Below are 57,671 nucleotides of genomic sequence, written 5' to 3'. Positions count from 1 at the left end.
AAAATTAATGAGGGAGTGATTTTTTTGAAAATTGGATACGCCCGGGTATCTACTGGTTTACAAAATTTAGATTTACAAGAAGATAGTTTAAATAAGTTTGGCTGTGAAAAAATTTTTACCGATCATATGAGTGGGGCAAAAAGTAATCGACCAGGATTAGAAATGGCGATCGATTTTGTTCGTTCTGGTGATACACTTGTTGTTTGGCGTTTAGATCGTCTAGGAAGAAATATGGAAGATTTAATTTCGATTGTGAATCGTTTGAATGAACGAGGAGTGAGTTTTCATAGTCTTCAAGAAAATATCACAATGGATAAATCCAGTTCGACTGGTCAACTTATGTTTCATCTATTCGCAGCATTTGCAGAATTTGAACGTAATTTGATCTTGGAACGATCAGCAGCTGGACGTGCTGCCGCACGTGCAAGAGGAAGGTTTGGTGGACGTCCTGAAAAATTGACCTCTCAGGATTTGGAATTACTGAAGACTTTAGTGGATAGTGGTACGCCTATTAAGACGATTGCCGAACGTTGGAATGTTTCTCGAACAACGATTTATCGTTATTTAGATAAAATGGATGAAAAAGATGGAAAAACAAACGCTCACTAGTTTTTCTGATCAACAAAGAATAGATGCGATGAAAAAATATAAAATTATTGAGCCTTATCTTAATAAACAAGAAACGATAAAAGAAATAGCTATTAAAAATAAAGTACCTACTCGTACACTCTATCGTTGGGTACAAAAATATGAACATGATGGTCTAGTTGGTTTAATTAGGAAGACACGAACTGATTTTGAGCAAATTAGGGTTTCAGAAGAAGTTCAACAAAAAATAGAAGAATTCGTATTGAGATACAAAAAAATAAGTACAAAGACATTATCTCGAAAAATTGCTTCCTATTGTAAAGAGAACAAACTGGATATACCAAGTTATTCTCAAATTTATAAATTGCGTAAAAGGATTCCCAAAAGTCTCATTCAGTTAGCCCATGAGGGAGAGAGAATATATAAAGAGAATTATGATTTAATTGCTATAAGGGAAGCAACAAGACCGAATGAAATTTGGCAAGCAGATCATACCTTATTAAATATCAATTTACTTGATGAAAAAGGAAATATAAATCGTCCCTGGTTGACTATTATATTAGATGATTATAGTCGAGCTGTGGCTGGTTATTATTTGAGTTTTTCTGCTCCTTCAGCAATCAATACATCATTAACCTTACATCAAGCTATTTGGACAAAAAAAGATTCTTCGTGGCCTATATGTGGTATTCCTGAAAATTTTTATACGGATCACGGAAGTGATTTTACTTCAAATTTTATGGAACAAGTCGCTGTTGATTTAAGAATAAATCTCATTTTTTCTACCATAGGAATTCCAAGAGGGCGTGGGAAAATTGAGCGTTTTTTCCAGACGATTAACCAAATGCTTTTAGAAGGATTACCAGGTTATATTGAAAATAACTGCAACGAAAAATTATTAACTATTCAAGAATTTAAAGAGAAATTACACTGTTTTCTTATCAATGAATATAATCAAACAAATCATTCTTCTATTAAAGTAAGTCCGATAAAAAAATGGAGTGAGCATTTATTTTTACCGAATATGCCTAATAGTTTAGAAGAGTTAGATTTATTGTTATTAGAAATTCCCAAAACTCGAAAAGTCCACTCTGATGGAATTCATTTCCAAGGATTACGATATACTAATCCTAATTTATCTGCGTTTGTTGGAGAACCTGTTTTAATCCGTTATACGCCAAATGATTTGGCAGAAATTAGAGTATTTTATAAGAATCGGTTTCTTTGTAATGCCATTTCTCCAGATATTTCAAATTATGAAATCAATATGGATGATTTAATTTTTGCTAGAAATAAACGAAAAAAATTATTAAAACAAAAGATACAAGTACCAAGTTCTGTAGAATTATTAATTGAAGAGAAAAAGTATGAAGAAATAACTAACCCACCTAAGAAATCAGCTTTAAAGAGGTACTATAATGAATAAAACCTTTATTGAAACAAAAGAATATAAACGATTTGCTGAATTTTGTGACGCATGTATTAAATATAAGTATATTGGAATTTGCTATGGTGCTCCTGGCGTAGGTAAAACATTATCTTCAAGGTATTACTGTAACTGGGATAATATAGAAAAGCAAATTGCCTATCATCGTGCTGATGATATTGGAAAAAATGCAACAGATGAAATATTAAGTGTAAATAAAGTTTTTTATACTGCACCAGCTGAAAAGATGTCTCGTGTCAGTTCTGATATTAACACAATAACTAGTAGAATAGGTCTGACTAAAGCAATGCATATGGTATTAAAATACAATCAAGAATATCCTTCTGTGCCTAAAACCTATGAAGCAATTGATTTAATTATTGTCGATGAAATTGATCGTTTAAAGCTTCAGCATTTAGAACAGCTAAGAGATATTTATGATAGAAATGATCTGGCAATGGTTCTTATCGGTATGCCTGGTATTGAAAAAAGGTTGTCTCGTTATCCGCAACTTTACTCTCGCATAGGATTTGCGCATGAATTTGATAACCTTAGTAAGGATGAAACACATCATATTTTGGAATACAAATGGTCAGACTTAGGAATTGATATTAAGTTAGAAGATTTTTCTGATTATGAGGCTATCACAACTATCATTAAAATTACAAAAGGAAATTTTAGGCTTATTCATCGTTTATTTGCACAGATTGATCGTATTTTAAGAATCAATCAAATGGATAAGATTACTGTAGAAGTTGTCGAAGCAGCAAGAGATAGTTTAGTGGTAGGTATATAAAAAGCTACCAAAAAATTGGTAGCTTTTGTCATTTATTACTAAAAATTTTTGCCATTTAAATAGAAAAGTGACACTGAAAAATCAACGCTTTAAGCAAATATGGATTTGTACCATTAGAGTATACCCAAAAGACACAGCAAATACACTGTAGATAGCTGGTTCAAGTTGTAGTCGTTGCTGGCGACACCACCTCCTTTAATTCTTTCCTAGATTATTGAAATGTGAATAAAAAAATAAAGGCTAGCTTTTATCAAAACTAGCCTTTATTCCTTTTCTTTTTTCTCTATCTATGATATACTGTAAGTAAATAAGGAGCGATGCGCAAACATAGCCCCTAAAGTGTAGCCTGTTTAAGACAGTGGCTAGTATTTTTATAGGTTAAATAAACCCGTCAATCCAGCCAAAGATTATGACGGGTTTATTTTTTGTTGTTTTTGCTAATTGTCAGCATAATGCCGACTAAAGCAAGGACGAATGATCCAAATTGAATCATTAAACCAATTGCTTCAGCAACAGACAAAAAATGCTACTCCCTTCTATGAAGTAGGAAAATGCACATAGGCATCACCCCCTGAGTAGCCACCGTCATAAACTTACTACAGTAACATTATATCATAGAATGAAGAACTTTATCTCGACAAAAAGGCTGATTAAATTTTTTAAATATGTTGATTATTTTATGAAGAGATATATTCACTTTTCGGAATATATAGTGTTTTCAGTTATTTATATTTCATGTTCCTTCCTCTTCTGTCATTTTGGCACAGTTTTTTCTAATTATTTGTCATATTCATAGTCAACTATAGCTACAAAAGCAACTAATTTTGGAGATAGATTGAGATATTTAAAAATCTATCATGAAAAATTAGTTGCTTTTGTCACTTAGCGCTGAAAATTTATGCCATTTATCTAGAAAAATGACACACAAGCTAGCTGTGTCTCTTTCGTTTAAAGGATGATGATTTCTGGGCAATACATTCTGTTTCTTAAAACGCCAAATGACAACAGGTAACGGTTATGAACTCAAAACAACTATTTGTGATTGTTTTCGCTTTTAAGATAAGTCACATGTTATATTAAATTCGTAAATACGTATCTTACAATTTATTTAAAGAGGTGAACATCATGAAAAAAACATTATTAAAAAGTTTGCTATTATCACCTCGTTATTAACTTTGGGCTCAACAATTCTCCCAACTGGAATGGTTTTTGCTAGCGAACAAAATATCACCGAAAATTCAAGTTATTCTAGCAGCGATAATGTGGGTGTATCTATACAAAAAGACGAGAATGGTGACCTTATGGTAGTAAAAATGGAAACAAAAGCTCGTGCTAATGTTGCAAGATGGGGTGCATGGCAATATACTCATATTGCTTTAAGTACTGGCGTAACAGCTGGGGCTATAAATACTGCCTACTCTAAAGGAATTGGTTCTGTTTTAGGTATCTTTGGACTGCCTGGCTGGGCAATAGGAAATCTTCTAACTGTAGCTGGTTGGACAAATTATGGTAATTCCCCAGGAAATGCAGTCGCTCGGCTATGGGATAAAAATCATAATGGCTGGGTAGGCTTTTACAAACGAACTGGTTATGATGGAGCGGGAAGAGCTGTAGCCACTGCTTATAAAACAGAGTAAATAATTCAAAAGGAGAACCTATGAAAGCTAAAATAGATTTATTCTACGAAAAACATCCTTATCTCGCACTTTTAATCAACTTATTGTTAGGTAGTATTATCGGAATTTCTGTTGAATATTTACTAAATAAAGACTTTATAGGTTCTGGTTTCTATACGGTATTGTTTTTAAGTCTTCTTGAAGCCTTTTCGATTTACAGGAAATCCAAAAAAAATAAATAACTTCAAAGTCCCTTTTATTAGAAGGAACTTTTTGTTGCTTATAGCAGGCAATAAATTATTCACGATTGGTTATTCTAGTAATTCTGTTTTTTTTAATTTTAATCCTTCCTGGTATCCATATGCCATTTATCTAGAAAAATGACATCTGGTTTTCACATGTATGATTAGGGTGTGTTTTAAATAATATCAGAAAGTAGGTAAAATTTTAAGAGTTGCATACATACGTGTTTCATCCATCGATCAAAATGAACAACACCAGATTGAAGAAATGAAAAAATTCGGTGCAGAGAACAAGAACAGACTGAATCTAAACGTCGTCAGGCACAAGGAATTAAAATTGCTAAAGCGAACGGTGTTTACAAAGGACGTCCTAAACTATACAGTGCTAATGCAAAAGATTCTCAACGTCGCCTTGTTTATAAAAATATCGTTGAAGATATAAAAAAAGGTGTTGCAATCGCTAAGATTGCGAAAGACTACAATGTTACGAGACAAACCGTATATAGAATAAAAAAAGACAGCATGGTCAATGACGAATAGTTGATCATGCTGCTGTTTCTATTTTATTTACTTACTTTTTGAAAATTAGATTAACATTCTATGAATTCATAAACTATGTTAACATTTATATAAAAATAGTCGAAAGGAAATCATAATATGTTTATGAAAACAAAATCTTTAGAATCAGGTAAGAAAAAAATTGATCTAAAAATAATCTCTTCTGGATACTTTAAAGATTTCATAGTTATTGATACAAAATGGAATAAAAAGGACATAGAAAATATTCTAAATAGTAGGAACAATTAAGTGCTATCACTTTTGTTTCTTCAAATGAAAAGTGACGTCACTTTTTGAGTGATGGTACATCAAATCCTGCTTTTTCTTGTGCAATCAATAAATCTAACGCAATACACATAATCCTGGATTCACTTTTGCCGTACTTCTGTTTGAGTTCCTGCAATTCTTTTTGTCTTTTTTCATCCAACGTAACGGGTAACCGTTTATTTCCTATTGCAATTGGCATTGGTACTCTCTCCTTTCATCGAAATAGCCCTATGAAGAATATAGATGCAATCACCTTGAATAGTAGACTCACAAGGGCTAATACAAATCGCCAAAAGATCAAACAAAACACCAGTATTGCCAAAAATATTGCGAGGTTCAAATGTACAGCTGCACCATGACGCATAAGTATCTCGCCAACAAACAGTACGAACAATAGAGGAATGATTTTATTCATATGGATCTCTTTCTTTCTCTTAGGTTATCGGGCTTTGCCCGCTTATTTCGCACTACCTAAGCGGTGGGGGCGGTTGGAGCGATTGGTGCTAAATAAGAACCATTCCCTTAATTTCAAGGTTTTTTGTTCTTATTTCATACATTCTCACTTTTCGGTATAAATGTTTATTGACCTTTTTTCCTTTCAAATCGTTGATATGGCATTCGTTTACGGTCAAGTTCATTTTGGATTTCTTCTGTATCATCGTAAGTGTAGGTGTCTAAAAAAACAGTTAAAGTCGTGTACCAGTCGTCGCCTGGGTTATCTACTTCTTCTACATATTCCCTCAAAAATGCTTCGGGTACAGCGAGTTCATAATCCATTCCCATTAACACGATAGATTCCGTCCCACACGTCAAAAATCTAGTAAATACAAGGTAATAATCTTCTACCGTCGCATCTTTGCTGTTTAGCTCTTCCATTTCTTCTTCCATTAATTCCATGCTCTCAAAAATTGAATAATATTCTGATTCTGAGTAATAATGTTTCCTGCAAATCGTGTAGCTGACAAAGTTTTCGACCAGCTCACTCCTTTCTAGGTAAACATTCATGATATATTTTTCTGTTTCTAGTCGTAGAAGCTCCGCTCCTTTTTTTAACGTGTCAGGACGACGTTTATACACGTCTAAACGATTATGGCTGACTGTAATCTTCGTTTGACTCGTTTCACTTTCCAAATACAACTGTTCTTCCACTCTTTGAATAAAGTACTTCATTTCTTCCATACAACTAAAGTCTTTTTGAATCCGTCTGATTACTTCATTCAAGTGTTCTTTATTTGTTAAAAATTGCGAAACATCTTCTGTTGTTAGCTGATAAACCACCTTATTCATTATCTTTCTCCTCCGATTGAATCGTATAAAATGCACCATTTTTTCGATACTTTCAAAAGTATCTAGCCAGTCGCTAGCCATTGCTTTAGCTTTCTTAATCTGTGCGAATTTTGCATAAGTCAGTTCTAAGGCTTGATATTCGGAAGGTTTGATAGTGCTTGGTTTGACACCTACTTCCAAGCATAGTAAGGCTTGGAAAAACCATTTTCCATTTTGTTTTTTCAGTTCTTCCAGTGTTCGATAGTACGTCGCAATGAGATTCATTTCGACACTTGATTCAATCATTTCTTCCACTGCGACTGACAATTTTTCCTTGTAATGTTTTTTGGGTACACGTGTTTCATGGTATAGGAACGTCATATCCTCCATTTTTTGTGCCATTTTATCCAAAGGTAATTTGACAAATTCGTCATAGTAATTTTGAGCCATATTTTTTCTCCTTTTTAGTTCTCTAATTTGGTTAACCAATATTCGTTTTCATAAGTTTCCAAGTTTTCTTGATAATGCAGTTCATATCCTGCAATTTTAACTAGGTCTTCAAATAGAATAGTCGGTGCATCCTCTACTAAAGAGGTTTCTATCGTCCAGTACCGCGGAATAAGTAAAGCTTCTGCTACTTTTTCAGAAATGACTTCTTTGTCCACCAAAATTTGAACGACTTCTTTTACAGTCAATAATTTGTGTTGTGTTTTCATCAGCGTTTCTTTCCTTTCTCATCAATCAAAATATAATCGCCATAAGACAAGGTGTATTTTTTTCCGCATGTTTGACATTGGTACAAACGATAGCTTTTGATACATTTCGCTTTTTCTCCACAATCGCATTCGACAGTATGTGGTGCATGATAGTTTGGGAATAATTCGCTGAAGGGAACACCCCAATAATCAAATTTCTTTCGCATGATTGATTCTGCCTCCTCTTAGGAAAGGGTTTACTTCCTTTCGTTAGTTCTTTCTTTATTGATTTGTTGGCCAGAATGAATCAACGAAAAGCGACAAGGACAAGGGCGCGCAGCGTGCCATTTACCCTTGTCCTTGTCGCTTTTTGATGATAAAAGGCAACTTGTTGCCGGTCTGGCAAATCAATAAAGAGATAGCGAACAGGAACGAACCTTTTGGTGAGAGGAAGTTTTTTCTATTTTGTCTTGCTTTGCAAGACCCCTTATCTTAGTGAACGTGCAACGTTCACTTCCTTTCTTCTCGAACGGCGGTGGCGGTTGGAGTGAGAGAGAGGTTTTTCAATTGAGAAGGCGCTTGCGCCTTCCTAAAAAGGCCTTTTCATTTTTCTTGTTTCTATGTAAAACAAAAAGAGCTGCAGGCCTACATTAGGATTGCAACTCTTCTTTTGTTATATGCCCATCGATCGCGTAAAATGATCGGGATTTCTAACATACATGCTAGCAATAACCAGCTGATTTCGTTTATTGAAGTGACCTGTGACGGCAATATTGTATTTTCCATCATCCATAATTAGCAATTTATCGATAATTTCAATATCTGCAACTACACAATTAATCGATTCATGAATCGTTTGTAAAGTAAAGCGAACCAATAACGGTTGCGTTTTTATTACTCGGATTTTATCAAGCAAACCAACATATTTGTTCATCACAATCACCTCGCTAAAATTATAGCAAAAATCCAATCATTTGGATATTTCAATTATGCTATAATAGTCTTGCTGTCTGCTACCCCGGCCTAATCTGGCAAGGGGAGGAGGTTATAGGTTTGAAAATTCTTTTTGATTTTGTTTTTGCAATCATGGCAGAAGTAGCCGCGCACTATATCTGCAAATGGCTTGATTGTAAATTTGCCAAGAAAGACAGTAAGCCTACCCGTTAATTCTTATAATAGAAACGTAAAAGAAAACCACTAGCCCGCCAGCTAGTGGTTTTTGGTTATAGATTGAAAATTCTTTTTGTTGACTAAATTATAACATAAACCGTAGCAAATGCAACCAATAGAAAATGCTACTTAAAACGGTAGATCATCATCGCTAATATCGATTGATTGTCCACCAAATGGATTCTGTGAAGCGTTCAATCCATTGTTGTTAGGCGTCGCTGTATCCCGTTGTTCAAAAGTGGTGGTGCTTGGACTCGTGGACGATTGATCAGCGTGCACACGGCTCTCTGTCGCTGCTTTGCTTTCTAATAGTTGGAAGTTATCAGCTACAACTTCTGTCACATACACACGTTGTCCTTGCTGGTTATCGTAGGTTCGGGTTTGAATCCGTCCGACAACGCCGATCAAACTGCCTTTTTTAGCTAATGTCGCCATCGTTTCTGCTGGTTTGCGCCAAATCACACAGTTAATAAAATCAGCTTCTCGATTGCCGTTTTGATTCGTGAAATTGCGGTTGACGGCTAGGGTAAAAGTCGCTACTGCAGTACCACTTGCGGTATAACGTAAATCTGGATCTTTGGTTAAGCGTCCTACTAAAGTTACATTATTGATCATCTGTATCTCTCCATTTCTCTATTCATCTGTTGGTGTCTTTGATAAGCTAGTTTTCGCTCTTTTTCTTCGACGTGAATCACTTTTTCCATCAAATTACTAATCGAATCCATTGTCTCTTTATACGTGATCGACGCAGCATAAGGATTGCTTTTTTGATATTTCTTCCAGGTGTCTTTTAGCTCGTGACTATTTTTCAGTACATCCATATCCTTTTCATAGTAAATCTTTAACGGATCAGTTTTTCCTCGACGTGTAAATGTATTTCTTACACTATCTTTCAAGGTCTTCTCATCGATCTTCTCCATTTTAGGAATAGTATAGAGATCATAAAAATCTTTTCCTCTCGAATTATCTGTTAAAAAATCAAAGGTTGCACTTAATTTTTCGGCAATAATTTGTTCTGTAGGATAAGATTCCAAAGGAATCGTTCGATCTTCAAACATCAATTTATGACTATGAGTGATCGTTGCAGGATAGATCGAGTCACCTGTCGTCACGTCTACCTTAAAATCTGGCCGCATGTTTTCCAAATGTGCCAGCACACGTAAGCTAAACCCTGGATAATAATCAGCTTCCCTCGTTTCTTTCATTCCTTGAATCTCAAATTGAATACCTTCTTTCGTCGGCGTTGAAAAAATATCGTTTAGAACCGTTGTCAATGTTTCTTTGGTTACTTTCATTTCCCGTAAAGTCGTATCAATATCTTTAGTTGTTCGATTTTCAATGCCATACTTTGAGCCAATTAAGAAGCCGCCTTTTAACACAAAATTTTCACGATAAGGAGACTCTGAAATTTTTTCCAAGAATTTTTCCATCATAAAATGTCTTAAAACAAGCTGCGGATCAACTTCTTTTTCTCTGGAAATATTCTTCACTTTTGCTTTTAATTGCGTAGGTGTCATGTGTCTTCTACTTTAATTTAAAGCCATAATATAAGAGCGCATCGTTTTGTCTGTAGGCAAAATTCGTCGATACTCATTCAATTTTCTAAGATTTTTTCTGTCCGACTCCATGTAGTTTTTGATTGCTTTTACTTTAATTTCATCCTCAACGTTATACCAGGGATTCCAAATGTCACACAAGGTTCTTTCTGGATCATAAGCTATAACAGGATTCCCATAGCGACTCTTTATTTCGATCTTACCTAATTCATACCATTCCGCTTTTGAATAGTGTAACTCAACTGCGAATTCCTTCAACCCCTTTTCAGAAACGTGATAACCGTAAGGTACGGTTAGATCGATCTGTCTAGGGATCATATCCGTTAAATCATATAAATCCAACGCGGTGATATGCGAAATAATGCCGCGCTCATATTTCTTTTGTGCCATAAACAATTCATCAGGAAATTGACAAGGTAAGGTGAAAAAACCTGGATACTCACGATCCAGCTCTCCACGATCTACCATACGTTTGATCGTTACAGGAGAAATGCCCGCTTTTTTGGCATCCTTCAAAGCCAAAGTTCCGTTAAATTCTTCTAGCAGCTTGTAAACCATTGCTTTTGTCATTTTCTCCCTCCTTTGTATACGTATAAACTTATAAAAATAGTATAACATAAGTTTATACGTATACAATAGCCAGGAAGATTTTATCGATCTAATTCAATTTCTTTTTGTATCCGCTGCTGGTTCTTCAATTGCTGCAGTCTTCGTTTATTGGCACGTAATTTCTCTTGTTCTGAACGAATTTTGGCTTTTTGATTTTCGATTTCTTGTTGTTTGTGTGTTGTATTTCGCATAAGATAACCCCTCCATTATTTTGTAGTGCGGCGTGTTCTTTTCTTAAAGTTCGTTTTTTTCTTTTCAGAAAATTCAAATCCCGTTGTGAAATCTTCTTTTAAAACGATCGTTGCTTCAAACGAACCCTTCTGACCTTTTAATCCTTTCACAGGCTGGCTTGTTCTGCCATTTTGAATGATTTCCTTCAGCTGTGTTGCTGTGAGTTTCTTTTTGGCAATCGTTGTCCATAGTTTGAAATCACAGGCTTCAGACGTGCAAGCCGCCACCTTTTGATAAAGTATGACTTCTTGTTCCTGGCATTTTGGACAAATTCCTAAATGACGCGCGGCTTCTTGCTTTTCACTGGCTGCTTTCACTTCTTGTAACGTCGTTCCAAAATCAGTGGATTGGATTTGCCCTGGTACGACTTCCAATAAGTGAGAGACAAATTTTTGGATATTGGCTAGAAAAGTGGTTTGTGTTCCTTTTCGTTCACCGATCTTTAACAAGTAGCTTTCCCATTTGGCGGTCATTTCGGCGCTCGTAAGCAGCGGCTCTTTTTCCACGGCTTGGCAAAGCAAAATCCCTTTATTCGTCACCACGAGCTTATTTTTCTCTACCTTGATATATTCCTTTTGTTTCAAGGTTTCAATAATATTCGCCCGTGTCGCTTCTGTACCGATTCCTTCCACTTCTTTCAATATGGATTGCGCTTCTTCACTATCCACGGTTTTCCCAGCTGTTTTCATCGCCGTGATCAACGTACCTTCGGTATAAGGTTGTGGTGGCTTGGTTTCTTTTTCAAGGACTTGTAGATCTACCGTCACCATTTCTCCTTTTGTCACTTTAGGAAGTAGCGGCTCTTCTTCCTTCTCTTTTCCGTCGCTCTCTTTGCCAAATAACTTCTTCCAACCTAGATCTATCGGTACTTTTCCGATTGCCTTTAACTGAAGCTGCTGGACTTGCGTCAAGATCGTTGTTTCTTCATAGGTATACTTTTCCGCAAACATGGCCACCGTTGTTTTTAACACTTGTTCATAAATGGCCTGCTGCAGTGGACTTAGTTGTTCAAAAGCCGCTGCTGTCATAACCGTTTTTGTAGGAATGATCGCGTAATGTTCCTGGACTTTCTTGTTATTCACATACCGACTATTCGGCGTATGAATAGGGGTTGGGATTGATTCGGCCTTTAAAAAATGCTTGTATTCATCTAAATGATCCAACAAATACGCATACTCCCCTTCCGTAATATAAGGGGTGTCTGTTCGTGGATAGCTTAGATATTTCCCTTCATACAACCCTTGCATAGCTTCCAAAGTGTCTTTGGCACTAGCTTTCATGAGTTGATTCATTTTAGACTGAAGGCTAGATAGAGAAAAAAGACGTGGACTTGCCACGCTTTTTTTCTCGGTTTCAACTTCAAGAATCGTGCCTGGCTGTTTTCCCAATTGAACACCTTTTTCTTTTAAATAAGCTTCAAATGCTTCTTGCGTCGCTTGGGTTTCATTGGGATCGAGTTTCGCATCAAATATGCCATTTTGAGCGGTTACTTGGGCTTTCCCTTCAAAATATGGTTCTTTTTGGAAGTTTCTAATCTTTTCCTGCAATTGATAAATCATGTAAAGCGTTGGGGTTTGGACTCTGCCTAAGGAAAAACTTCCTGGTATGCCTTTTTGCTGCAAGAGTAAACTATACAGCGGGCTGCCGTTCATCCCAATTAACCAATCGGCGATTTGACGTGCTTGTGCTTCTTCAAATTTGGGATAGGTCTCTTCTGCGTCTCGTAATTGCTGGAATCCCTGATAAATGGCTTCTTTTTCTAAGGAGTTGATCCAAAGTCTTTTAAAGGTTTTTCCTTGATCGGCGCCTGCTTGTTGAATGATTGACCAGGCAATCAGCTCCCCTTCACGATCGCTATCAGTCGCGATCACAATCGTATCAGCTGACTGCAGCTGGCGTTTGACGACACTAAATTGCTTTTTCTTATCTTTAGGAACGTGATAGTGGTATTGATGGGGAAAAATAGGCAAATGCTCTAATGACCATTGTTTCCATTTTTCATCGTACATGTCAGGAGAATCTAACTCGACTAAATGACCAAATCCATACGTAATCACGGCTTCTCCTGGAAACAACCGATCTTGGATTTCAAAATACCCGTCTTTTCGGGTAGCTTTAGAAAAGCTATCGGCATAAGCCTTCGCTTGTGACGGTTTTTCTGCTAAAATGACGGTTTTCATAGTGATGACTTCACTACCTTTCTTGTTGCCTGCCTTGTTGAAACAACATCGCACGTTTTTGCTTTCTGATTGCTTGTTGCTGGATCTCATGTTTCAATTGATCATTCCAATCTTTTTTCACTTCAGGTACAAATTCATGTTCATGCTTTTTATAGCCTTTGTAGTATTGTTCTGCTTTATAAGAGAAAAGAATCTGCGCATTAATATCCCCTTTTTCTTGATAAAAACGATCAAAATCGTACGTACCATCCACGCGTTCACAAGCTTTTAATTCTTTTGCGACTTCTCTACAAATATCTTTCAAATTAATGGCTTCTATTGAATCGTTAACAGAAAGCTGCTGGCCAAAAGACACATTGACTTTGTGAGCGGAAACCAGTTGATTTGTTAATTGCAGATTGTTTTCTGTCTTGTGTATGGCCATAATAGCTTCTGGTGTGACCTTTTCTTCTTTTGCGACTTCTTCATAAATGATTTTGTATTCTTTTGGCACTTGCCAATCATTAGCGATTCCTCGTTCACAACGTACTTTCTGATTCGTAAATGGATCGACTGCGCCCATTAATTGTTCTTTTTCGTAGAAAATATGTCCTGCACGGTCATTATCCACACAAATCTCAATCGATTGAGGAAAGGCTTGTTTCTTTCTCAATTCAGATACTGCCTCACCAAAATAATGACTAATCACATGGTGTTTTAACCCTTCCATAGAGACTAACCACGTATCGTTTAACTGATCACGATTCAGTGCAGCGTAACTAAGTAAATCAATACTACTCTCAAAAAATTTTAACTGCTTAGGGGCACCGATCTTTAGATTAAAGCCATGATTCGCTGTCGAATTTTTATCTATATGCTTATATGTGCCTCTCTCACCAAAACGTTCATAATCAATGAACGTTCCTTGATAACTCGCCCCTACTGTCTCTTTTGTCTGTGGATCTTTCCATAAAAAGGCGACCGCATGATCCAAACGATCGTCTCGAACTAAGAAATTTTGCCGTTCATGTTTTGGCTTTAGTTCGGCAATCAATCCCTCTTTTTCTGCGTAATCAATCAACCAATCGGGCAGTTTTCGTTCTTCCTTCAGATAATTCCTTCCTTTTTCTGTGAGTGGTTGATAATCAACGGGGTGATCTTTGTACTTTTCTGTCTCAAAATGAAGATTTTCCACTCGTTCTGTTTTGTCTTCATTCTTTAGAATAAAATCAGTGGCTGCTTTAAATTGTTGCTTAGGGTCTTGGATATCTTTGTCTATGAAAAAAAGTTTAGCTAATTCAATAATGTCGCCACTAATATTTTGACTATTCCAATATAAACGTTGTTTTCTTCGATCAAAAACAAAAGAATCATGGTCTTCTAAGCGATAGTCTCGTCCTTTATTGACTACAGCCATTCCATTGTTTCGAGCAAAATCCACTATATCGATCTGTTTACATCGATCAATAAGACTCATTTTTTTCTCTGTCATTTTCAAACCTCCCAAAAGAAAAAAGACTATCCGTTTTTCAGATAGTCTTTTTTACTTGTTTTATACGCGTTCTTTTTGTGACAATTGTTGTTCATAATAGATTTCATTTTTTCGTTTGGCCACTTCTGACACTGTTTCAAGTGAAAATCGGAATGGATTTCCTAGCGCAAATTCTTCTGAAGGTAACGCCGTTTGAATCTCTTTTCCATAACTTTTTCCTTTTAAAATCACTTGATTATGCTGCGGATCTTCAATAAACGCCGCATCCTTCAAATGTAACGTTCGGCCTGTATCTTCTTCCAGGACTTTCCCGTCTTTCTTGTCGATCCAAAGTGAACCAACAGGAACAATATTCTTTTGTTCTGCCGTTTCTACAGTATTTTTATGCTCCTGCTTCACTTCTGCTGGCTGGATCTCTGGTTCTCTTTCTCTGTATTGATTGATTTCATTAGAAATGGTTTGAATGAATTCATTTGCGACACGACTGACATCATTCATGATTTTCCCACGTTCCGCAGCTTCCTTATCATCCAACGTCTGACCATTCTTCGTCCATGTCGCAATATAAGGAATAGCTTTCTCCGAGGTGTCCATCCCAAAATGCTTGCACACAATATAGGAGGTCATTTCTGCCTGTAGTTCTTTTGTTGCAGTATCTAATTCTGAAAATTTGTGCATTCTAGCATGGGCTAATTCGTGAATACTTGTGGCTAAATGCTGCGTAGGAGTATTTCGAGTATTCATGACGATTTCTTCTTCGCCAGTAAATTCGTTACGAACGTACGCCCCACGTGCTTGTCCTAATTCTCTTTGATAGACTTCACTTTCTGTCATATCTCGAATTTGAATTCCAATATTTTTGGCTACCGCTTGAATCCCAACTTGAAGTTCTGTCTGCCCTGTTTGATCCAATTGAAAATCAAAGACGCGGTTCGGGAAGATTTTCGGATAGTCTTCAGGCTTCAATTGTGTTTGTGTGATATCAAACACTTTTTCAATCGTGTAGTAAGGTTTTTTGATCACTTCGATTTGACCACTTTCGATTCGTTTTTTATCTTCTGGTGCAGCCTCTGTTTCTCGAACAAAGCCACGTCCTTTCTCATAAAATCCTTTGACCGTTTTTCTGACAAAGATCTTGTTCCCTTGTTCCCCTTTTTTGATATAGATTCCTTCTTTTTTCAACGCGGCACGACCTAAACAAGCCGTTGCGCCTGGAAATTGTTCCTCGATCAATAATTGATTTCTAAAGGATCGTTCTGGAAAACGAGACATAAAATTCAAAAGTTCTTTGACGTCTTCAGGTGAATGAGTATGCTTTTTCACCGCATCAAGCGCCTGTTGGGAAAGTGATTTGACTTCTTGCTTAATCTCTTCTGCCGTTCGTTTTTGATAACCCTTTTGTTTTGTTTTTGTCTCTTTAATCTCATTTTGTACTTTTGAAATAGGTTCATTTTTGACTGTTTGTTCTTGTTCCTTTTCAGGTGATTGTTCGCACAATCTAGCTAACTCTAAATAGATGGGTTGATTACTGTTGACGCCATCCCCTAGATCCATTCGGATCTGATCGACTACTTCTCCGTTCTTCACTTCTTCAAAATAGAATTTATAATAACCTGCTTCTGCGGCGTATTGGTTATCCAACGTTTTGAGTTGATCGATCAATTCGAATGTTACGATCTCCCCACCATAACTTTTCAATCCTTTTTCTGGATCATTTTCGTTGAATTCTACTCGATAGAAATGATCGTTTTCTTTCTCCTTCAAAGAATCAGTTGGCGCAGCCTCTTCAAGTAATTCACGAACAGCTGCTTTTTCCTCTTCCGACGTGGCTTGGTATTTTTTTGATTCCTCAAATCCCCCGTTTTCATTCAGTTCTAAAGCAACTTTTCGATAGCTTTTCAAAAAATAAATGGTTGGATTTTTTTTCCATTGCGTCACTCGTCCGCTGTCAATAATTGCTTGTACTTCAGGAAGAAGATTTTCTTTTCCTTTTTCTGATCTTTCTTTCAGCTGTTCTAATGTTTCTAATTTCCGTTGGTATTTTCGGATCGTAGCGGCTGAAAAAGTCGATTCACCTTTTTCAAAGCGTTCGATTTCTTCTTTGATTCTTGGAATATTTTCGATCGTCATATCCAGGCCACCGTACTTGTTATAGCCCATTTCCTTTAGCTCTTCTTGTCCTTCAAGCTTTTCCACGTATTCTTCTTGTTGCTTGATCTCTTCTCTCAGACTTTGGACTTTATTTTCGATTCGTTCTTGTTGCCTAAACCAAGAATGCCCGTTTCTCTTATCGTTCATTGGTTGACCGTTGGTCTTTCTTTGGTGTTCAAACATCTTTTCGATTTGATCATTTAATTCATTTTGCAATCGTACTAATTTTCTTTTGGATTTTCCCAAACGACTATTGTCTAGTGGTTCTTTTTCTTCTGCCATGTCCGTTTCCTCCTAAACAAATGGATAATCTTCTGCCGCATCGACGAACGTCTTCGTAGTCAGATTTAACGTTAAAATATCGCCACTTTGATACGCTTTTGCCGCTTTGTCTGTGACGACAAAAGCTCTGTCTGTTTGAATTTCTGTCACAAAAACGAGATTGTCTCTGCTTTTTTCAACAACAACTCCAATAGTTGAATAAGCCATTTCTTCTTCCTCCCTTCTCTTTCTTTTGATATAATGTAGTCGCAAATCGCACCACTCATTGAATTGGCGGAAAACAATTCATTGAAAAAAAGAGTCCTGGACAATTACGTTCAGGACTCTTTTACTTCTTTTATTCACTTAACAACTAACATTCTGTGAGTGAAATAGACTCTTCAATGCTTTTACACGGGAAGTTATTGATCCCCTCTTCATTCATTTCCCAAGTAGTATAATAAGGCGCTAACTTGCCCTCATATTCTTGAATGATAAAATATTTTTCACCCTTCACATGATTACAACAGTACACGCCAGTAGCTGGGTACTCAACAACTAAAAATTGATTTGGATCAAACTGTTCGTTTCTCAACATTTCTCTTATCTGAAACAAATGCTCTTTTTCAAAACAATCGGGAAGTTGTTCGATTCGTTCTTCTCTTAATGATCCTTCTATAACTTTCCATTGATCTAAATATTGTTTCATTGCTATTCCTCCTACTGTCTTTCTTGTTCCATTTGGATTCTTCGTTGTTGCTCTTCGTAGGCTTTACTTGCGTGGTATTTTTCTTCATGGGCATTAATCGTTCGATTTAATTGACGCAAACTCCGTTGCGTGACAACTCTTTGTTGGAATTGTTTCCTGCGTTTCATGAATTCTTCGTAACTATACTTGTATTCATTCGTTGGCAACTGTTTAAGAGTTTGAAAGGATCGTTCATTGTAAATAGATTGCAACTGAACGACACCTTCTATTAAAGGTTTTATTTGACTATCCTGTTTCTTCAGTTCTGTTAGAATGGCATTTCCTGTGCGCTTTTTTAAATCAAAGAGAGCATTTTTTTCTGCATCCTTTGATTCTCTCTTGCTTTCCCCATAAAGACTTTTTGTTTCTTCTTTCAATGCTTTTGAAATCTGTATATATTCTTGGTATTCAGGTTCTTTTGTTAAAACATATTTGGTTAACTCATCGAGTTTCTCTCTTGTGTATGGTGAAAGTTTGGTTCGTTTTTCATCCCCGTAATTCCATTCCGAACGTTTGTCAGGTAAAGTTTTATATACTTCATTTAATAAGTTCATTGCGTGTCGATCGTAACGCGCTGGCTCTTTTACCACTTTTGTTAAGGTGTCACGCAAATCACTTTTCCGCGTCAATAAATTTCGTTTCTCCATACCAATCATTCGATCCTTTTCATAAGAAAAACGTTCTAACTCATGTACATAATTGGTCTTCATTGCGTCTAATGTTGCTTGTCTTCTCTTACCTTTCGGTACGATATAACTCACACCATTTTCAACCTCCGTGTAAGGTTTACGCGTATTTTTTTTTTCAACAACTGCAAAATGAATATGGATATGTTTGGTATTACGGTGAATCGTTGCCATCCAGTAGCCTGTTTTGTTCAGTTGCTCTTTCTCGAATAATGTCTCCATCATTTTTCTTCCAGCTACTTTTAATCCTTCTTCATCTAAAGTATCTGTTTTGGGATCGTACAATCCTATTTTTTCAAGATACGAATTATCATGAGAGACAACATCTTGATAAATGATTGAGCCTTTTTGTTGTCCTTTTTGGAAGATTTGCTTAATCTCCTTCAGATCACTTCCTTTCACTTCGTCTGAAGCCATAGAAAAAACTCCAGGAAGGTTTCCTGAAGCTTTTTTGTGTGGCTCTGTTTGATATTTTTTTATTGCTTGGTTCAAGCGTTGGTATTCTTTTTGTTCACTTTGCGTCAGTTCTTTCTTTTGTTCTAACGCATAGTGACGAGTCATATAAGAAAGATATTTGGTAAAATCTTGTTCCTCTAACTTGTCAAAGTTGATTCCATTTCCCATCAAAGATTGAGCTTCATTCGACGTTTCACTGAATTCTTTACCCGTCTTACTCTCCGAAAAAGTTTCTCCTTCAGGAATATAAAAATCCTCTAAAGCATTCTTGATTCGTTGCAGTTCCTGTTCTTCGTCGGGCGTGCGTCGTTCCTTTTCTTCCAGCGCTTTTTCTCTTGTCATATAATCAATGTATGTTGAAAAAGATTTTTTATTGGGCAAGGTAAATTGACAAGTGAGAATGACTGCAGGCGATTTATTCATCATGTTCCCCTTCTACTTTTTATCTTTTTAAAAACTTTGTTGGATCAAACGGGTCTACTCTGGCATGAACAGATTCATTTATTGGTTTCTTGATCTTAGGAGAATACTTTTTCGTTTGATTCGCTTTTATTTTCCCTTCCACACGCTCTTTTGCTTCTTGATAGACAGTTGAATTTGTACCAATTAGTATTCCTGTATCTTTCAAATGAAGATCCGCAAACTCTGAAACCATTTCGGTTAAAATAGAAATTTCCTTTCCCATTGCATTCAACTTTGCGTTCGTCATATTATTATTTTTTTCAATTTCTGGATCGTAATTCATACATAAAAATCGAATGGCTTCAGAATAATTTTTTACCGTAGGTTGAGTTTCCATAATATGTTTTAAAACTTCATCGTGCGCTTCATAAAATGTAATATGCTTTTCTATCGCTTTAACCATAGAACCTTATCTCCTTCCTAATGTGTGATTAATATTTCAATTAAGTTCTTGACCTCGTTCGTGTATGTTTCCAAAACTTTTGTATTATGCAGCTGAACATCTGTAAATTTTTCCAATAAACGATCAAATTGATCTTTCTTGTAGTCCATTAAAGGACGTTCAAAGTCGTTTTCAATCAATAGTTTTAGATAATCATTTCGACTCCATTTTTGACCAGTTTGTTCTGTTAATTCTACGCATCTACGATCAATTTCTTGAACATATTTTTTATTAATACCTCTTACTTTAATCTCTTTAATTTCCATTTTCACCCTCCGAAAAAAGTATGGATAGTCTATGGAGTCTATCCATATGCTATCCATGTATAGCTGTTTTACTATCCATACACTATCCATAAATCGAATATTTTGTACCCACTTTTGTTTTAGAGAAACGTAATAGGCACAGCCTATTGGAACACTTTTTTTAAAAAGTGTTCCCACGTTTCCTTATGCTCTTTAAAAATTAAGGTTATTTGTGTATTTAGACAATAAAAAATCCTTCTAACTTTGTCGATTAGAAGGAAATATTTTGTCATATGAAAAATGAATTTAAGAAAAAGTGTATGCTATAATTGATACGCTGTCTTCCTGTTTGGTTGAAATCTTCAGCCAGAAAGGAGGAGTGTTAAATGTTTTATGTGCTTGATGTTTGTGTTAGAATCGTGGTTAATGTTTTCTCCCATCTCATTAACAAATGGTTAGATTCTAAACATGATAAAGACAGCTAGCCTGTTCATTATTCGGTTAATAGTGAATAAAGAAAAGAGCCTTACGCAGCTGCAACTGCTAGGGCTCTTTTTGAGTATTAAATGTTTTATGTGTTTGCATTATCAGTATAGCATACACTTTTTTCACAGACAACTTTCTACATTTTTCTTCTTTTTTCAATCAAAATAAACTAATGAATAATATAAACTCTTATTGAGAACTGTTGGAAATGATTACTGATATCTTCAAACAAATGATTCAAATTGACTAGACTCATTGAATCTCATCTTCTTCCATAGGAAGCTTTTTAGTTACTTCTAAAGCATCACTTTTCCAGCCAATGTATGGTTTGTTTTGTGGAATATTTCTTCCATTTAACGACAATTTTCCAATGCCATATCTTAGATTTGCTTCGACTTCATAAAAATTGTAGACCTCTTTTCTTCGGTCGATTGCTTTCGTCTCCGGGCCATCTTTTAACGTAGTTCTGATGCCCTTAACGGTAGCTTCATGGATACTCGTGTGAACAATATCTGTATTGATTAATTCGTCATATCTTCCAAAATCAACATAGTACTCATAACCAAGAAGTGTCGGAATCAAGTCAATCTCAATTTCTTTTTCAATTGAACGTTTAATAAGTTTCGTGGATACATACCCGACTAAAAAGAGAATAATACCCACTTCAAACAAATACATGTGCCCATTTACAAAGTGAATAAACGTCATTAAAAATTCCTTCACTCCTTTTGTTGTTCTTCCAAATTGTTCGATTTGTTTTATTAAAGTTGCTAGAATTGCATTTACAATAATTAAATCGAATAGACTTTTGAAAAGTTTTCCCGTTGTTTTTGCCTGGTAAATTGCATGACTATTTGAGTAAAAATAGACAATAGCATGACAAAAATCAACGTCATTAGAACTGTAAAAAGCACTGTAAAAATGTCTGATGCTGCAATCCTATTAGGATCATTTAATAAGTAATAGGCCGTTCCAAATACTCCAATCGAGTAAATGATTAAATCAAGTATAAGACGAGCCAAATAGATACAAAGTTTACCTAATGGCCATAATTTTAGAATCCAAAATTCTTTTCGCTTGCTATTTCTTTTCAATGGTAACCAAGTATGCTTCGTCCAGTCATTGGATTTTATTTCGATTTCTTCCTTAAGTTCTTTCTTCTTTTCTTGCCAATGAGGGGGCATAATTTCATTGATCTGTATACATAGATAAAGGAACATAACACACGATAGCGTACTCATTAACCCCTTAAGTAACAGATCTTCGTCAGACAACAAAAGAAAAAGCGTTCCGACGATCACGGACACACTGACAAGAAACCCAACGATAAATAGGGTGATATAGCTGATCCATAAAAACTTTTGATACGTTTTTTTCACATAGAACCCACCTTAATTTTTTATTTATTATCAGCTGTAAAATATTTTTTTGCAGCTATATATAGAGCTTCAAATGATCTGAATTTTAAGGTATCTAAACTCTTCCTACCATTCTTCAACTCAGATATTGTTGTGTTAGATAAATTCACTTCTTGACATATTTCTTTGGCTTTTACAACTTTGAGATAGGCTTTAATCAATACTTTCTGCTCAGCGAAAGTATCTTTGCCAACCAAGTTCGCTCGCTTCATTTCTTTTACTCCACCTATTCTTCTAAATATTTTCTTTTGTCATACGATCAATTTTTTCTTGAAGTTTTTGAATGATCTCTTCTTGATTTTTCATTTGCGTTTTCGATGTTTCAATTTCTTGCTGGTAACTATTAATCTTATTTTCAGTATTTTCCTGATCGTTTGCGACTTGATAAGGCAACTGATCTTTTAGCTTCTTCACTAATTCTTCATTCAAATCAATGGTTGCTTGGAAGGATTCAATCTGTTTTTGTGCTGCTTTTTGTTCTTTTTTGTATCCTTTCACTTTGTAATTGATCGCATGTTGTTCATAATCTTCATCTTTCACTTGATCTTTAACCTTATCTTCGTGAACGTAATAAATCAGATCTTGTGGTTCTTGCATATCCACTTTTGGATCAATTTTTTCAGGAATAATGGTTAAACGCATGGCGATATATTCTTCTGGTACATGTGCTAACTTCACTACAAAATAATCATCAGACACCTTGATCACTTTGGCTTTTATTGCTTGATAATCCCCTTTAGCTGTCTTTACTTCTACACGATAATTAAGATTAGCTAGTTCTTTTAATAAGCTCTGATCTTCATCGTCGATCGCAAATTCAAAAACTAATTGCTGGTTCGCTCCTTTTTCTTTTGAAACCATCGTCAGTTCCTTCGTGTTTAAAAATGCGTTCGTGCTTACTTCATCTGGTATGTCTACCTTTTTATGTGTGTAAATCGGACTAGCAAGAATCAAAAAGCCGAGAATCATAAAGATCCCCAGCCATCTAAGATAACTTTTTCGTTTTTTAAAACGTTGTCTTGCTCCTTTTTTCTTACTCATTTTCTTCCTCCTAACGAGTGAAATAACTAAAGTCTGTGACTTTCCATTGACCATCTACTTGTTTTTCAGTGACAGTTAATCCACCTTTTATTTTTTGTGGTTTGACATCTTTGAATTGAGGATTGCCGATTGTATAATCAACAAATACGACAAAATTTTGTTCCTCTTTTACACTGCTTGTTTGAGCGTAAGTTTGCACGTCACCTAATGTAAAAGAGTAACTTCCGTAGTCGTCATGTTGGTGATCATCGTCTACAGGACTTAATTTGTCGATCACTTCTTGGATTGCGACATCTTTTAGTTTTTCCGTTAATTCATTTCTGCTTAATGATTTATCAATGGCCAATTGACCGAACTCTTCTGCCGTCTTTCTTTGTGCTTCAGTTACTTCCTCTTTTGCTTTTGTGCCATCTTGTTGCTTCAGCTGATCGATTTCTTGGTTTTTCTCATTGATGGTTTGATTTAACTTGTCGATCTTCGCCTGTGCCTCAGAAGAATTTTTTTTGAGCTTATCAGACGCGTTTTTAGCCACTTCTTCAATTTTATAGGTATTTGTCTCTTGTTCTTCTTTAAGCTGCCAAAACAACGCAATATTGCCGATTAAACTAACGCTAATTGCAGCTGTTAAGACAATTTTTAAGGTTTTATTTTCCATATTTTTTCTCCTGATCTATTTTTTACTGCTATTCAAAAATGGTAACGGATCGATCCATGTACCATCATCAATGAATGCATGTCCTTGTGCTTGACGCCAATCCATTCTAGTAAATCCTAAATGCAAGTGTGCTGTATCTCGTATCCCAATTACTTGACCAACTTTCACTTGATCGCCTACTTTCACTCGAGAATTTCCTGTACTATTTGCAAATTCTTGATACACCATATTCAAGCCATCGTAATTAATCACGATCACACACGCACCCAAACCTGAAATACCAGGATTTCCAACGTACACGACTTTTCCGCCATGAACCGCATGAATCTCACTTCCTGGATGATCGACTGAACCAAAGTCTAGTCCATCATGGAACCCGTTAGGTCGGAATTCTCCTCCTGGATTTTTCCCAAAAAGTTGTCCTCCACTGAACGAATTTTTATCTAAGCTACTTCCTGGGAATGGATTGCCCCAGCTTCCTGTAATCGTACCACCAGTTCCGCCGCCTTCTCTCCAGTGTTTAATCGCAAACTCATCGTACTCCATCAATTTATTTGTATTAATAATAGACATACAATTTTTATAATAGGCACTGTCTTCAGTAATTCCTGCGGCGGCATACCCTCCTCGTTCTAAGATCAATAAGCTTGTGCCAGGGCTTTTATTTCCGACACATGCATTAAAATTTGATTGTGTGGCTACCATAAAGCCGTAATAGGAGAAGGCGGCTTTAGAGTTGGGAAACTTCATGTACCAGCCACCTTCAATGCCACCAATTCCTCGTGCAGTTCCTTTAGGAAACAGACAACCATCAAACCAAGTAATCCCAAAATAGTTGAGATCATTTCTTGCGGACGCCGACGTACCAAACGCTGATTCGTACCCGTATTGTGAAAGGATCACACTTGGTAATAATTTATATTTCACTGCTGAACCTACAGCATATTGCGCAATCTCATCAGAAAAAGGGCCTCTTCCTTTGATTTCTTTATAAATGGGTAATCCTTCCGAATATTCTCCTGTAAAAGCTTCGCCACCACTACTTGAATCTGAATCAGAATTATCAATCGAACCCGCCGCAAGTATTAGAAAAAGAGTCACGAACACAGTGATCAAAATAGTAATCAAACCTGCAGAAGTACCAAACAACCACAAAAATAAGCGTCGCTTTACACGACGCTTCAAATGTTCCATAACTATATTTGTATCATTCTCCATATAGTCAGTACTCCTAACTTTTTAATTTTAAACAACAAAAAAGCGAAGAAATAATAATTACTCTTCGCTTTTAATAAAATAATTTAATTTTTTCAATACATTCTTCTAAAATTTCCTTTGGCACAGCTTCCACAAACTGAAATCCCCTGCTCTCAATGTCAATCATTCGATGGTGTTCCAAAAGAATTTGTCCTTTTATTTTTTGCGTGCCATTCAAATCAACGTGTACGGGAAAAGGTTTCGCTTTTGTTGTGATCGGTGCTACACCAATCATATAGTTCAAATATTTATTAGGTTTAGACAAAATAATACATGGTCTTTTTCCCCGTTGTTCATGTCCTTTGGTAGGATTTAAATCAATATACACAAGATCTCCTTGCGATAAATCATGATAGTTCTTTTTCATTAAATGATCTCCCTACCTTGCATATTTCCCCATTCATATTTGTCTTCTTTTCCTAAAGGTTCTCCTTCATAACTGGCGAACAATTCATCTAAAGTTTCTGGCTTTTTATTTTTAGGAGTTAAAACAATTTTTCCTTCTGTTACCACCATTTCGAATTTTAAATTTTCAGTATTAGATTCTCCTAGAACTGACAATTCTTCTTTTCCAAAACGAATACCTTGTGAATTTCCCCATTTTTTCATTTCGATTTCTTTTACTAACATGGAATCCCTCCTTCTCTCACACATAAGTATATACTTGTATACACATAAATACAAGAAGTTACTTTCCACCATCAAACAATTTTAACTGACGTTTGTTCGGACTGAAATGAACACGAATGGTTTCTTTTGAGCCAAAATTGATCACAGCGTCTCCTTGATTTTGTTGAGGAATGGATTCTAATTCTGAGTTCGTCATTGATTTACCAACTAATCCTTCTATATGACGTAAAATAGATTCATCCATACGCATAAAGATCTTCGTAGAAGAAAATTCAAAGACTTTCTTCAGTTTCGAGAAGTTATCAGAAGACATATTTTCTGGCACCATTTCTTGTGGGGATTGTGTAGCTAAAACAGTCATTGCTTCTATTTTACGCATTTCTCGTTGGAAGTTTGTGACATAATTTACCGTTTCAATGAAATCTGGATTAATCGATACTGATAGGTAAGAGTTTGATATTATCTCCGTCTTTTCCCCCAGTCCACACCGTACGTGCGACTTTCACCGCATACGGCGTTCCCTCGTCTATAAAAGACATTCTGTTTTCCCGTCCTACAAATATTTATTAAGCTATTTCTTCGTTACCAACTTTTAATCTCAACTCATTGAGTTTTTCTTTTTGGTTTGGATTTAATTTTAGATATTTTAGAAGTTCCTCAATCGTTTCACTTTGTGTAGCGTGTATTACCCGATGAACCTCCTCAGTAACAAGCACTAGGTTTTCATAGCTATCATTTTTGCTTTCATGATAAGTGATAATATGATGACAATGCATTTCAGATAAGATAAGCTCCTCACCTGTTACTGCACATCTTCCCTTTTGAGCGATGAATTTTGAAATTCGATTGTCCGAAAATTCAATCGTTGCTCTCTTACTAAGCACTGGATTGCTACACAACCACGATATCTTCCATTCTTCTACGGTTTGTTGTTTCTTATGAATGGCTTCTCTACCTTCTTCGGTGTATTTATTAATATTTCTTTTTTTACACATCGGATGCCTGTGTTGAATATACCCTACTGGTAATATTGGAACCCCTCTTATATATCGTATTTGTCCTAACCGTAGGTAAGGTTTGTATCCTTCGTACTTTCCGTATTGTCCTTCTTTTGAGATTCCTTGTTCTCGTAGTCGTATTTCAAGACTTGGTCTGAGTTCTCTTGCAATTTTTCGCATTGCTACACTACAATGAGTCGCAATTTTGAAGTAATTATGGATCCCAATAACCATACTGTTATAGACTCCAATATAGATAAAGGTATCTTTGCTATTAGGACTTTTTTGAATTCGTTTGATTTGTTTTTTTAGTTTCACTTTAATCATACTTTGTGCTTTTGTACCTATATGCGTATTAACAACCTTTTTGTTACCTTTGGTCACTAATTTCATCGTAAAGCCTAAAAATTCACTTTCTTCCTTTGAAAGATTTGTGATTTTTGACTTTTCTTCAGATATTGGTAACTTTAGACGCTCCTGTAACCACATTTTAGTTGCATAGAAAACTTTTTTCGCTTCATTATAATTTCTACAGAAAATTTTGAAATCATCTGCGTATCTCACTAGGTATATTTCTTTTAGAGTTGTACTCTTTCTGAGCTTGTGATAGATATTACCTTTATCCCAAGCTCCATTTTTCCTAAAATGATGTTTTAGCTCTTTGGCATCTTTTTCCTCCCACTGATTTGCTACCCACCAGTCAAATTCGTTGAGATTGATGTTCGCAAGTAATGGGCTAAGTATTCCGCCTTGTGGTGTTCCTTTTGTTGGGTATATCAACTTCCCATTTGGAAGTAATACGGGTGCTCTTAACATTTTCCTAATGATTAAGAGAAGCTGTTTGTCTCGTATACCCATAGACCAGATTTGTCTCATGAGTTTAGTATGATTGACTTCGTCGAAGAAACCTTTGATATCTACATCTACCACATATTCCATGTGACTTTGATTCATTCGGGCCATACAATCTGCTATTGCATGTTCTGCTGATCTATTTGGACGGAAACCATAGCTGTGATTATTGAATTTTGCTTCACATATTGGTTCTAATACTTGTAAGATGCATTGCTGTGCGATTCTATCCCATATTGACGGAATACCCAACGGTCTTAATTTACCATTATATTTAGGAATTTCTACACGCCTTACTTTTCGAGGGTTATAATGTGCGAATCGCTTCCTAACAACTTCTACGAATTCATTACGGTTGAGTTTTTCAATATCTTTAATCGTTACTCCATCTTCTCCTCTTGTCACACTACCGTGATTTCTCTTTATATTACGATATGCTAGGACAATATTGTTATCAGAGATGATAATCTGCATTAGATTTTTGAAATTATCTCTCTTCAAACTTTTGGAGTATAGCTTATCGAAGATTTCCGTCATGCCATAATATTCTGCATGCCGCAACTTCCTATCTTTTGGACTTGTTTCTTTTGTCATGGTTTATCACGCTCCAATTGGCTCGTGACCTTTTTAGTCATACGAGAATCCCATGGTTGAACGGGTTTCATGACTTTTACAGACGACTCGAGCCTGTTCCTCCAGTTCCATTACAGAACCTTCATCAGTCGTGGCTCTACTTTCACCATCACTAAAGTAAGTTATTTGTTATTCACATATTTCTTACTACCACTTCATCGAGTATGCACTCTCCATGTTGATGGCTTCCCCTGTTCCCTTATATCTATCCACATGCCTTAACTTAGGTGCTAGCTTTTGCCCCCTAACTTCTCCTACGCCTGTAACGCAGTATGGTCTTTCATAACAACGACTTTTACTCAACCACAAGTTAACACAATGAGTGATTTTCGCTCACTGTCTCTCCCATTTCTAGGAGCTATGCCTTTCGGACAGTACATTCGCTAGTTCGTCAGTACGTTTGTACATACTCACCATATTAAGTTTTTTTGGACACCCGACTTATCGGATACACCCTTTACCTCTAAAGAGCTTTCGTGGTATTCACTATTTATTTTACCTTACGGTATCCTTCAGCCGACTTCACCGAGCTTCACACAACGTTGGTCTGCATAAACTACTTGTTGCATGTCGGAGTATCAGTGGAAGCCCTTTGTGGCGTTACCCACTCATTTGACTTCTCGTTATAAGAGTTATTACAGTAGTTCTTAGACTACTTGCAACCCACAGCTTTTCACTGCAGAACAGGTCGCACCATTATGGCACTCATCAATCATAGCCAAGAAGCGTTTAAAGTCTTGTTCCTCCATTTGTTTTTCTTTAATTAAGCGTCGTTGTCTTCGTCCTTGAATCAATGCCTGATTCCAAATCAACGTCATAGCCATGTACATTTGACATTGTTGTACCCCACGATCTAATCCTGTAATAGAGTCAATGTCAAAAAAGACCAACTGTTGTTGGTCAAGGTGTCGAATCGTACTATGACCATCAAAAATCATGCCATACGTCTCACATAAGGATTCTACGATGGATTCCATTTCTTCTTTTCGATTCTTTTTCTCTTGGGAAGCACCTGGTAATTCCAGTTGTCCTAAAAAGTCTAAAAATTCTTTGAACGTCGGATAATCTTCTGGATCTTTCCCTGTGACTTGCGTCTCAGTATTTGAACGCGAATTTGAGGAAGTAAAGCCGCGTGGTACTGTTCCATACGCTTCATAAAAACGATTTAAGTAGGTCTTAAATTCTGCTTTCATCGTTCCTTTTAGCTGAGGGCTCACTAACTGTACCTGATAGACCACTTTGTCTAAGTGTGTTTGATAGGACGCTGCTTCATTGATCTTCAAATCTTTGACTGATCCATCGTCATATAAACTGGATGCTTCATCATACGTCCGTGTGGCAAAAATTTCTAAAGGATTGATCATCCCATCAGATCCGTCTAAACGCATCATAATGCCGTTATATTCCTTTAAGAAAGGAATAAAGTCTTTTCCCTTTTCAAAGCCCCAAATAAAGTCTCCTGCAGCTAAATGGGCTTCCGCGATCATTTTAAGAACGGTCGATTTACCAGCTCCCATCATTCCTAGAAGCAAGGTATTAGTAGACAACCGTACACTATTTTTATACGTCGCATTCCAGACAAATGGGCCGCCTGTCATGGTTTCCCCATATTGTGTACCTCCTGGATCTTTTAGCGTTTGGTGGTGGAACGGGAAACCTCCGCCAATGTTTAACGATGGTAGTGATTGCCCTTTGATATTTCCGAACCATTCAGCTTGTTCATCGAACATGGTAAACATCGATTGCCAATCTCGTTTGGTTTTATGCAGATAAGTCACCGCCCGATAATCCATCCCTTTGAGATTTTCGATCAGTTCCTGCGCTCGTTCATCTACTTCTTGAATCGTGTTTCCGTAAACATGTACTCTCACTTTGACTTGTTTAGAAATTTCACCATTAGAAGTCAATTTTCTGGCATATTCCGCTAGTTCCAGGTATTCTTCTGCGCTTTTATTTCGGTCAGTCGCTTTTCGTTCATTATCTGATCGATCATTTAATTCATCTAATGCGCGGTTGATTTGATCAATCACTTTTTGCTTTTCATCTGTGCTAACATCGAGTGTGGCCACTGTATGAGGATTATTCATGAGATTGGCCAACCAAAAAAGCGTAGGATTTTTTGTGTAGTGATAAACTGTCACACACCGTGAATAACCATTTCCATAGGTCACATACTCTTCATCGAAATTTAATCCACCTTGTGGCACCACTTGTTTTAAAAAATCTAAATCATACCCTTTGGATTTTAAAATTTCTATTTCCTGATTTCCTAGTTGTTTTAACGGATCAAGTATCTTTTGATTTTCCTGCGGTAAAAAAGCTGATTTGATTGCCTCCAGCATCAACGTTCACCTCTTTTTATTGGATTCATTGTTGTATTCACAGAGTTCCCTCTTTCACTAAATTCATATTCTATTGCACCTAACCATTGAAAATGATTATTCATCTACTTGCTTCCTCCATTCTTATTCATCACCTATCTAAATAGGCTGGGAAATGAACGCTTAAATCAATAAAAAAGAAGCCTATTTAAAATAGACTTCGCTGACTTCTTTTTACGAGTGATTATTTATTTTGAGACATACAAATGAATCATATTCTTTGCTAATTTTAATAACTCTTGATTTCGATTGTCTTCACATTTTTTAGATAAAGCTAAATTTGAAAAGTACACTGATTCAATAGGCAAAGTTTTACTGAATATTATGTCATCTTCTTCCAATCGATTCTCTCTAAAAACTAAAAAATCCATCGTTTCATGTATTTCTTCCTCTACCACGCATTTTTCATGGTTTAAAAAGGTAAAATACAGGGTAACAAACATTCCTTCCTGATTCTTTATTTGAACGTAATCAGAAGAAAAAGATGCAGGTACGAATTGAACTTCTGGACAATTTTCTTGAATTACCTGATGAAGCTCACTATTTTTTTCAATCATCCTTCCAAATAGAGGAATCGCAGGACTACATTGTCCAAAAATCCATGGAAGATTGTTTAAAGTTGCTTCCTTGTATAACCACCCTTCGTTTTTTAAGTAAGTGGTAAGCATCTCTTTTGCTAATTTTTTGTTGATAAGAAGACCAGTTTGTTTTTTTAATATATAAATAATACGATCAAACTGTTCTTCTAATGTTAAAAGAATACGATTTGCTAGTGGGCTACTTGTACTTCTTCTTCCAGACGTTTTTTTCCACTTTGAGTTAGAAAATGGACATTCCAAATAGTCTTCTTCTGAATACTTAGCCAAATATGGAATTGTACCTTTATGATGCTTGCCATATGGTTTTCTTCCAGATTCCCGTGTTTCTTTATATAATCCAATAATTTGAATTGGATTATCGCACTCCGGACAAACGGCATAATAAGAATCCCTTCCTTCTCTTTCTAGTACGTACGGTCTTCTTTTTTTTGTTTGTTTTTCATAGCTAGCAGGCGTTATCCTATACACTTTACTAAATCCTACTTTAGTTTTGAAAGAATCCATTCAATCTCCCTTTCCCATCAAATTTGACGAATTTGAAGCCACCAATCATCTGACAAAGGCGGAACATACCCTTCTTTTTCTGCAATTGCTAAACACTTTAAAACAGTTGATAATCCTAAAGAAAATTCATGATATTTATCTTTCATCATAAACATCAATTCCTCCACACATTCTTCACCTTGTGTATGATCCTCTACTTGCCACATTCCTTTTTCAATTTTAGGTATTGCTTTGTTATGATAGCTATTATTCATTTTATCTGACATGTTTTCCTCCATTTTATCACATCCATATAATTGTTGTTATTTTTATATTCAGTCAACTACTACTCATCATTCATATTGTTCATTCGATAAAGAATCTTGATCAATTCTTTTTTGTAAAGTGGTTTTAACCCTAAAATGCCACTAGATCGCATTAACTGACGGTTTCTGGTTTGTAAATCCTTGATTGTCTTTCCTTCAATGATGAAAAAGAAACTTAAGTCAGGACGTTCTTGTTCTGCTCGTTTCAATTCCTGGATCTCCTCTACTAATTTCTTTTCATATTTTCTTAATCGCTGTAGATTTCTTCCTAAGGATTGTTCCATACGATTCTTATCTAATAACTGCCGCTTTTGCACGATTTGTTCCGTTAGATCCGTTTCTGTGGTCAAACTAACTAACTTAATTGTTGGCACATACGTACGCATGACGGTGGTCAACTGATTCATTCGCTCCAGTTTCTCTTGTTCATTTAATCCCTCCACGTCAGTGGAAACTACACGATAATAACGTTGAAAATGATCTTCTTTAGTAACTAAGACTCCCTCTTCTGTACAAGATTTATAAGGAAATAAGTCCAAGATAGAGCGCTCTTCTGGTTTTCCAAACTGCAAAATGGATTTCCTGTCAACGGAATTTTGACCTTTGACTCGCATTTATTCATCCTCCTTATACGTACCATGATAATTTCGGTTAGGATCTAACGCATGATAATGGTTCTTATCCGTAAAGAACATAGATTCGATAATCGCAAAAATTTGTCGTTGACCTGGGTTATTATAGGGTTGCCAAACAATTACTAAGGCTATCGCAATCCATAATCCATAATTCAAAAGCGCAAAAAAGAGTGGTAAATGGACAATATTATTGACCATTTTCGCCCAAAAAAAGCAGCCACCGATCGTTAATAGATCCAAAAAGAAAAAAGCGTAAAACTTCCATTCTCCACTAAAACGTGGTGGATTTTTCATACGAATGTATTTATCCATAATATAATCAGACTCCTTATATTTTGTATTTTTAGAAACAAAAAACACTGTGATTTCTCACAGCGTTTTTCTAAATATTATAACTCTAATTCATTTCCTAAATCACGAGAACGTTTTTTTCCACGTCGTAATTGATAATTCAATTGACGATTTTCTTCTTTTAATTCAAAAATTTTTTGTTCTAGGTTTCTTTTCTTTTGAATCAAGTCATAGTTTTGTGCGCGTAATTCTTCGTTTTCCAAATGAACTCGTTGCATTTCATCGTTTAATCGATTTAAATTCTCCAATGATTCTTGTATCGTTTCTTGCCTAAAATTAAGTGAGCCAAGTTGACGATCTTTTTGTTGTCTTTGCTCTTTCAATTCTGACGATATTTGCTCAACAGAATGAAATAGCTCCGTTAATTTTACTGTGAATGTGGGCATAGCATCTTTCAAATAAGTGAATCCTTCTGAAAGGTGTACAATAATGCTTTCGGTATGTGTTTTTTGACCATCTAAAATAGACTGATGATCTTTTTGTAAACTCCCCGTATCTTTAAATCCTTTAATAGTCGCCACAAATATCGTTAAAAATGCTCCCAATGCAGTTATAAACGTAGCCATAAAAATATCCTCCACAATTTTCTCCTTTCCATTTTAACATAACATGTTTTATGAAGAAAAAAAGCCCTTAAAGAGCCCTTTTATTGCTTGATATTCTTCAATAGTTCTTCTTTCAATTCATTGTTCCTGTTTTTAGTTTCTCTTGTTACATTTATTTTTGTTGGTGCAGTAAATGCCACATTTGCTGGCTTGTAACCCGTGTGAACTTTTTGAATAGGTTGTGGTGCAGCTTCTCTTGTCACAACATTTTGAACGGACGCATTCCCTGTCTCCCCACTTTCAGATAAATTGTAAGAAACAGTTGCCAGATTTCCATTTTCAGGCAAACGACTTGGTTTCATTTGAACAGTACCTGCAGTTGATTGGTGAACAAAACTTCGATCATTCTCATTAAATTGATTCAAACGACTATCTTTCGTTGGTAAATTTTGTGTCTTAGGCAAATCAAATTTCGTTGATTTGCCAGATCCAACTTCAATTCCATTATCATTTGGCAGATCGATGGAATCATCATCCGTTTGTACTTCTTGATTTCGTTTTGGTAAATCTGAAATACGCTTTTCATTTTCAGAATTAATGTTAGATTTATAACGATATTGTTCTGGATCTTTTTTTGGTAATTGACCATTTTGTTCTTCTTCTGAATTTTCGTTAGAATGCAACCCATCTTGGTGATCTTTGGCTGAAGGAATCGCTGCACCTTCTTGATTTTCTTTTTCGGTTGTTGTATTAGCTTTTACTGCTGCATTGACTTGTCCTTCCCCATACGCATCTTTCAATCCTTCTTTGATTTCTGAAGCTTTTTCTTTTTGTTTCTCTAGTGCTTCGGATGGATTTTTCACAGTTTCAGCCAATTCTTTGGCTCTCGTGCCATCTAATTTCTCTTCTAAGGCGTCTTTTGCTTTTTCTGTAAGATCTTCAGCCGTTCCTTTTAATCCACGTTCATTGACGTAACCAAGACCTTCTGCGGCTTTAGAAACACCATTTTTCGCTTTCCCAAACATTTCGGAAATTGTTTTCTTACTATTTGGCACAGTTAGTGCTTTATCGTCTGGTTGTTCTCCTTCGTTATCAGGGGTAATATCTTTTCGATTGCCAAATCCATTTTTACGAATATCATTTAAATTGCTTAAACCACTCTTACCAGCACTTGCAAGATTTTTGGCTCCACTGCCAACATTTTTCGCAATATTCCCTAAAGCAAACATGCTAAGAAGAGAATTGCTGCCGTTTTTCAAACTCGTATCAACACCGAAAATCTTCGTAACAGATTGAGAGCCTTTGAATAGCGCAATAGTTAGTACAATTAACGCGACAACATACAAGAATCCGTTGATCTTTCCTGCCGCATGCAAATCCCCGATACCCGAAAGCATCAATGTATAGATTCTTAATTCTAAAATCGTAAATGCCAATAACAAGAAGGACTGAGAAATATCTTCTATCGCACTTTTCATCCGTTGACCTGTCTCAAAGTCCGTTGACGCGGCAATCACTAAATAGAATTTTTTAAATACTAGCTCAATAATGCAAGTAACAATCGTAAATAATATAAATAAATAGGCCACTGCCAAAGAAGTTTCACCAGCTAAAATAATTCCTGGTTTGCTAATATATCGACGATAGCCTGAAGTATACACATATTTTGCTAACCCTTCATCACTAATCTCCACAGGAATTTCTTTCCCATTATCATCCAGTTCCAATCGATATTGCAACGCTCTTAATCGATTCTTTTGTATGTCTGATAGCCCACTCTTATCTTTATTCGCCATGTCTTTAGCTTGGTCAGGAGTAATAATTCCATTGATATTCGCTGTTTTAAAATTTTTAGCAGTCAAGGCATTTCTTTTGTCTGTTGGTAGGGATTCTACTTTATTCGGGTCAGTCGCTAGTAATGTACTTACATCGATCACATTATTTTGAATAATTTGAAAAGCAGGTGAACCAGTTTTATCTGCTTTATTCGCTGCAGTGACGTCTCCGTAAAAACTTTTACTGATATTTAGCCCTTCATCGATTAAAGAACTACCACCAAAAATCAAAATCATGGCCATGACTAAATTCACCAAGATATTTTTGATTTTTGGTGGGTGTTTACTCATAAAAAATTTCAAGCCTAAATAAATTAATGTGACGACACAAAAAAGAGCTAATACCTTACTAATCAAACTTTGAAACAGTTCATTCACACCAGCAGCGTTCAATAAGTCTTTTAAATCAAAACTTTGATAAATTGTTTTTTCTAGCAATGTGTTGAGATTATATAATCCTTTAATCAGCCCCCACAAAAAAGTATTACAAATCCAACTGAACACATCTTGATATTGCAGATAATTACTATACTCTTGTAATACTTTCGTCACGGTTTTGGGGTTTGCATCACCTTCTCCAAATAAACCAGACCACCAGTCGGTAATGCCAGAAAAAATTCCTCCAATAATCATTCTTTCACCGCCTTATCAGCTTCTAACAAAAGTCGTTTCTTTATAACCTCTGTAATTTCTTCATTTTGACGCAATTTTTCAAGGTATTCTTGCAAACGATCTATTTGCTTCTCTTCATAAAATTGAATAAGTAACTTTTGTGCTGTTGAGTTGTCTAAAGATTGAACGATTTTAATAAAAATGTTTTCTTTAGCTTCCTCTACTATTTGATCGTGCATATTGTGATAAAGTCGACGTGCATAGATATCAGGTAGAAAATAATCGTAATCAATTTGTAAAGCCTTAAGATCCAAGTCCGCATGTGTACAATGTATGTCTATATCATTGATATCCCACGATGGATTGAAATCTTCAATATATTGATAAGCATAAGGAAGATTTGTTTCCCCATGATTAAAAATAGGATACGGCCGTATTTTATGACCTTTCAAATCTTGTCTTTTTAAAGGAGCGAGTACAATCGTTTCACCTTCTAAAAAAGTAGAAATTCTTTCAGGAGTTAAGATACGATCTGAATCAACATTGCGATTGATATGAGTATTCATACCTAATGAATTGATGGTACTGTTCTCTTGTTCAACCGTCTTATTCCCCACTTTTTTAGAAAATTCTTCGATGGTATTATCATCTGTCGACATAATATAAATATGTGTCTGACAATTTTCTTTGATAATCGCTGCGTTTTGTTCCCCATACTTCGCATAAAGTTGCTGATAGGATTGAATAAACAGATCCCACAACATGTTTCGACCAGCTGTGACTGTCATGATTCCTTCCATATTATCCATTGGTGGCATATTCCCAAATTCATCTAAAATAAAATGAATCCTACGGTGACACTTATCTCCTTTAGTCTTAACACATTGCGTAGATAATTCTTTGTATAACTGACTAAGAAAAATACTAACAATGATATGATTAGATGGATCATAATCAGGTGTGAGCATAAAAATAGCCATTGGTTTGTCGGTATAGTGCATCCGAATAGACTCTACTAATAAGTTACTTTTATCCTCATCTAATGTTAGAACGGCTTCTTTTTCTAATTCTGGCAAATGGGTTTCTCCTCGTTTTTTTCGATAAACCATATTTCCCTCTTCGTCTTTCAATACTTTTTGAGAGAATTCATACCAGGCCACATATTCTTTTCCTTGATGGTCATATTTTAAGCAAACATGATCTCCCTGCTCTAAGTGACAATCAAAGTTGATTTCACAAAAACCTCTATAACCAACTTTTACACGTTCCTCATGAAATTTCCTTCCTTTATGATAAAATTCCACTACGACTCGTTGATTTAAAAGACTTTCATGTAATTTCAAATCTAAATATTTTGGAAACCCAACCGATTTATAATCAATGGTTGATTGAGAAGTCATTTTCGCAATTTTCGTTAAGGTAAATGGATTCAATCCTGTGATTGCCGTCGATAAAATATTCCCTTTTGCCTTATCAGAACCAATTTTTGTTGCCCCGTATTGCTTTTTCGCTAGATTTCCAGGTGGTAACTGATTCATGAATTCATCTAAAGCATTGAGCTGCTTGAATTCATTCTCAGGATCTTGATAATTAAAACCACCAATCTCAGAAAGAAGTTCGACGAGATTATTCGGTGTTAATTTTGTGTAATCCCCTGTTTGATCCGCTTGTTCTAACAACGCAAAAATAAGCGCATTGACGGCTTTCTGTGCATTTTCGTTAAAGTATTTGTTGTCTGAAGCATTGGCATCATAATAAATCGTATTCGTGAAAGTATTGGTTAACTGTGTCGCTGTGTCTATGTCTCCTCGTTTCCAGTATTTTACAATGAGTGCCAATGGATTATCACTCATTGATTGCAATGGATCGGTGATATTAAAGGCATACACATCATACCCTCTAGCTTCTAGTTCATCTTTGCTAGCAACATATAATTCTGTTTTTGGATCATTAACAACCATTGAACTTTGTCTTTCTGCACGCGACAAATTGTCAATGGTTGCTAAAACTTCTATCTGTCCTTTCCCTGAACGGGAAGTACCGACAATACAAGTATTTACTGTATCCGTCTGAATATACCAGTACTTTTTATAATGAGTAATTGGTATTCCGCCATAACCAGGAAAACCTCCCTTTGATTCTGGTATTTGCGGATAAATTTGTTGGATTTCCTTTAACGTTTTTAATCGGTTATCTCCTTTTTGCCCATCTGCTAGCGGACGAAACCACATGTCCATTTTCAATCCCATAAGTACAGCTGGAACAACACAAATCGTAGAAACAACTAAACGTGTACCTAAACTCGTTGTTGGGGTCAAAGGATTCCAAAAACCAATTGAATCAAAATGGAATAACTGCGGCATTTCTTGTAACTGAAAAAGATTCACTCCTTGTAAACTTCCTGGAATAATCTCAAATCGATGAAATGCTTCTGGTATTCTTGTAACAACATAGTTTAAAGGAAGATAAGCTAAGCCACTATAAAAAATCTTTTGAGAAATACGTTTGTCATGTTTTTCTGGTAGCTCTTCTCCTGAAGGAGTATAGCGATAGAAATGAGAAAGATATCTATTCTTTTCTAAATTGAATCGTTTGTCTTTTCGTTTCGTTGTTTCTCTCACACGCATTATTTCACCTCATTTGATTCTGAACTTTCGGAAGAGTTTGAGTGTACAGTTGAATCGCTCGATCCATCTTTGGTCTTACTAGAATCACTCTCTTTGCTGTTTTCCATACTTGAATCTGTTGTTGACTGATTGGTACGATTCAATAATTCTTCTAATTGTTGTTCATACTCTTTTCTTGCTTTTTCCTGGGCTTCCTCCTTGATTGACGCCGTTGTGGCTGCAGAATCAGCCTGTGAAGATTGATTGATATGATTAAAAGCAAATACTGTTCCTCCACCTAGAAGCAAGCTTAAACTTGCAATACATCCCACCATCCATCCGTTAAAGGAACGCTGTGGTGAAGGAGTTAAATTTGCTTGGTTGTTGTCCACTGGCGTTTGAACAGTAGCTACTGGTTGAGGGTGTGCTAGATAATTTAATTGGGCTTGTCGCAATGTATCCATTTGTTCTTGACGTTCCTTACGAGCAGCTGCTTCCTTTTCCTTTTCTTGCTCTAACCGTTGTTTTTCTATCGCCATTTGTTGTTCCGCAAGATCCTGTTCACGTTTTTTTAGTTCTAATTGTTCGCGCTCTTTTTCTTTTTGCCGTTGTTTTTCTTCTTGTTCTTTCAATTTTTGTTGTTGAATTTCATACTCTTTTTTCCATTTTGGAATTTGTATTTGTAATTCTTGCTGGATCTGCTCGTGTTTTTCCATAAGAACTTCAGTTGTTGTTTGATATAGCTTATTCAGTTGCTCATTTAATTCTTTACTAATCTTTAGCTTATCGGTACGCAAACCTCGGTAGAATTCTTCTTTCCGTTCTCTTATACGTTCTTTTAACAAGTTATCTTTTTCTTTCGATAACGCTTCTTGATTCGTCTGAGTAAAATTGTTGATTTTTTCTACACACAAGGAATACGCATTGTCGCGTTTCTTTTCGTACCGCTCTTTGATTCTTTGTACTTCTTCTTCAATCATTCGCTGTTCTTCTTTATTTAGTTCCTCTTTTGCTCTCTCCCAATTCGACGACTGTTCCGTCGCATACTCATTTATTTCTTGGTCTGTTTCCTGTTGGCGTTCTTCAAAAGTAGCTAATAAATCTTCTTGTGCAATCTCATGCCAATTGGTTGATTGAACAGACTCTAACTGTTCTAAAAGTGTACCTTTCCCCTGTGAGATTAATTCTTCTTTACTCTCTAAAAATGCTTGATAGGTTTGGGGTAATTGATATTTCGAATAAAGCTCATTTAAAAATAATTTATTTTTTTCTTTCATCCATTCATACTCTGGCGGATATTGATCCAAAATATAATCTAATACAGTTGCCTTTTGTATCTCTGTTTCGTTTTTCTCTACTTCTTCACTGATAAGTGGTTCAATATATTCCTGAGAATCCCCTTCAGTCCATGTTGGCTCTTCATTCGCTTCGACTGGATCAATCTCTACTTCGATCGTCTCTTCCGTTGTTTCTTCAAAGGGATCGCCATCCAATTGATCCATTACCTCGTTCTCTTCCTCAAATATCGATTTCTGAGTCGGAATATCAGCTTGTTCGGCAACATTCACTGGCTCTTTTTCTTTTGATTCCTTCTTTGGAAAAATTGGTCGTTCCCATGGTACTTCTTCGTTTACTTCGACTTCACTCACTTGACTCACTTTTCTTTGGTCGTTCTCTAGCTCTTCTTCTAAAACTTGTAGAAGTTTTTCGTTTCGATAAGACTCTTCCACACTCATGGTTTCATCCGTTTCCTTAAACACATCAAGGCGGATCAAATCCATCAATGTAGGATAGAACCCTTCTGAAATTTGATAATCCAGCGGGCCAAAAACGTATTCTGTACCAGCTTTCTCTATTTTTCCTTCTGTGTCATGTAATGTGAGAGTCAACTTAACAGAAGATTGACTCTCTTGTTCCAGTACTTTACCTAACGCATGTAGTTGTTCTTCCGTTTCAATGACCGAATATTTCATTGTTTTTGGTAAAAAAGAAGTCCGCTTTCCTACTTCTTTCGTTGCTTTTTTTATTAACTCTTTATCTTTTTTGGTATTGCCTAAAATAGTAAAATACATGAATATTCTCCTTTCATAAAAAAGGAGTAAAAAGTAGGATTGTACTTTTTACTCCTTCGATTTGTTTTTTACAGTCCTTGTGGCGTTTGTCCAAACATTGAGAACATTGAGAACACGATAGAAGCAGCAGCTAAAATCACTCCTACACCCAGCAATACATAACCTACATGTGTTTTCCCGTTTTCAGCTCCTCTTCGTCCAAAGAAAAAGAAAATCCCTCCAATAATAATGGAAGCAACGGCCGCAACAGCTGCAATAATCATCAGATTATTTTTTAAATTAGTAGCTGCAGTTTGTATTACTCTAAAAACATCAACCGCAGCTACTACTTTCGGTTGAGTTAAAAAATACATTGTAATTGATTCAAACATAAGATTGTTCGCTCCTTTTAATGTTTAATAATTTCATCGAAAACAAGTTTTTCGCGTTCACGTTGATAGATATATCCTTCCAAGTCCTTATCTTTTCCTCTTAATAGATCAAATTGTGCTTTTTCAAGGACTTCTTGTTTCCACTGTGCTTCAGAAACACCACGACGTTCTAATATTTTAGACGCGGCTTTTTCAAATGGCGTTTTGGCTTTTGCCACTGTGATTCCTCCTTCAGGATAAATAAAAAGACTAGCAATCATTCGCTAGTCTTTTGTAATTTGTATTTATTTGATTGTGATCCATCATGAATCAATTTCTCTTTCGTTCGCTTTTCGTCCTTACTAGATCCAAGAAAAACCATTTTTTTTACGCCATCCTTCTCGTAAGGAACGACAATAAATAAAGAATCAGGTTTATTTATAAATTGTTTTACGCCTGCAGAATCTACTATTTTAAATCTTTCTAAACCTTCATAGTCTTTTTGTCTCTTAACTGTTATTTGTACAGGATCTGGATGCCATACACTTTCAGAGTATTCCCATGTTGTATCATCTATAATTTTTAAATTATGAACAAGACCTCCTACTTCTTCTTTCCAAACAGTCCCTGGCTGCAATAAACTATTATCTTCTTTAGCTTCAGATTTCTTGTTACTTGAACATCCACTTAAAATAATAAAAAATATTGCAAACATAGAAACAAACCATAGTTGCTTTTTCTTCATTTTATTCCTTCTTTCGTCGTTTATTTTTAGTATATCAAATAACGAAAGTAGCAACAAAGCACGTTCTGGTACACGGAGAACGGATACTCATAATTTTCCACCTTTCTAATAGAAACTTTTTCTCTTAATATTGTGATTTATTACAAAAAAGAGATATAATAGAGAAAAAATCAAGAGGGAGCATTGCAATGTACGCTGATAAAGAGAAAATCGAATGGTTACTATTTGAAACTGGTAAGACAGCATATGAAATTAGCAAACATTCTTCAGTCGCAGAATCAACAATTGCGGATTTGATAAAAAAAAGAAGTGCGATTGAAAAAATGCGATTTGATAATGCTGCCAAACTAACCAAATACGCTGAATCTATTTCTTCATAGCACACAAACAGCCATCCTTATACTTTTCATAGGATGGCTATTTTATTGCAGAAATTGCACGGTATACCGTTGACGTAACGCGGTGTGCCGTGCTATACTATGAATGTAAACAAAATAACTAATCAAATAGGAGTTGAAAACATGAAATTATTAAACCCAAAAACTATTATAGCTATTGGAACATTTGCTACCACACTTGCTCTTGCTGGATCTGTTGACGCTGCATCAACTAACGTCATGTATCGCCTTTACAATCCTAATAATCATGAACATTTCTACACCTCTAGCAAAAAAGAACGCGATCACCTGGTAAAGATTAAGTGGGGTAATTATGAAGGCCCCGCTTGGGAAGCACCGACTAGCGGTGGCCATCTTGTCTATCGCTTATACAATAAAGGCCTTCGTGATCACCATTACACAGCTAGTTGGAAAGAAGTACAATGGTTGACCAAAAATTACGGTTGGACTTATGAAGGGCCTGCATGGCGTTCTGCCGAAAAAAATAATAAACCGATCTACCGCCTTTTCCTTCCTGGTGTAAAATCTGGTTCACACCATTACACAGCCAGTTGGAAAGAAGTACAATGGTTAACCAAAGACTACGGTTGGAAATACGAAGGAATCGGTTGGTATGGAGCTGACACCTCTAAACCCAAAGTGAATAAATCAGCTTTAGAAGCTCTTTATACGAGCGTTAAAGGAACGAAAAAAGGTGACTATACCGACAATACCTGGAACGCATTCCAAACCGCTTTAAACAATGCTAACAAAGTGTTAAATGACTCAAAAGTGACTCAAAAACAAGTGGATAGTGCAAAAAACACATTAGATTCTGCTTACAAGGGATTAAAGAAAAAACCAGCTCCTACTGTGAACAAAACGGAATTACAAGCCTTGTACAACCAAGTAAAATCAACTGCTAAAGGAGATTTTACAGAAGAATCTTGGAAAAATTTTCAGACTGCTTTATCCAATACTAAAAAAGTACTAGACGATTCTAAATCTTCTCAAACACAAGTTAACAACGCTAAAAATAGCCTTGATTCAGCGTTTAAAGGGTTGCAACACAAACCTAAACCTTCAGAATATGCGGTAACCGTCCGTCATATGAATCGACAAACTGGAACGCTGCTAAAAGAAGAACATGTCTCAGTAAAAGCTTGTACAAGTTACATTGCAAAAGCTAGAACCGACTTGACTAACTTTGAAGCACCACAGTATCAAGTAAATGGGAATGAAACACAAACACAAACGATTAACACAAATACCACATTTACTTTTTATTATGATGAAGTCTTTCTAGTTGAAGTGAAAGCTCGTCCAAATAAAGTCTCGGATACTGATCCAAATATCCAAGAACTCTATAATTACAGTAAGAGTTATCCCGTTGTTTATGGACAAAGCATTACAATTGAAGCACCTACGTTCACTAATTTTGTTCTTGACCCTAGAGAAAGCTCTAGCAACACTGTGACTTTAAACAACGTTACAAGCAATCAAGGAATCAATTTTGCCTATACTCATCAATACAACGTCACTGTGAACCATATAAACGTTGACACAAACGCTGTTTTATCTACTGAAACACAAACGGTTTACGAGGGAGATAGTTTCTCTACTTCTTGGAAAAATATGACCGATCAAAACTACTTCTTGTGTAGAAATGACGATTCATCTGTTACCGTTGATAAAAATGGACAACGTATAATCAATAAGGTTGACCAAAACCGAACAATCACTTTCAAATACAAAAATATCTCATTAAGTGATTTAAACAACTATGTGCGTCAAAAAGAACTTGCTTGGTTAAATAGCTACCGTCAACAAAATGGCGTTACTCCAATGCAATTTAACGACGTCGTACAAAAAGCTGCCGATATACGTGCAAAAGAATTGCAAGTAAGCTTCAGTCACTATCGACCTGGCGGCGGTACTTTCCAAGATCTCTTAGAAAGTTTAGGCTGCTATGGTGCTAAAGGAGAAAATATCAATAGTTTCTACCTTTACGTTGACGAGATCCTTTCAGATACAGGAGCAGTAAATGCTATGGTTATGTGGAAAGATAGCGCAGTTCATAACGCAAACTTGCTTTACAACAATCAAAGCATCGTTGGTTTATCCCATGCTTATGAAGTTTCTTCAGACGGATCACTTTCTTCAGATAATGTATTTATTAGTGCCAACCCAATTTTCAAATAGAAAAACAAGGCTTATTTTCAGCCTTGTTTTTTGCTTAATTAAATAAAAATTTTATTTTTTATAGTAAAAGGACAGGCTCTATAAAACAATTCTTGTGCCAAAAATTGATATTCTGGCTTAATATTTATTCTAAATTCATCAAAAAGTTCTGAAATATTTTTATGAGGATCAAAAAAAGTTTTTCCTATATCTTTAAAAAACGGATCAACAACGATTCCTCTATAAACAAAGAAACTAGCTTGATTGACCTCTCTTAAATACTGAATCATCATATCTTCGTCATAAAAGATAATATGATCTTCAAGATATTCATTATCAAAAAATTTTTGAACGATATATAATCGCATGTTATTCCTCCTAAAAAAACAGCCCTATTCCTTAGAATAAGACTGTTTTTGGATCATTATAATCATGTCCCTTCAAAAAATGATTCAAATGAAGAAAATTTCAAATACTCTAAATCTGAAGAAATAATTTCTGATTTATCAAGTATAAATGGTTTTTCTCCCAGAAAAACTTCTAAAACTGAAAAGGAAGCTACTTAAGAACCACATAACTAAAAGTAGCTAACACAAGTAATAGTAAGCTGACCACTAAAGTTGTTACTAAATGTATAGAACCTGTTTTAGGAACAATAACTTGTGGCAAGTTAGGATCAACCCCAATTGTCACAACATTTGTTTTATTAGAAACATTATCTACTGCTACTACGGCTTGGTTATCAATATTTTTTTCTGATTGTAATGGAGTTTTAGCTGTAAATATCAGCTGAATTTCTCGTCCATCTAAAAGATTGTTACTTAAGAAATCAGCGGAAGCTTCCCACTTCAATGTTCTCGAATTGCTATCATAGGTTAGTGTGCCTTCAGAAGTAATATCTTTACCTGTACTCTTATCGATTACTTGCGCAGAGCCTTCTTTACACGTCAAACGAGCTTCAATCGGATCTTGAATACTAAATTGCTTGTAGTGATCTGACGCAGCGTCTACGCCTTTTGTATGCCATTTTTGTGTGACTAGATATTGTACTTCAGACCCTGCATTTAAAGGAGCTGTCGGTGTCCCCTTCTTACCGTCATTTCGTCCGTTTACATCTTTTCCATCTTGTTGCACTTCTTTCACTGGAATTTTAGGGAAATAAACGGTAATGATATTTGTATCCTTTTCTACTTTATTAATGATCGAAGTTCCCTGATTTTTGGCTACACTATTTTGATTGGCCAATTCATTAACTTTTACATTGATCACTAATTCGTAAGTTTCGCCGTTATACTTCATTCGATTTTTTAATGTATCAGCTTTCGCTGCATATTTTACCTGGTGTTTTGTTTTGTCATAAGTCACTTCACCAGATACATCGAATTTTTTGTTTGATCCACATTCTACGTGTGCATCGACGTAATCTACTTCTTTTGGTAAATTATCAATTAACTCAAATCGATCGTAAACCGCAAGTAAATCCACTCCTAAACGATTCACTTTTTGTTTGATTCGATATTGAATTGTATCTCCTACTTGCAACATTTTATCGTTCACGTTATTTCCATCTTTATCTACCCCTGTTTTTTCAGGTTGATCAGGAACAACGCTAAAGATTGTCGCAGAAGATAAAGTAAACCAGGTTTGAACATTAGAAGAACCAATCACAAACGTCGGATTTGCTTCAGATATTTTAAAGGACACCGTCCCTTGACCAAACTTCGGATCTCCTAATTTATCATGCAAATTGTTGAAATCATTATCCGCTTGTGTCAGCTTAGAGCTTCCTCCTGGGTGACCACCTACTACGTTCAGATTGTTGTAGAAAGATTTAAATTCTGAAAGAACCGTATCTTTTCTGACATACCAATCTGTCGTATTCATTTTGTCATAGTGGGCATATTCTCCTTTAAGATCCGTGCTTTTTCCTCCTGCAGGGTTCAAAGAGTTAAAACTGATAAATGTATCCCCTGAAAATTGAACGGGACTACCGTCCTCATATGTGGCTACTAGCTGCACATTCATTTGTGTTGCATGGTAAACAATTCCTGAGAAAAGATTGTCTGAGATCCAAAGGACTGTTCTTTTTTTAGATTTACTCATTGCACCATTTGCATTTTTATAGCCATCGTCTCGAAAATGAGTCTTTGTATAGTTGTTATCTAGAATATTCCATGGCAACGTATCTGAATATAAGTGGATATTAGATAGAACTAGCTTGATATTCACTTTTTTCCCGTTATACGTACCGATTTTTCCGTAGTCAATATTGACTTTGGTGTTGGTTGTTACGCCTTCTAAAACAAGGTTTGTTTCACCATATTCTTTTTGGAAAGAAGGGTAACGTATATTTTTGTTTCCCTCCACTAATCCTACGTAGTCGTCTTTAAAACCACCTTTGTTGGCATCAACATGATATTTGTAAACTTTGGACGCTCCGCTTACAGTAATATTTGTTTTTGCATTAGGTACATCTTTTGGAATAATAAAATTATTCTTTACGTTCTGGATTGGATTTGACGGATCGACAATAACTTTTTCAGCAAAGACATTGGCTGTTTTTAACCCAAACAATGTACCTAACATCATCATTATGGGAAAAACATATTTTAACCGTCTTGTCCACGAGTGTTTAAAATTCATCCCTTCATCCCCTCTTTTTTATAAATGACTAGTGAAATTCCGACAACAACGATCAAATTGATCGTAGTAAATAATGGATTCCTAATGAGCTTTTCCATAATATCTAGCGGCATAGAAGCAGCTGGTATGTTTAAAATTCTCATTAGGTATGGTTGGTAACTTGGTAAAATAGATAATTGAGAAAATAATAAACCGCAGTACAAAAAGACTGCGGTTAAACAAGAAAGATTGAATAATAATAATTTGATCCATTTCATCTTATTTCTTCCTTAATCTCTAGAAAACAAGTGAGTAACAAAATCCCAACAATGCTCAAAGAAATTTTTCTTTACGCCAGTAGAAACGATTTTTTTCACTTCTTCTTTAGGTTGCGAAGCTTCTGATTTAGGATAGATCCACACATCCTTTAAGAATTCACCGTTTTTATCAGAAACAGGTGTTAATAGCAAAATATCCTCGCTATTAGAAATGTTTTCAGGACTTGATTCATTGACAATATAATAAGCTTGTTTCTGATTTGCCTGTACTTCTACCGAGAATTCAAAGACACCTGTTTGTTGATCAATTGTCTTTGTTTCTCCATTAGAAACTAGCTTCAATTGATCACTGGACAGTTTTTTCACTCGATCTTTTAATTGGGATTCAATTTGATCAGTTGAGAGATCCTTAACATCCATCTTTTGTAAAATGTCCGTTACATCATAAACAGAAAACTTCGCGCCATTTACTCCTTCTTGTTTCTCAAGCTTTTGCCCCTGGTTGTCTAATTGTTCTGAAGAAATAATCTTTTGAACGTGAATGGTCTGTTTGACTATTTGATCGTCTTCAGCAATTTTAGGTTCTTCTGAAGAATCAACTGTTGACAAATCGACGGTTTCATCGCTGCTTTGAATCGCGCTGCTATCTGATGTTTGGATTGTTTGTTCTGTGCTACCCGTACTTTCTTGACTGTCTGCAAACATCAACTGTGTGTAGGCAGTGAAAGAAAAAAGAGCGGCTACACAAACAAATAGCCATTTTCTATTTCTCATATTGGTTACCCTCCTTTATTTTTTCTTTTTATAAACAAATAGCGAACCAATGATCATGACTGAAAGAAAAACAGTACTTCCTAAAAGCCATTTCCAATATAATTTTTGTTTCTTATTTTCTTCATCTTTTAATTCTGATTTTGTAAAGGTTACTCGTTTCCCATATACTAGGAAACGGTGTGTGTTGATACCCTTAGGCATACATGTCATTAGCGTTACTCGATCTTCATTGGGATTTGGTTCTAAGTAAGTGACAAAGTTTCTTTGTAGTTCGTCTTTTTGCACTTCCTCAATCCGATCGATTTGATAAGCGTGCTGCTCACCATCAACTTTGATATAAAACTTTTCTCCCTTTTTTACTGAAGGTAAATCATCAAAAAGATTATCTTTATAAAGTCCACTATGACCTGCGATTAAAGGATTTTTACCGTTTCCTCCTGTAATATCACCAGTTCCTTCCGTAATACCTACACCATTTTCTAAAATTTTGTCGGACGTTCCGTCATAAATTGGTAGTTTTAAAAAAATACTTGGAATTGTAAGAATACCAACAGGATCGCCTAACTCAATCTTAGCAACATCCAAAGAAGAATCCGTTTCTGCTGCCGTTCCTGTTCGATCGATTGCAGCAATCTGCTGATTTTGCTGGTATTTCGCCACGCTCGCTTCAGCAGGCATCAAAAGTAAGACACCTGAAGCTGAAAGTAACCAGAAAGCAATGATCCATTTCCCCATGATTCGCCTTTTCTTAGGCTTCCTGATAATCATTGGTTTTGATCCTTTTAAGCTTTCTTCTTAAAGTAAACCACTGCAGAAATGGCTCCTGCACCTAACAATAAGCAAGAGATCAATATATACGTTTGGAAACCATTGCTACCAGTCATTGGTACTGAAGCTTTTTGATTGTTTTTAATCGTGATTCGATTTTCTTCTTTGTATGAATCTTTGTCTACTTTGAAAGAGATCTCTTTCGTTAATTTCTGATAGTTTTCAGGCGCTTTTGTTTCTTCCAGTGAATATTCACCTTCAGTTAAACCAGTGATTTCAAAGTGACCTTCTTTATCTGATTTTAGGATCGCTGCATTTGCTACATCGTCTACCCATACTGCTTCTTTGACACCGTCTTTATCCGTATCAACCAATCCACCATAATATTTTCCTTCTGCATTTTTAACAGCAAATTCTGCGCCTTCAAGCGGTGTTGCTTTGATTCCTGTTCCAAATAGCCCGCTATCAACTTTTAAAAATTTTGCGCCATAAGTCACAACATCAGCTTTCGTTTTTTCGTGGTGTTCTTCCTGATTAAATGGATTGTTGTTATAAACGAAATCCACGCTATTTGTTAATGGATTGGCAACAGCTACGCTGTCATTTACATACATGTTATAAGTCATTTGAAGATCTTGTCCGTGTAAACTTGCGACAGTATCACTTACTTGGCCATTATTCACGATAAAATCGATCACAAAGCCATTTTCTGAATTTTGGATTTTATAATCTGTATTTTCTTTTAATACCACAGATCCATCTTTATTTGTTACTTTGATATTTGCTTTAGCAGCGACATAAGAAAGTCCTTGTCCTGCTGTATCTCCCCATTTAAATACACTGTAAGGAGAAGTTTCGCTTTTCACACCGTTTACTGTGATACCGTCTTCGCCACCTGCAATGTCTGTTGGAATATGAATCGTTCCTTGATAATTCACTGCGTCACCAATTTGGAAAGAATGTTCTGCCCCTGTTCCATTGGTTACTGTCTTATCGATTACAGGAGCTTTGTAATTTACATAGGAAGCTTTTAAGTCACTTGTCACGCCATCATTCGTAATTTCGAAGGTTAATTTATTGTGCGCATCGTTGCGAGCGTCAGCGCCCAATAAATACTGATCAGCAGTAGGTTCTTGATCTGGTCCAACTACTATGTCTGAAAGAATTTCTACAAAATAGTATTTACCCAACGTTAAATCTGTTGCAGTCAGCTTTCCTTGATCATCCGAAACAAGATCGCCTAGTTTGGTTCCTTTTCCAGGTTCTCCTTTATACAATTCGAATTTAGCGCCTTTAAGAGGGGTTTGTTTGCTTTGCTCTGTACCATCATCACCGAATTTGGTTAATTCAAAACTCAACTTAGAAACAATATTTTTAGGATATAAGTGAATGTCTTTTAAAAAACCTGAACCTGTGTTGTCAGTCATTGGAGCAATGACCACCATTGGTTTTGCTTTTTGAGTTACTAATCCTGCAGCTGATTTACTTTCATAAACCACGTACACATTTCCCTTTGAATTGACATAGGCTGGTTGATCCGCAAAAGTGATCTCACCATTTTCATCTACAGCTGAAGTAATTTTATTGGTTGCATTCTTGACGTACTCACTGTTAGATCCCTTGTCTTCTACATCTTTAACAATTTCGTCCACTTTCGCGTTGGTTAGATCAGAATCTTCAGTCGGTAATACTTGATCCGTAATATTTCCTAACGTAAACTCAACATCACCATAATCTGCCTTGTTGTATTTCGTTACACCTGTAGGATATTGATCGTGCGTATAACCATCGTTTTTGATCCCGTCAATATCAACATTCAATTGCGTTCCTTGATCGTACATTAATTTATGAACCGTGATATTGACCTTCTCTGGTGGCGTTTTTTGCGTGACATCTTCTGCATGTGCTTGATACCCCTGAAAGCAGCTTGCAATGATTACTAACATTCCAACAAGCATTCCAGCTTTTTTTACATACCGATTTATTGCCATTTTTTACTCTCCTCATTTCATATTTCAACGACTAGCGTTGATTAAAACCTTGTTATTGTAGCTCTCCCTGTACCACGTATCTTTCTTTTCCTTGTGACGTATAAACACAAGTAAACAACGTTAATAAAGGGTTCTCTCCTTTCTTCGGTAAAGACAAGAAAGAATTTTCTCCAGGAATACCATCAATTAATTTAAAGTATTCAGGTACGATAAATTTACGCGTTACCTTGTAACGATAGACGCCATCGTTACTAACTAAGTTCATCACCTCCCCTAATAACAACTTTTGAATATCAGAAAACAAAACACCTGGCATTTCCATGTTATGACCTGCTAGGACATAGTTTCCTTTGCCCATTTCAGCATCCTCATAAAAATAAGTAGCTGCTCCAAGACTCAAAGTGTATTGATTTGCCCCTTTAAAAATCGGCAATGCTAAACTAAGTGCAGGAATCTGAATTTGTGCAAATACTTGTTTATTGACACCCATTTCGATTGCTTCTTTTTGTATAGACAGTATTTGCCCCAAAGACATATCATTATTGACGTTCGTTGCATCCTCCTTATAACTCTTTGCGTGTGCATTGATTTGATCTACGGGCATCTTTTTTTCTATATTTTGCTTAAACACCTCTCCTTCATGTTTTTGGTAGCTAACATAGCCAAACATACTGCAAAAGACCATTAAAGCGACTCCTAAAAAAACAAATAACCATTTTTTCATCCATCTGCCTCCTTTCAGACAAAACAAAAAACACTTTTTCACAACGAAAAAGTGTTTTCTCTTATTACTATTCTATTTCATTTATCTGGTGGTTTTATATTGGTGTGTAGCCATTGCTAACATTAAGAACACAATTGGTACCCAACTGATTGTAGTTAATGTTTCTTCCATGAATGATTGACACATGATCGCTAAAAAAGCCCACAGGAATGTTAGTTGTCCGTTTGTCAGCTCACATTTTCTTACGAGCAACCATAAGAAACTAAGCAAAAGAATAATCGATAGAGCGAAACCAATCAATCCATAGTGATTGACGAGTGCGTGATACGTATTATGATTACCTAGAATCTGATTTCCTCTATGGAAAAAGAAAGGTTTCATCCCTACAAATATTTGTCCTGTTTTTTCGCCTAATGTTTCATAGAATTTGCGCCAAATTTCTTCTCGTCCTGTAAATAAATGAACTTTGTCTGACATTGCAGCAAAATAAGAAATCGGTAAAGCTAGAACCGAAACTGCTGCATACATCCAAAAGGACAAGTGTGTGCTTCGAAAAATCTTCTTAGGTAAAATTTCTAAGATAAGGAAGATAACCAGCCCGTATAATGCTGCTTTCGATTGGCAAACCCAAATCGTTGCCCCAGCCAGGATCAACGCTGGTAATGATAACAATCGCATGTAACATTTTCCAAATGAACTAGCAAATCCTGTGATAAGAAGGGCTAATGTCATTAAAGAACTACCTATCGTATTTGTATTGATCCAAATATCTGATAATTTGTTCGATGGACTCCAAATACTTTGTCCTTCTGGTACTGGTATCTCAGTAAATACTCGATAAACCGTTACGAGTAAAAAGACATAGAATACTGCAAGATACAAGCTACGATCAATTACAGTAAATTCCGTCCATTTTACAATCAAAATAATAGCAATAATTGTCGGAACGATCAGATCACTATAGAAAGTATCTCCTCGGTAGCTTCTAAAAAAAGAAAAGAAAAGGTAAAAAAGAATTCCTGCTGCAATGAAGAATAGATCGTTTCTCTTTACCTTGTACAGATTCAAAAGAAACAAACAGCCTACGAAAAACGTCACTAACTGTGCAGCATTATCATAAATAAATAATATCGTAGGAGGATTTAACCCCACCGTCCATATTAAATATAGAATGGATACCAACAGTAACAGAAAAATGGCACTCATTTTATTGATCAATTTTTCTACAAGTTCTTGAATGTGACTCACTTCCCTTATTTATTGATTTTTTCTACATTGACTAATTCACACTGGATCACATCGCACTTTTTCATATTATTTGCTTGAAAGGCTAACAGTGTGAGTAGTGGTTTTTTACCTGCTTTTGGCAAGGATAAAAAGGATTTGTTTTCCTTAGATTGAACTACCTGGCTGTAATCAGAAATTTCTCCTCTTTTGGAGACTTCATACTGATACTTGTAATGAGCATCTATTAGATCAATTTCTTCTCCTTCAGATAAATCAGTCATATCGGATAATAAAACGCTTGGTGTATCTACGTTATAACCAGCAAGAATATAATTTCCATTTCCCATTTCAGTATCTGGATAATAAGTAGAAGCTACTCCTAAACTAAGCGTGTCGCTATTCGCTCCTTGAAAAACAGGGAGAATAAATCCTGTAGAAGAAAAAACAAGTTTTCCAGCAATTTCACCTTTGAGATCCTTTTCTAATGCCTGTTTTTGATTAGTAATCAGTTGTCTCTTAGAAATATCCGTTAAACTGGTCAAATTATCTTGATAGGTTTTAGCCTGTTCCTGAATATGGATTGTTTTTGTTACACTATCTACTCTCTCAGCGATTTTATCCTTTTGATAACCTTGATAAACAAAATAACTAAAAAGTAGAAAAACAATGATTACGCCCACGTAAGGATTAAATAAAGTTTTATTGTTTTTATTCATCTATCTACCTTTTATATTTAAATTAATTTACCTACATCTAACCAAGATAAACCACGTTAAATTTTACTATTCTTTTTATTCAATAACAATGCCACATCATAAACGATCATTTTCATATCATAATCGTCAAGAAACTTCTAAATCGTCAAGAAACTTCTAATAATAGTTGGCAATTGGAACTTGTTTTTACATAAGTTCGCCTCAACTGTTCAAAATTTTTCATTGATCCCAATAGACAGGCTTTCTCCTTCCCTGTTATTTGCATATCATTGATATATTGCATGACAGATAACCTTTTAAGGTGTTTTTGTTTCATCGTTTTTAGTAACTTTTCTTCCATTTCTTTCGACACTTTTTTTCTATTTTCGATTTCTTTACAATTCATGAGTTTTCCTACCTTCCTTGTTTTGATAAAAATAAAAAAGCCTATGATCACATACGCTCTACACTTCACTCTTGGGTTATCTTTTTCTTTCTTTTAACTACTGGCCTTGCTGGTTTCAAATCCTTGATTCCATTATAGGTTCTCCAATAATCAAACTCTTTTCGTAATCTTTCTTTTTCCATATCTGTTCCTTTGGATAAGGCTTTAAATACATCTTTAGGTGAATAACCACGAGCTAACAGCTGTACATACCTTCCTTTTGTCAAAGTATCCATATCCATCGCATCTAAAACTGGTCGCGCCATCTAATTTTCCTCCTAAATAAATTCCTTACTCAATGCCTAAGGTAATACTTCCTTTTTATTAATCGTCGTGATTCCTTCTAAGCCTTTATCTGTAAAATCTAATTTGTAAAAAGATAAATGTTTATTGGTTATTTTCCAAAGTAATTGGCCTGAGAATCATTACCCAATTTCTTTTTACTTTGAAAAAAATTATCGAATCTTGGATCTATTAAACCAATGTAGAATCAATGCTTAATACACAAGATTTTTGTTCATCAATAATTGTAAAAATATCTTTTGTAGCTTCCTCCATACCGATCGGTTGTAACGTTTTTTCACTAATTGTTTTCGCATTCTCTTGCATTGCTTCATTTCTATTTAACTCATGCAAACATCTAATAAATTCTTCGTGATCCTCGATATCTGCTACTACTTGTTCATACAATTCTGCACAGTCTTCTTCATTCTTTGCTGCGATTAACGCATAATAGTATGGTGATTTTACTTCGAAAAATTTCATAATTTATTCCTCCAGTTTTTATTCTTCTTTATCCGCTACAAATTCAATGATTTCAACGCTGACAATATAATCACTCAAATATGACCAAGTATCTTCAACAGATAATTCATCTCCATTATCATTCATAAGCGTCATTTTAAACCATTCATTACCTTCATCATCTTCAGGTAGCAAGCCGAATCCAATTGGATTATCAGTCAATGTTTGATCGTATAAATCATCCTCGTCTAATGCTAAAACATCTAATCCTTTACAATTTCCGCCTCTTCTAAATGTCACAAATCCTTTGTAATCCCAACGTTGGAAAGAAACCTTAATAGTATGTGTGCCCCATCGTATATTCGGATCATAATTTTTCATTTGTCATTCCTCCATTACGTAAATTTCATTTTCTCTATGTTTTATATCAATTTTTTCACTTTATTCAGGACTCGTTCATATTTTATCGTTTTTCGTTTACTTAAAAATACATAAAAAATATCGACTCGTTTATGGCGTCCGAAACGAGAAACCCTAGTAGAAATCGGTAAATGCTCGATTGATCCAATGACCAACGTCCTCGCAAGTATCTACATGTACTGCAGCACACGACACAATTTCTTGTGCGTCCTCCCCATTACGAGAAGACCTACTCCTTATTCCATGAGTTTGCGTCAAAGCCTAGATCCCTTAGTAGCTGCTCATGATTAATCTAGGCGCTATTCTAACTTGTCTAACTTCTAAATTCCCTCTTGTTTACTCTGTGCATATTATTTACACAAATTCATTTCACCACTATCCAAACAAGGGCATTTACTCGATTGACCAATTTTTTACGTTACCAATCGTAAAAACCTACCCCGTCACTCCCCGAAGGGAATTGTTGATAGATCAAGTCTACTCCTTATTTTTCGAGTGATTCTAAGTTCCTCTAGAAGTCTCGACAATATTTTCAAGCAAGCGAAAAACGATAAAATACAAGTTATGAGAATGATCAATTCAACTGATCAAACGCCCCATCCCTTTTGCGGTACAACGCAAGACTCCATTTTTTCTTCGAGCAATCAGTACACCATTTTGGTCATAAACATGTTTGATTGTTGGATATAGCTCTTTTAAAGGGATAGGATCTTTTAAAATCATTTGCTTGCGTTTCCCAGTATAATAAATCATTTCTTCTGAAACTTTGTCTTTCTGGATTATATATTTCTTACACTGCACAACGGTTTTACTTTGGCCTGTTGATAGTTTCTTCGTGGTTTTCTCTGTAGCGGTACACCGTTTACCGTAGTGACAAATATCTTCGAGACTCAAAATTCCAGTATATAACATAAAATGATCCTCCCAGTTTATTCAAATATTTTTAATAATTTTTCTTGTTATTTTTCAAAAATAGAGAATTGATTCTCGTTCATGACAAACAAAAAAGAGGGAACGCATTCAAACATGCGTTCCCTCTAATTTCAGCGTTCGTCATACGGCAAAGAGCCACACAGACATTTTTATAACATTATACCTTGACATAATCCATCGTAATATCACGTATTTTTAACCATAATAAAGCCAAAAAAAAGTGGTATCACTTTTAAATATCTGTTATACTAAAGTCCGTTGCGGGTAGTGCCGTAACACTGAAAGGTAAACGCATTAAGGTGTCTTCTTAATGCCACCTGTGGACGTCGACGAAGGTTACCAGCCTTCCGAGTCATACAGGGCCTTTCTTTTTTTTTGTATTTTCAATTGTCCAAATTTATCGTCCAAAAGTGCAGAACGAAAATCAATTCATCACAAGCATAGCAGACAATTAAATTTAAAACAACTAAATTTATACAAAAAAATGTAAGCGAATAATATTCGTATTGTCTGAAAAGAAGTAATATCAAGGTTTTTAGCTTGTTTAAAAAATGAAATTACCTCTCTTCGCGTATTATTATAACTCAAAAAAAGAAGCATGCAAACGTTTGTTCCCTTTTTTGTTGTTTGAAATTAATTATTACTTTTAACACTTATGATGTAAAAAGTTACGTTTGTGATTTTTATCATAATATTTTAACTCATAAATTCTATTAAAATAGCTATTTCTTTGTAACATTCGTAATATAATTAGAATAATAAAAATTTTTTAATTTTAATGCCACTCCATGAAACAAAAATCACTTTATCAGTAAATTTTCACTCTAACCAGTCTTTCGTAATAGTGTGTGGGGAGCTTTCAGAATTTAAACGTTTTTCACTAAATACTTTAGCAGCTATTGGTTTTTCGATAAACCAATTTTTTACATAGACAAAAATCAGGTTCTGGATATTTTCAACTTTTTCGATTTTTAATTTTTGATAGGCTTTTAACAGTGTCGTGTATAATTCTTGTTCTGCATTGACATAATAACTATCGAGTTCTTCAAAAACTATCGAAATGCCACTTTCTGTTTCGGCTTTTTTCTTTGCATTATGAATAGTCTGGACAGTTTTTTGAGCTTCACTGTAACTTGAAGAAAATGTTTTTATTAAATTTAATACTCGTTCAGGGACAAACGTAGCAATGCTGTCGTTTGTCATAATTGTCTCAAAATTGTCTAACAACAATTTATCTTGTAGGCGGTCTTTTTCAGTGTCTATATTGTGTCTATTAGTGTCTAATATATTATTATTAAGTTCTGGTATGATTTTCATACCCTCTGATTTATCAACGTTTTGGCACGGTATGATTTTCATACCCTCTTGAGCTCCAAGGGATTCAGCGTATGATTTTTCGTCGAGGGTGGGTATGATTTTCATACCCTCTGATTTATCAACGTTTTCCCTATTCTCTCTATCAAATTTTTCGAGTAAGTAGATATCATTTTCTGAGACTTTTAATTCTGCTAGATATAGTCTATTAGGATTATTTTTCCCTAACTGTTTGTTAAATCCCATCTGCTTTTGTAATAATAAACCAAAGGATTCCAACTCTTTTTTGATTGCTATCGCTTTTTGTTTTTGGCAGTTTAATACGCTACATAGTTCATTTGTCGTATAAGTAAAATAAACATTACCTTCTTCATCGATTTGCCTTTTACTGATTGCGATCTCTAATCTTGCTTTTAAAAGCATATAGGCAATCTTGGTTGAATCTTTCATTTTTTTGTATTCGTCAGAAACAATAAAGACTTTTGGAAATTGATAAAATAATTCGTTGTAAACTCTATCTGCCTTAAAAAAATTAAAATCAGTCAT

General features: G+C 35.5%; 59 protein-coding genes and 5 pseudogenes. 8 read left to right on the top strand and 56 right to left on the bottom strand.

Annotation, left to right across the window (positions count from 1 at the left end; all coding sequences use genetic code 11):
• Positions 1-24: 24 nt before the first annotated feature.
• The 3 genes from IGK81_RS13495 to IGK81_RS13485 are packed head-to-tail and all read left to right on the top strand — an operon-like array spanning position 25 to position 2,810.
• A complete protein-coding gene (locus tag IGK81_RS13495) occupies positions 25-609 on the top strand; it encodes a recombinase family protein (protein ID WP_431393446.1) in 585 nt (194 codons plus the stop codon).
• A complete protein-coding gene (locus IGK81_RS13490; RefSeq protein ID WP_431393444.1) occupies positions 587-2,014 on the top strand; it encodes a Mu transposase C-terminal domain-containing protein in 1,428 nt (475 codons plus the stop codon). The genes IGK81_RS13495 and IGK81_RS13490 overlap by 23 nt, the downstream gene beginning before the upstream one ends.
• The gene (locus IGK81_RS13485) at positions 2,007-2,810 is read left to right on the top strand and encodes an AAA family ATPase (protein WP_081123835.1); all 804 of its coding nucleotides are present in this window, start codon (positions 2,007-2,009) and stop codon (positions 2,808-2,810) included. The genes IGK81_RS13490 and IGK81_RS13485 overlap by 8 nt, the downstream gene beginning before the upstream one ends.
• 418 nt (positions 2,811-3,228) lie before the next feature.
• Here the strand turns inward: IGK81_RS13485 and IGK81_RS13480 are convergent.
• Positions 3,229-3,367, bottom strand: a pseudogene (locus tag IGK81_RS13480) (putative holin-like toxin).
• 744 nt (positions 3,368-4,111) lie between these two features.
• Between IGK81_RS13480 and IGK81_RS13475 the strand changes: the two are divergent.
• The 3 genes and pseudogenes from IGK81_RS13475 to IGK81_RS13465 form a co-directional block, all read left to right on the top strand.
• Positions 4,112-4,447, top strand: coding sequence for a hypothetical protein (locus tag IGK81_RS13475; protein ID WP_431393442.1), 336 nt, complete (start codon positions 4,112-4,114; stop codon positions 4,445-4,447).
• A 20-nt stretch (positions 4,448-4,467) separates the two neighbouring features.
• The gene (locus tag IGK81_RS13470) at positions 4,468-4,668 is read left to right on the top strand and encodes a hypothetical protein (RefSeq protein WP_002338856.1); all 201 of its coding nucleotides are present in this window, start codon (positions 4,468-4,470) and stop codon (positions 4,666-4,668) included.
• A gap of 288 nt (positions 4,669-4,956) precedes the next feature.
• Positions 4,957-5,208, top strand: a pseudogene (locus IGK81_RS13465) (helix-turn-helix domain-containing protein); the annotation flags it as partial.
• A gap of 304 nt (positions 5,209-5,512) precedes the next feature.
• Here the strand turns inward: IGK81_RS13465 and IGK81_RS13460 are convergent.
• From IGK81_RS13460 to IGK81_RS13265, 40 genes and pseudogenes are all read right to left on the bottom strand, one after another.
• Positions 5,513-5,692 carry a hypothetical protein gene (locus IGK81_RS13460; protein ID WP_002329880.1) on the bottom strand — a complete coding sequence of 60 codons (180 nt, stop codon included), beginning with the start codon at positions 5,690-5,692 and terminating at the stop codon, positions 5,513-5,515.
• Between the two features lie 15 nt (positions 5,693-5,707).
• Complete coding sequence (locus tag IGK81_RS13455) at positions 5,708-5,908, bottom strand: hypothetical protein (RefSeq protein WP_053765593.1); 201 nt, start codon at positions 5,906-5,908, stop codon at positions 5,708-5,710.
• A gap of 164 nt (positions 5,909-6,072) precedes the next feature.
• Positions 6,073-6,780, bottom strand: a complete 708-nt coding sequence (locus IGK81_RS13450) for a hypothetical protein (protein WP_181933599.1) — start codon at positions 6,778-6,780, stop codon at positions 6,073-6,075.
• A pseudogene (locus tag IGK81_RS13445) lies at positions 6,773-7,209 on the bottom strand (hypothetical protein). The gene IGK81_RS13450 and the pseudogene IGK81_RS13445 overlap by 8 nt, the downstream one beginning before the upstream one ends.
• 14 nt (positions 7,210-7,223) lie before the next feature.
• Complete coding sequence (locus IGK81_RS13440) at positions 7,224-7,475, bottom strand: hypothetical protein (protein ID WP_181933598.1); 252 nt, start codon at positions 7,473-7,475, stop codon at positions 7,224-7,226.
• Positions 7,475-7,681, bottom strand: a complete 207-nt coding sequence (locus IGK81_RS13435) for a DNA helicase UvrA (RefSeq protein WP_081123830.1) — start codon at positions 7,679-7,681, stop codon at positions 7,475-7,477. The genes IGK81_RS13440 and IGK81_RS13435 overlap by 1 nt, the downstream gene beginning before the upstream one ends.
• Before the next feature lie 446 nt (positions 7,682-8,127).
• Entirely contained in the window at positions 8,128-8,388 is a 261-nt protein-coding gene (locus IGK81_RS13430; RefSeq protein WP_002296240.1) for a hypothetical protein, read from the bottom strand.
• A gap of 365 nt (positions 8,389-8,753) precedes the next feature.
• Positions 8,754-9,239, bottom strand: a complete 486-nt coding sequence (ssb, locus tag IGK81_RS13425; RefSeq protein WP_002343426.1) for a single-stranded DNA-binding protein — start codon at positions 9,237-9,239, stop codon at positions 8,754-8,756.
• Positions 9,236-10,141 (bottom strand): nucleotidyl transferase AbiEii/AbiGii toxin family protein, encoded by a 906-nt coding sequence (locus IGK81_RS13420; RefSeq protein WP_181933597.1) that lies wholly within the window; start codon positions 10,139-10,141, stop codon positions 9,236-9,238. The genes ssb and IGK81_RS13420 overlap by 4 nt, the downstream gene beginning before the upstream one ends.
• Before the next feature lie 12 nt (positions 10,142-10,153).
• Positions 10,154-10,750, bottom strand: coding sequence for a type IV toxin-antitoxin system AbiEi family antitoxin domain-containing protein (locus tag IGK81_RS13415; protein WP_181933596.1), 597 nt, complete (start codon positions 10,748-10,750; stop codon positions 10,154-10,156).
• A gap of 80 nt (positions 10,751-10,830) precedes the next feature.
• On the bottom strand, positions 10,831-10,980 hold the full coding sequence (locus IGK81_RS13410) for a hypothetical protein (protein ID WP_164885436.1): 150 nt from the start codon (positions 10,978-10,980) through the stop codon (positions 10,831-10,833).
• A gap of 15 nt (positions 10,981-10,995) precedes the next feature.
• Positions 10,996-13,200 carry a type IA DNA topoisomerase gene (locus IGK81_RS13405; RefSeq protein WP_306690525.1) on the bottom strand — a complete coding sequence of 735 codons (2,205 nt, stop codon included), beginning with the start codon at positions 13,198-13,200 and terminating at the stop codon, positions 10,996-10,998.
• Positions 13,201-13,213: 13 nt separating this feature from the next.
• Positions 13,214-14,671: a toprim domain-containing protein gene (locus tag IGK81_RS13400; protein ID WP_431393437.1), complete on the bottom strand. Its 1,458-nt coding sequence runs from the start codon at positions 14,669-14,671 to the stop codon at positions 13,214-13,216.
• Between the two features lie 60 nt (positions 14,672-14,731).
• Positions 14,732-17,104 (bottom strand): ArdC-like ssDNA-binding domain-containing protein, encoded by a 2,373-nt coding sequence (locus IGK81_RS13395; RefSeq protein WP_406910944.1) that lies wholly within the window; start codon positions 17,102-17,104, stop codon positions 14,732-14,734.
• A gap of 12 nt (positions 17,105-17,116) precedes the next feature.
• Positions 17,117-17,311, bottom strand: coding sequence for a hypothetical protein (locus IGK81_RS13390; protein ID WP_181933592.1), 195 nt, complete (start codon positions 17,309-17,311; stop codon positions 17,117-17,119).
• Between the two features lie 145 nt (positions 17,312-17,456).
• Positions 17,457-17,792, bottom strand: coding sequence for a hypothetical protein (locus IGK81_RS13385; protein WP_181933591.1), 336 nt, complete (start codon positions 17,790-17,792; stop codon positions 17,457-17,459).
• An 11-nt stretch (positions 17,793-17,803) separates the two neighbouring features.
• Positions 17,804-19,396, bottom strand: a complete 1,593-nt coding sequence (gene mobP2 / locus IGK81_RS13380; RefSeq protein WP_306690560.1) for a MobP2 family relaxase — start codon at positions 19,394-19,396, stop codon at positions 17,804-17,806.
• Positions 19,397-19,415: 19 nt separating this feature from the next.
• Positions 19,416-19,838 (bottom strand): hypothetical protein, encoded by a 423-nt coding sequence (locus IGK81_RS13375; protein ID WP_002332779.1) that lies wholly within the window; start codon positions 19,836-19,838, stop codon positions 19,416-19,418.
• A 17-nt stretch (positions 19,839-19,855) separates the two neighbouring features.
• Entirely contained in the window at positions 19,856-20,143 is a 288-nt protein-coding gene (locus tag IGK81_RS13370) for a hypothetical protein (protein WP_181933589.1), read from the bottom strand.
• 717 nt (positions 20,144-20,860) lie between these two features.
• Positions 20,861-21,987: pseudogene (locus tag IGK81_RS13365) on the bottom strand (hypothetical protein).
• A gap of 20 nt (positions 21,988-22,007) precedes the next feature.
• The gene (locus tag IGK81_RS13360) at positions 22,008-22,238 is read right to left on the bottom strand and encodes a hypothetical protein (RefSeq protein ID WP_002333394.1); all 231 of its coding nucleotides are present in this window, start codon (positions 22,236-22,238) and stop codon (positions 22,008-22,010) included.
• A gap of 22 nt (positions 22,239-22,260) precedes the next feature.
• Entirely contained in the window at positions 22,261-23,067 is an 807-nt protein-coding gene (locus IGK81_RS13355) for a hypothetical protein (protein WP_181933588.1), read from the bottom strand.
• 10 nt (positions 23,068-23,077) lie between these two features.
• On the bottom strand, positions 23,078-23,722 hold the full coding sequence (locus IGK81_RS13350; protein WP_181933587.1) for a hypothetical protein: 645 nt from the start codon (positions 23,720-23,722) through the stop codon (positions 23,078-23,080).
• Between the two features lie 15 nt (positions 23,723-23,737).
• Entirely contained in the window at positions 23,738-24,940 is a 1,203-nt protein-coding gene (locus IGK81_RS13345; RefSeq protein WP_181933586.1) for a glucosaminidase domain-containing protein, read from the bottom strand.
• A 70-nt stretch (positions 24,941-25,010) separates the two neighbouring features.
• On the bottom strand, positions 25,011-25,346 hold the full coding sequence (locus IGK81_RS13340) for a type II toxin-antitoxin system PemK/MazF family toxin (RefSeq protein ID WP_002297498.1): 336 nt from the start codon (positions 25,344-25,346) through the stop codon (positions 25,011-25,013).
• On the bottom strand, positions 25,346-25,609 hold the full coding sequence (locus IGK81_RS13335) for an AbrB/MazE/SpoVT family DNA-binding domain-containing protein (RefSeq protein WP_053812896.1): 264 nt from the start codon (positions 25,607-25,609) through the stop codon (positions 25,346-25,348). The genes IGK81_RS13340 and IGK81_RS13335 overlap by 1 nt, the downstream gene beginning before the upstream one ends.
• Positions 25,610-25,667: 58 nt before the next feature.
• Positions 25,668-26,045: pseudogene (locus tag IGK81_RS13330) on the bottom strand (ATPase); the annotation flags it as partial.
• Between the two features lie 130 nt (positions 26,046-26,175).
• Positions 26,176-28,053, bottom strand: a complete 1,878-nt coding sequence (ltrA, locus tag IGK81_RS13325) for a group II intron reverse transcriptase/maturase (protein WP_181933585.1) — start codon at positions 28,051-28,053, stop codon at positions 26,176-26,178.
• 686 nt (positions 28,054-28,739) lie between these two features.
• Positions 28,740-30,434, bottom strand: coding sequence for an ATPase (locus IGK81_RS13320; protein WP_181933584.1), 1,695 nt, complete (start codon positions 30,432-30,434; stop codon positions 28,740-28,742).
• 227 nt (positions 30,435-30,661) lie between these two features.
• Positions 30,662-31,576: a hypothetical protein gene (locus tag IGK81_RS13315; protein ID WP_306690529.1), complete on the bottom strand. Its 915-nt coding sequence runs from the start codon at positions 31,574-31,576 to the stop codon at positions 30,662-30,664.
• 17 nt (positions 31,577-31,593) lie between these two features.
• The gene (locus IGK81_RS13310; protein ID WP_258924995.1) at positions 31,594-31,842 is read right to left on the bottom strand and encodes a hypothetical protein; all 249 of its coding nucleotides are present in this window, start codon (positions 31,840-31,842) and stop codon (positions 31,594-31,596) included.
• A gap of 59 nt (positions 31,843-31,901) precedes the next feature.
• Positions 31,902-32,495: a hypothetical protein gene (locus IGK81_RS13305; protein ID WP_096573209.1), complete on the bottom strand. Its 594-nt coding sequence runs from the start codon at positions 32,493-32,495 to the stop codon at positions 31,902-31,904.
• On the bottom strand, positions 32,496-32,828 hold the full coding sequence (locus IGK81_RS13300; RefSeq protein WP_181933581.1) for a hypothetical protein: 333 nt from the start codon (positions 32,826-32,828) through the stop codon (positions 32,496-32,498).
• Between the two features lie 77 nt (positions 32,829-32,905).
• A complete protein-coding gene (locus tag IGK81_RS13295) occupies positions 32,906-33,433 on the bottom strand; it encodes a hypothetical protein (RefSeq protein ID WP_220378623.1) in 528 nt (175 codons plus the stop codon).
• Between the two features lie 80 nt (positions 33,434-33,513).
• Positions 33,514-35,880 (bottom strand): pLS20_p028 family conjugation system transmembrane protein, encoded by a 2,367-nt coding sequence (locus IGK81_RS13290; protein WP_431393428.1) that lies wholly within the window; start codon positions 35,878-35,880, stop codon positions 33,514-33,516.
• The gene (locus tag IGK81_RS13285; RefSeq protein ID WP_094940054.1) at positions 35,877-38,486 is read right to left on the bottom strand and encodes a VirD4-like conjugal transfer protein, CD1115 family; all 2,610 of its coding nucleotides are present in this window, start codon (positions 38,484-38,486) and stop codon (positions 35,877-35,879) included. The genes IGK81_RS13290 and IGK81_RS13285 overlap by 4 nt, the downstream gene beginning before the upstream one ends.
• Entirely contained in the window at positions 38,486-40,537 is a 2,052-nt protein-coding gene (locus tag IGK81_RS13280; protein WP_306690531.1) for a hypothetical protein, read from the bottom strand. The genes IGK81_RS13285 and IGK81_RS13280 overlap by 1 nt, the downstream gene beginning before the upstream one ends.
• 68 nt (positions 40,538-40,605) lie before the next feature.
• The gene (locus IGK81_RS13275) at positions 40,606-40,908 is read right to left on the bottom strand and encodes a TrbC/VirB2 family protein (RefSeq protein WP_306690532.1); all 303 of its coding nucleotides are present in this window, start codon (positions 40,906-40,908) and stop codon (positions 40,606-40,608) included.
• A 17-nt stretch (positions 40,909-40,925) separates the two neighbouring features.
• Complete coding sequence (locus tag IGK81_RS13270) at positions 40,926-41,168, bottom strand: DUF5415 family protein (RefSeq protein WP_094940051.1); 243 nt, start codon at positions 41,166-41,168, stop codon at positions 40,926-40,928.
• Positions 41,165-41,632 carry a hypothetical protein gene (locus tag IGK81_RS13265; RefSeq protein ID WP_201646770.1) on the bottom strand — a complete coding sequence of 156 codons (468 nt, stop codon included), beginning with the start codon at positions 41,630-41,632 and terminating at the stop codon, positions 41,165-41,167. Before IGK81_RS13265 ends, IGK81_RS13270 begins: the two co-directional genes overlap by 4 nt.
• Positions 41,633-41,820: 188 nt before the next feature.
• Here IGK81_RS13265 and IGK81_RS13260 point away from each other — a divergent pair, with 188 nt between their 5' ends.
• Both IGK81_RS13260 and IGK81_RS13255 read left to right on the top strand, forming a co-directional pair.
• Positions 41,821-42,012: a hypothetical protein gene (locus tag IGK81_RS13260; protein WP_288322494.1), complete on the top strand. Its 192-nt coding sequence runs from the start codon at positions 41,821-41,823 to the stop codon at positions 42,010-42,012.
• A 141-nt stretch (positions 42,013-42,153) separates the two neighbouring features.
• On the top strand, positions 42,154-44,211 hold the full coding sequence (locus IGK81_RS13255) for a CAP domain-containing protein (RefSeq protein ID WP_306690534.1): 2,058 nt from the start codon (positions 42,154-42,156) through the stop codon (positions 44,209-44,211).
• A 38-nt stretch (positions 44,212-44,249) separates the two neighbouring features.
• On the opposite strand, the gene IGK81_RS13250 is transcribed toward IGK81_RS13255, so the two are convergent.
• From IGK81_RS13250 to IGK81_RS13180, 15 genes are all read right to left on the bottom strand, one after another.
• Positions 44,250-44,558 (bottom strand): hypothetical protein, encoded by a 309-nt coding sequence (locus IGK81_RS13250; protein ID WP_094940048.1) that lies wholly within the window; start codon positions 44,556-44,558, stop codon positions 44,250-44,252.
• 190 nt (positions 44,559-44,748) lie between these two features.
• Positions 44,749-46,833, bottom strand: coding sequence for an isopeptide-forming domain-containing fimbrial protein (locus tag IGK81_RS13245; protein ID WP_306690535.1), 2,085 nt, complete (start codon positions 46,831-46,833; stop codon positions 44,749-44,751).
• Positions 46,830-47,090: a hypothetical protein gene (locus IGK81_RS13240; protein WP_213183124.1), complete on the bottom strand. Its 261-nt coding sequence runs from the start codon at positions 47,088-47,090 to the stop codon at positions 46,830-46,832. The genes IGK81_RS13245 and IGK81_RS13240 overlap by 4 nt, the downstream gene beginning before the upstream one ends.
• A gap of 12 nt (positions 47,091-47,102) precedes the next feature.
• On the bottom strand, positions 47,103-47,864 hold the full coding sequence (locus tag IGK81_RS13235; RefSeq protein WP_306690536.1) for a pilin N-terminal domain-containing protein: 762 nt from the start codon (positions 47,862-47,864) through the stop codon (positions 47,103-47,105).
• A 15-nt stretch (positions 47,865-47,879) separates the two neighbouring features.
• Positions 47,880-48,632 (bottom strand): class C sortase, encoded by a 753-nt coding sequence (locus IGK81_RS13230; protein WP_412003967.1) that lies wholly within the window; start codon positions 48,630-48,632, stop codon positions 47,880-47,882.
• 14 nt (positions 48,633-48,646) lie between these two features.
• Complete coding sequence (locus IGK81_RS13225) at positions 48,647-50,623, bottom strand: pilin N-terminal domain-containing protein (protein WP_438758206.1); 1,977 nt, start codon at positions 50,621-50,623, stop codon at positions 48,647-48,649.
• Between the two features lie 52 nt (positions 50,624-50,675).
• On the bottom strand, positions 50,676-51,347 hold the full coding sequence (locus IGK81_RS13220; protein WP_431393422.1) for a class A sortase: 672 nt from the start codon (positions 51,345-51,347) through the stop codon (positions 50,676-50,678).
• 81 nt (positions 51,348-51,428) lie between these two features.
• A complete protein-coding gene (locus IGK81_RS13215) occupies positions 51,429-52,595 on the bottom strand; it encodes an EpaQ family protein (protein WP_306690540.1) in 1,167 nt (388 codons plus the stop codon).
• Positions 52,596-52,600: 5 nt separating this feature from the next.
• Positions 52,601-53,290, bottom strand: coding sequence for a sortase domain-containing protein (locus IGK81_RS13210; RefSeq protein WP_306690541.1), 690 nt, complete (start codon positions 53,288-53,290; stop codon positions 52,601-52,603).
• Positions 53,291-53,435: 145 nt separating this feature from the next.
• Positions 53,436-53,675, bottom strand: a complete 240-nt coding sequence (locus tag IGK81_RS13205) for a hypothetical protein (protein ID WP_086311635.1) — start codon at positions 53,673-53,675, stop codon at positions 53,436-53,438.
• Positions 53,676-53,740: 65 nt separating this feature from the next.
• Entirely contained in the window at positions 53,741-53,980 is a 240-nt protein-coding gene (locus tag IGK81_RS13200; RefSeq protein WP_002347362.1) for a hypothetical protein, read from the bottom strand.
• Positions 53,981-54,188: 208 nt separating this feature from the next.
• A complete protein-coding gene (locus tag IGK81_RS13195; RefSeq protein ID WP_306690542.1) occupies positions 54,189-54,479 on the bottom strand; it encodes a hypothetical protein in 291 nt (96 codons plus the stop codon).
• A gap of 18 nt (positions 54,480-54,497) precedes the next feature.
• Positions 54,498-54,839, bottom strand: a complete 342-nt coding sequence (locus IGK81_RS13190; protein WP_181933567.1) for a DUF5406 family protein — start codon at positions 54,837-54,839, stop codon at positions 54,498-54,500.
• 618 nt (positions 54,840-55,457) lie between these two features.
• Positions 55,458-55,790, bottom strand: a complete 333-nt coding sequence (gene traE, locus IGK81_RS13185) for a type IV conjugative transfer system protein TraE (RefSeq protein ID WP_081125732.1) — start codon at positions 55,788-55,790, stop codon at positions 55,458-55,460.
• Positions 55,791-56,630: 840 nt separating this feature from the next.
• The gene (locus tag IGK81_RS13180) at positions 56,631-57,671 is read right to left on the bottom strand and encodes a replication initiator protein A (protein WP_306690544.1); all 1,041 of its coding nucleotides are present in this window, start codon (positions 57,669-57,671) and stop codon (positions 56,631-56,633) included.

This window comes from Enterococcus sp. DIV0703 (genome assembly GCF_051711065.1).
Taxonomy (GTDB): Bacteria; Bacillota; Bacilli; order Lactobacillales; family Enterococcaceae; genus Enterococcus_B; species Enterococcus_B hirae.
This window is presented reverse-complemented; position numbering and strand designations above follow the sequence as displayed.

What these genes read in the sequence shown, in the direction of transcription:
- IGK81_RS13220 (WP_431393422.1), bottom strand. Translation starts at nt 51,347, where the DNA reads ATGAAAAAATGGTTATTTGTTTTTTTAGGAGTCGCTTTAATGGTCTTT.
- IGK81_RS13415 (WP_181933596.1), bottom strand. Translation starts at nt 10,750, where the DNA reads ATGACAAAAGCAATGGTTTACAAGCTGCTAGAAGAATTTAACGGAACT.
- IGK81_RS13350 (WP_181933587.1), bottom strand. Translation starts at nt 23,722, where the DNA reads ATGGAAAATAAAACCTTAAAAATTGTCTTAACAGCTGCAATTAGCGTT.
- IGK81_RS13405 (WP_306690525.1), bottom strand. Translation starts at nt 13,200, where the DNA reads ATGAAAACCGTCATTTTAGCAGAAAAACCGTCACAAGCGAAGGCTTAT.
- IGK81_RS13265 (WP_201646770.1), bottom strand. Translation starts at nt 41,632, where the DNA reads ATGAAGAAAAAGCAACTATGGTTTGTTTCTATGTTTGCAATATTTTTT.
- IGK81_RS13490 (WP_431393444.1), top strand. Translation starts at nt 587, where the DNA reads ATGGAAAAACAAACGCTCACTAGTTTTTCTGATCAACAAAGAATAGAT.
- IGK81_RS13315 (WP_306690529.1), bottom strand. Translation starts at nt 31,576, where the DNA reads ATGGATTCTTTCAAAACTAAAGTAGGATTTAGTAAAGTGTATAGGATA.
- traE (WP_081125732.1), bottom strand. Translation starts at nt 55,790, where the DNA reads ATGTTATATACTGGAATTTTGAGTCTCGAAGATATTTGTCACTACGGT.
- IGK81_RS13400 (WP_431393437.1), bottom strand. Translation starts at nt 14,671, where the DNA reads ATGACAGAGAAAAAAATGAGTCTTATTGATCGATGTAAACAGATCGAT.
- IGK81_RS13340 (WP_002297498.1), bottom strand. Translation starts at nt 25,346, where the DNA reads ATGAAAAAGAACTATCATGATTTATCGCAAGGAGATCTTGTGTATATT.
- IGK81_RS13270 (WP_094940051.1), bottom strand. Translation starts at nt 41,168, where the DNA reads ATGATTGCTAGTCTTTTTATTTATCCTGAAGGAGGAATCACAGTGGCA.
- IGK81_RS13470 (WP_002338856.1), top strand. Translation starts at nt 4,468, where the DNA reads ATGAAAGCTAAAATAGATTTATTCTACGAAAAACATCCTTATCTCGCA.
- IGK81_RS13355 (WP_181933588.1), bottom strand. Translation starts at nt 23,067, where the DNA reads ATGAGTAAGAAAAAAGGAGCAAGACAACGTTTTAAAAAACGAAAAAGT.
- IGK81_RS13435 (WP_081123830.1), bottom strand. Translation starts at nt 7,681, where the DNA reads ATGCGAAAGAAATTTGATTATTGGGGTGTTCCCTTCAGCGAATTATTC.
- ltrA (WP_181933585.1), bottom strand. Translation starts at nt 28,053, where the DNA reads ATGACAAAAGAAACAAGTCCAAAAGATAGGAAGTTGCGGCATGCAGAA.
- IGK81_RS13195 (WP_306690542.1), bottom strand. Translation starts at nt 54,479, where the DNA reads ATGAAATTTTTCGAAGTAAAATCACCATACTATTATGCGTTAATCGCA.
- IGK81_RS13290 (WP_431393428.1), bottom strand. Translation starts at nt 35,880, where the DNA reads ATGATTATTGGAGGAATTTTTTCTGGCATTACCGACTGGTGGTCTGGT.
- IGK81_RS13440 (WP_181933598.1), bottom strand. Translation starts at nt 7,475, where the DNA reads ATGAAAACACAACACAAATTATTGACTGTAAAAGAAGTCGTTCAAATT.
- ssb (WP_002343426.1), bottom strand. Translation starts at nt 9,239, where the DNA reads ATGATCAATAATGTAACTTTAGTAGGACGCTTAACCAAAGATCCAGAT.
- IGK81_RS13295 (WP_220378623.1), bottom strand. Translation starts at nt 33,433, where the DNA reads ATGGCTACGTTTATAACTGCATTGGGAGCATTTTTAACGATATTTGTG.
- IGK81_RS13205 (WP_086311635.1), bottom strand. Translation starts at nt 53,675, where the DNA reads ATGAATTGTAAAGAAATCGAAAATAGAAAAAAAGTGTCGAAAGAAATG.
- IGK81_RS13300 (WP_181933581.1), bottom strand. Translation starts at nt 32,828, where the DNA reads ATGGATAAATACATTCGTATGAAAAATCCACCACGTTTTAGTGGAGAA.
- IGK81_RS13260 (WP_288322494.1), top strand. Translation starts at nt 41,821, where the DNA reads ATGTACGCTGATAAAGAGAAAATCGAATGGTTACTATTTGAAACTGGT.
- IGK81_RS13455 (WP_053765593.1), bottom strand. Translation starts at nt 5,908, where the DNA reads ATGAATAAAATCATTCCTCTATTGTTCGTACTGTTTGTTGGCGAGATA.
- IGK81_RS13360 (WP_002333394.1), bottom strand. Translation starts at nt 22,238, where the DNA reads ATGAAGCGAGCGAACTTGGTTGGCAAAGATACTTTCGCTGAGCAGAAA.
- IGK81_RS13450 (WP_181933599.1), bottom strand. Translation starts at nt 6,780, where the DNA reads ATGAATAAGGTGGTTTATCAGCTAACAACAGAAGATGTTTCGCAATTT.
- IGK81_RS13280 (WP_306690531.1), bottom strand. Translation starts at nt 40,537, where the DNA reads ATGTATTTTACTATTTTAGGCAATACCAAAAAAGATAAAGAGTTAATA.
- IGK81_RS13345 (WP_181933586.1), bottom strand. Translation starts at nt 24,940, where the DNA reads ATGGAGAATGATACAAATATAGTTATGGAACATTTGAAGCGTCGTGTA.
- IGK81_RS13370 (WP_181933589.1), bottom strand. Translation starts at nt 20,143, where the DNA reads ATGGAAATTAAAGAGATTAAAGTAAGAGGTATTAATAAAAAATATGTT.
- IGK81_RS13460 (WP_002329880.1), bottom strand. Translation starts at nt 5,692, where the DNA reads ATGCCAATTGCAATAGGAAATAAACGGTTACCCGTTACGTTGGATGAA.
- IGK81_RS13180 (WP_306690544.1), bottom strand. Translation starts at nt 57,671, where the DNA reads ATGACTGATTTTAATTTTTTTAAGGCAGATAGAGTTTACAACGAATTA.
- IGK81_RS13485 (WP_081123835.1), top strand. Translation starts at nt 2,007, where the DNA reads ATGAATAAAACCTTTATTGAAACAAAAGAATATAAACGATTTGCTGAA.
- IGK81_RS13395 (WP_406910944.1), bottom strand. Translation starts at nt 17,104, where the DNA reads ATGGCAGAAGAAAAAGAACCACTAGACAATAGTCGTTTGGGAAAATCC.
- IGK81_RS13310 (WP_258924995.1), bottom strand. Translation starts at nt 31,842, where the DNA reads ATGTCAGATAAAATGAATAATAGCTATCATAACAAAGCAATACCTAAA.
- IGK81_RS13210 (WP_306690541.1), bottom strand. Translation starts at nt 53,290, where the DNA reads ATGAATAAAAACAATAAAACTTTATTTAATCCTTACGTGGGCGTAATC.
- IGK81_RS13245 (WP_306690535.1), bottom strand. Translation starts at nt 46,833, where the DNA reads ATGAATTTTAAACACTCGTGGACAAGACGGTTAAAATATGTTTTTCCC.
- IGK81_RS13255 (WP_306690534.1), top strand. Translation starts at nt 42,154, where the DNA reads ATGAAATTATTAAACCCAAAAACTATTATAGCTATTGGAACATTTGCT.
- IGK81_RS13305 (WP_096573209.1), bottom strand. Translation starts at nt 32,495, where the DNA reads ATGCGAGTCAAAGGTCAAAATTCCGTTGACAGGAAATCCATTTTGCAG.
- IGK81_RS13410 (WP_164885436.1), bottom strand. Translation starts at nt 10,980, where the DNA reads ATGCGAAATACAACACACAAACAACAAGAAATCGAAAATCAAAAAGCC.
- IGK81_RS13250 (WP_094940048.1), bottom strand. Translation starts at nt 44,558, where the DNA reads ATGCGATTATATATCGTTCAAAAATTTTTTGATAATGAATATCTTGAA.
- IGK81_RS13375 (WP_002332779.1), bottom strand. Translation starts at nt 19,838, where the DNA reads ATGGTTAAAGCGATAGAAAAGCATATTACATTTTATGAAGCGCACGAT.
- IGK81_RS13190 (WP_181933567.1), bottom strand. Translation starts at nt 54,839, where the DNA reads ATGAAAAATTATGATCCGAATATACGATGGGGCACACATACTATTAAG.
- IGK81_RS13240 (WP_213183124.1), bottom strand. Translation starts at nt 47,090, where the DNA reads ATGAAATGGATCAAATTATTATTATTCAATCTTTCTTGTTTAACCGCA.
- IGK81_RS13235 (WP_306690536.1), bottom strand. Translation starts at nt 47,864, where the DNA reads ATGAGAAATAGAAAATGGCTATTTGTTTGTGTAGCCGCTCTTTTTTCT.
- IGK81_RS13285 (WP_094940054.1), bottom strand. Translation starts at nt 38,486, where the DNA reads ATGCGTGTGAGAGAAACAACGAAACGAAAAGACAAACGATTCAATTTA.
- IGK81_RS13230 (WP_412003967.1), bottom strand. Translation starts at nt 48,632, where the DNA reads ATGATTATCAGGAAGCCTAAGAAAAGGCGAATCATGGGGAAATGGATC.
- IGK81_RS13320 (WP_181933584.1), bottom strand. Translation starts at nt 30,434, where the DNA reads ATGCTGGAGGCAATCAAATCAGCTTTTTTACCGCAGGAAAATCAAAAG.
- mobP2 (WP_306690560.1), bottom strand. Translation starts at nt 19,396, where the DNA reads ATGAATAAATCGCCTGCAGTCATTCTCACTTGTCAATTTACCTTGCCC.
- IGK81_RS13385 (WP_181933591.1), bottom strand. Translation starts at nt 17,792, where the DNA reads ATGAAACAATATTTAGATCAATGGAAAGTTATAGAAGGATCATTAAGA.
- IGK81_RS13420 (WP_181933597.1), bottom strand. Translation starts at nt 10,141, where the DNA reads ATGACACCTACGCAATTAAAAGCAAAAGTGAAGAATATTTCCAGAGAA.
- IGK81_RS13475 (WP_431393442.1), top strand. Translation starts at nt 4,112, where the DNA reads ATGGTAGTAAAAATGGAAACAAAAGCTCGTGCTAATGTTGCAAGATGG.
- IGK81_RS13275 (WP_306690532.1), bottom strand. Translation starts at nt 40,908, where the DNA reads ATGTTTGAATCAATTACAATGTATTTTTTAACTCAACCGAAAGTAGTA.
- IGK81_RS13390 (WP_181933592.1), bottom strand. Translation starts at nt 17,311, where the DNA reads ATGGCTTATTCAACTATTGGAGTTGTTGTTGAAAAAAGCAGAGACAAT.
- IGK81_RS13200 (WP_002347362.1), bottom strand. Translation starts at nt 53,980, where the DNA reads ATGGCGCGACCAGTTTTAGATGCGATGGATATGGATACTTTGACAAAA.
- IGK81_RS13225 (WP_438758206.1), bottom strand. Translation starts at nt 50,623, where the DNA reads ATGGCAATAAATCGGTATGTAAAAAAAGCTGGAATGCTTGTTGGAATG.
- IGK81_RS13335 (WP_053812896.1), bottom strand. Translation starts at nt 25,609, where the DNA reads ATGTTAGTAAAAGAAATCGAAATGAAAAAATGGGGAAATTCACAAGGT.
- IGK81_RS13430 (WP_002296240.1), bottom strand. Translation starts at nt 8,388, where the DNA reads ATGAACAAATATGTTGGTTTGCTTGATAAAATCCGAGTAATAAAAACG.